We start from the raw sequence: 55,368 nt of genomic DNA on the forward strand, positions 1-55,368 counted from the left end.
CATGACTGATCCAACCGATCTGATCCGCGCCCGGGATGTGAGTGGTTTCGACCTCTGGTCGCTGCCCAGCTTCGACCCGCATGTCGAGGAGCCCGAGCCCGAACCGGTGGAAGAACCGCCGGCCGAGATCGAAGAAGTGCCGCTGGAGGAAGTCCAGCCGCTGACCCTCGAAGAACTCGAAAGCATTCGCCAGGAAGCTTACAACGAAGGCTTTGCCGTGGGGGAGCGGGAAGGTTTCCACAGCACCCAGCTCAAGGTGCGACAGGAGGCGGAAGTCGCCCTGACCGCCAAGCTCAAGGCCCTGGAAGCCCTGATGGGCAATCTGTTCGCGCCCATCGCCGAGCAGGACCGGCAGATCGAGCACAGCCTGGTGGGGCTGGTCGAGCACATGGTGCGCGAGGTCATCCAGCGTGAGCTGAAGACCGATTCCAGCCAGATCGAGCACGTCCTGCGCGAAGCCCTCAAGCTGTTGCCGCTGGGCGCCGACAATATCCGCTTGTACATCAATCCCCAGGACTTCGATCAGATCAAGGCCCTGCGTGAGCGCCACGAAGCCAGTTGGCGCATCGTCGAGGACGAGGCCTTGCAGGCCGGCGGCTGTCGGATCGAAACCGAGCACAGCCGGATCGATGCCACCATCGAAACCCGCATCAGCAAGGCCGTGGCGCAGTTGTTCGATCAGCTCCACGAGCAATCCCTGCATCCGGCGCTGCCGGATATGGCCCTGGAACTGGAAGAAGTCCTGACGAAGGTTTCCACGGCGGACCTGTCCGATGCGTCTTGAGCGCACCAGCTTCGGCAAGCGCTTGAGCGGTTACGCCGGGGCCATCGACCTGCCCGGGCAGCCGATCCTCGAAGGTCGTCTGTTGCGCATGGTCGGCCTGACCCTCGAGGCCGAGGGACTGCGGGCTGCCATGGGGACGCGCTGCCTGGTGATCAACGACGACAGCTACCATCCGGTACAGGTCGAGGCCGAAGTGATGGGCTTTTCCGGTGCCAAGGTGTTCCTGATGCCGGTGGGCAGCGTGGCCGGCATCGCACCCGGCGCCAGGGTCGTGCCCTTGGCCGACACCGGGCGCCTGCCGATGGGCATGAGCATGCTCGGGCGGGTGCTCGACGGTGCCGGGCGCGCCCTCGACGGCAAGGGCGGGATGAAGGCCGAGGACTGGGTGCCGATGGACGGCCCGACCATCAACCCGCTCAACCGTGACCCCATCAGCCAGCCGCTGGATGTGGGCATTCGTTGCATCAATGGCTTGTTGACCGTGGGCCGTGGCCAGCGCCTCGGCCTCTTCGCCGGTACCGGCGTGGGCAAGAGTGTACTGTTGGGCATGATGACCCGCTTCACCGAGGCCGACATCATCGTCGTCGGCCTGATCGGCGAGCGCGGTCGCGAGGTGAAGGAGTTCATCGAGCACATCCTCGGTGAAGAAGGCCTCAAGCGTTCGGTGGTGGTGGCTTCGCCGGCGGACGACGCGCCGCTGATGCGTTTGCGCGCAGCCATGTACTGCACGCGGATTGCCGAGTATTTCCGCGACAAGGGCAAGAATGTCCTGCTGCTCATGGATTCCCTGACCCGATTTGCCCAGGCCCAGCGGGAAATCGCTCTGGCCATCGGCGAGCCGCCGGCGACCAAGGGTTATCCGCCGTCGGTGTTCGCCAAGCTGCCCAAGCTGGTGGAACGTGCCGGCAACGCCGAGGCCGGAGGCGGTTCGATCACGGCGTTCTACACGGTACTGTCCGAAGGCGACGACCAGCAGGACCCGATTGCCGACTCGGCGCGGGGTGTGCTCGACGGACATATCGTCCTGTCCCGGCGTTTGGCCGAGGAAGGCCATTACCCGGCGATCGATATCGAAGCATCCATCAGCCGGGTCATGCCGGCGGTGGTCAGCCCGGAACACATGAGCCGCGCCCAGCACTTCAAGCAGCTCTGGTCGCGTTATCAGCAGAGTCGCGACCTGATCAGCGTCGGTGCCTATGTCGCCGGTGGCGATCGCGAGACCGATACCGCGATTGCTCTGCAGCCGGCGATGACCCAGTACCTGCGCCAGGGCCTGAACGACAATATCAGCCTGGGTGAAAGCGCCGCGCATCTGGCGTCGGTGTTCGCTCCCGTGGCGGGCGGTTGATCCGCCATGGCCCTGAGCCGCGCCGCGCGCCTGGCCCCGGTGGTCGAGATGGCCGAAAGCGCCGAACGCACCGCGGTCCAGCGTCTTGGTTATTTCCAGGGGCAGGTGCGGGTCGCGCAAAGCAAGCTGGAGGATCTCGAGCGTTTTCGTCTGGAATACCAGGAGCAATGGATCCAACGTGGTAGCCTGGGGGTTTCCGGCCAATGGTTGTTGGGTTACCAGCAGTTCCTCGGTCAGCTGGATACGGCGGTCGGCCAGCAGCGCCAGAGCCTGGCCTGGCACCAGAACAATCTCGACAAGGCGCGCGAGGCCTGGCAGCAGGCTTTTACCCGGGTCGAAGGCCTGCGCAAGTTGGTGCAGCGCTATATCGACGAGGCGCGCCAGTTGGAAGACAAGCGTGAACAGAAGTTGCTGGATGAGCTGTCCCAGCGTTTGCCGCGGCAGAGTCCGTATTGATCTGCAGGAATTTTGACGCTCCCGGTTGCCCTACCTTCGGCGGGGTGCTAAACCTTGTACACGTCGCCACTGACAAGGAAGCAGTATCATGGCTGTAGTCGCAGAAGTATCGCCCGATGGCGCAAAATTGACGATCTCCATCAAAGGGCGTTTTGATTTTGGCAGGCATCAGGAATTTCGCGAGTCCTACGAGGGGCTTGCCAAGAAACCGTCGTCCATTGTGGTCGATCTGAAGGAAGCGACCTATCTGGACAGCTCCGCGCTGGGCATGTTGCTCTTGTTGCGCGATCACGCCGGTGGTGATCATTCCGACGTACGGGTGATCAACAGCAACTCGGACGTGCGCAAGATCCTGGCCATCTCCAATTTCGACAAACTCTTCGATATCGGCTGACCTGCATGCAGTCGGGAGCGGAGTCGCTGACGGTATTGATCGCCGAGGATGGTGCGGCCGATCGTTTGCTGCTCTCGAGCATCGTCAGGCGTCAGGGGCATGGGGTGCTGACGGCCAGCAACGGTGCCGAGGCGGTCGCCGTGTTCGAGGCGCAGCGGCCGCAGCTGGTGCTGATGGACGCGATGATGCCGGTGATGGACGGTTTCGAGGCGGCGCGCCGGATCAAGGTGCTGGCCGGAGAGTCGTTGGTGCCGATCATCTTCCTGACCTCCATGACCGAAGTCGACGGGCTGGTGCGCTGCCTGGAAGCCGGGGGCGACGACTTCCTGGAAAAACCCTACAACCAGGTCATCCTGGGGGCCAAGATCAAGGCCATGGATCGTCTCAGGCGCCTGCAGGACACCGTCCTGCAACAGCGCGACCTGATTGCCCGGCACCATGACTACCTGCTCAACGAGCAGCGGGTGGCCAAGGCGGTGTTCGACAAGGTGGCCCACTCCGGTTGCCTGAACGCGCCGAATATCCGCTACCTGCAATCGCCTTATGCGCTGTTCAACGGCGACCTGTTGCTGGCGGCCTACACCCCGGCCGGCGATATGCATGTGCTGCTCGGCGACTTCACCGGCCATGGCCTGCCGGCGGCGGTCGGGGCGATGCCGCTGGCGGAAGTGTTCTATGGCATGACCGCCAAGGGCTATGGGCTGCCGGAAACCCTGCGCGAGATGAATGCCAAGCTCAAGCGCATCCTGCCGGTGGACATGTTCTGCTGTGCCATCTTTCTTTGCCTGAGCCCGCAGCGCCAGGTGGTGGAGGTGTGGAATGGCGGCATGCCGGACGGTTACCTGCATCGCGTGGCTACGGGAGAACGCCAGCCGCTGGTGGCCCGGCACCTGCCCCTGGGGGTGCTCGGGGCCGAGCTGTTCGACTATCACACCGATGTCTACCCCATGGCCCAGGGGGATCGGGTGTTCCTGCTCTCCGACGGGGTGATCGATACCTCTGACCGCGATGATCAGCTCTTCGGCGTGGAGCGCCTGCACCAGGTCTTCGAAGCCAATCTGGAGCCGGATCGCCTGTTCGAGGACATTCAGGAGGCCTTGCAGCGCTTTCACGGCGAAGCCCGGGATGATCTGAGCATGGTCCAGATCACGCTTCCGGCGCCGGCGCGCCAGTTGCCCAGCTCCATGGTCTACTCCGACAGCGGTGAATCCTGCCCGCTGGACTGGTCGGTGAGCTTCGAGTTTCGCGCGGCCACCTTGAAGCGCTTCAATCCGTTGCCGTACCTGCTTCAATTGCTGATGGAGGTGCATGGCTTGCGCACGCAGAGCGGGGCGCTCTACAGCGTCCTCGCCGAACTCTACTCCAATGCCCTGGAACATGGTGTCCTGGGCCTGGATTCGAGTCTCAAGCGCGATGTGCGGGGATTTGCGCAATACTATGAACAACGCAATCGGCGTCTGCTCGAGCTGCAAGAGGGATTCGTGCGGGTGCGCCTGCAGGTGATCCCGCAGGGGGAGGGTGGCCGGTTATACATACAGGTCGATGACAGCGGCAAAGGTTTTGACGTGGCGCAGGTGATGGAGCGTCCCGCACTGCTCGACCGGCTGTCCGGGCGCGGCGTGGGGCTGGTTCGCCAGCTCGGGCGCAATGCCTGTTGGTCGGACAATGGGCGCAGTGCCCACGTGGAGTTTTCGTGGGAGGCTCAGGCATAATTCGTGGGTGTGGAGCAGGGAGCGATCAAGTGGACAACGATATGGAGCATCTGGACCGCGGTGTACTCGGTGCATTGCAGGACATCATGGAGGATGAGTATCCGCTGCTGCTGGATACCTTTCTGGAGGACTCGAGAAAACGCCTGGGGCAGTTGCATCAGGCGAGCAATGCCGCGGATCTCGGGGCGGTGGCGCACAGCTTTAAGGGTAGCAGCAGCAACATGGGGGCGTTGCGCCTGGCCGAGCTTTGCCGTCAGCTGGAGCTGCTGGCCGGACAGTTGCCGCTCGTCGGTGTCGAAGAGCTGATCAACCAGATTGACCGTGAATACGAGTTGGTGCGCCGCGTTTACGAAACCGAACGCGAGCGTTTTCCCGTAAGGCCCTAGTGCCTGTGTCCGCGTCGCCCGGGCAAATATGGCCCGAACCTTGCTTTTGTTCCCTGCATTGTAGTTACCGCCCCTGTGCAGCGGAGATCGTGTTATGCCACTCGCCCCCAATTCGCTCCTCCAGGCCACCGCTGCCGTCAAGCCGCAGGCGGACGCTGTGATTTCAGCGCCGACGGCTGTCGCGGCGCCCAAGGACAATGCTTTCAGCTTCGCGCAGGTCTACCAGGACACCCAGAGCAATCCGGGCAAGCTTGCCTTCAATCCGGTCAAGCCGATGGCGGACACGGCCCCCGTGGCGCCGTCCAAGCCGGACGCGCCGGCCAGCAACGCCAATAATACGGATGCCGCTGCGCAGCCGCCGGTTGCCGGTAGCGGCAAATCCTTGCCTGCCGACAAATCGTCAAAGGCCGGTGACAAGACGGCGTCCGCCGATGGCAAGGGCGGTCCTGACAAGACCAAGGCCGACGGCACGACGGCCTCGACCGATGCCCCGAAGTCCGGCGACAAGACCGCTTCCAGCGATGACGCCAGCAAGGCAACGACCGATACGCCTGTCGCCGCGGCGACGCCGGACCCGACCCTCGACCCGGCCCTGCTCCAGGCTGCCGCGGCGACGCAGACCCCGGCCCCAGCCCCCGCAGCGGCGACCCCGGTCGATCCGACCGTGACCCCGGCCCCGCTGGCGGCAGCGGTGACCGCCGCGGCCAAGCCGGCAGCGGCGACCCCGCCGACCGCCGGTGATGATTTCGATCCGGCCGCCGACCCGCTGGACAACCTGCCGGTCGTACGCCTGGCCATGGAGCAGGGCGGTCACGTCTCGAGCGGCAGCCAGGCTTCGGCGAAATCCACCGACAATAATCCCGTCGATCCGAGCCTGGCGCAGAACCAGGCCAATAACGTTGTCACGTTGCTGGATCAGAAGACCGATCCCGGTAGCACCGACCAGGGCGGCGACAAATCCTTCAAGACGCTGATCGACGACGGTCTCAAGGACCTCAAGAGTGCTTCCAGCGATACCCGGGTCGACGACTTCGCCAATCGCCTGGCAGCGCTGACCCAGGCGGCTACCCCCAAGACCGCCAATGCGCTGCCGGTCAACCAGCCGTTGGCGATGCATCAGAGCGGTTGGAGTGAGGAGGTGGTCAATCGGGTCATGTACCTCTCCAGCGCCAACCTCAAGTCGGCGGAGATCCAGCTGCAACCCGCAGAACTGGGGCGCCTGGATATCAAGGTGAACATGGCGGCCGACCAGCCGACGCAGATCAGCTTCATCAGCGCTCATGCCGGTGTGCGCGACGCGCTGGAGGGCAACATGCCGCGTCTGCGCGACATGCTGCAACAGCAAGGCCTGGGGCAGGCCGATGTCACGGTCTCCGACCAGGCCCGGGGTTGGGCCGGCCAGGGCCAGGGCACGCAGCAGCAACAGCAGCAGGCGCAGAAAGGCAGCAACAGGGGGAGTGGTCTGGGTGGCGACAGCCAGGATGACCTGTCGATTGCCGCCGCCGGCGAAACCGCGGCAGTCAGCCCCAGCGTGGTGGTGGGCTCCAGCGCGGTCGACTATTACGCCTGATGTCTGCGGGAGTCGGCGAGCCGGCTCCCGCAGGTTCTCCCGCAGGCGCCGTGGTATTTCAAAGACTGTATTTCCCTTGTGTCCAATCTGGCATAACACTTGCTCAAGCCTTGCCGTGCGACTATGAAAAATCGAATAGTGACGGATTATTGGCATGGCGAAGAGCGAAGCAGCGGTAAAAGAACCCGGCAGTAAAAGCAAACTCAAGCTCATCATCGTCATTGTGCTGGGCGTGCTGCTGGCCGTCGGCCTGTCGGTGGGCGCGACCTGGTACTTCATGCACAGTGCCCAGAGCAAGCCGGCTCCGGCGCCCGTCGAGGCCGTCAGTAACGGCAAGCAGCCGGCGATCTTCGAACCCATGGCCCCGGCCTTCGTCACCAACTTCAAGGACGCCTCCGGCCGCCAGCGCTACATGCAGGTGAGCATCACCCTGCTGGCGCGCAACCAGGCCGACCTGGATGCCCTTAAAGTCCACATGCCGGTGATCCGCAACAACCTGGTGATGCTCTTCTCCGGGCAGGCCTACGAAACCCTCGCCACCCCGGTCGGCCAGGAACTGCTGCGCCAGAAAGCCACTGCCAGCGTGCAGGAAGTGGCGCAGAAGGAAGTCGGCAAGGTGGTGGTCGAACAGCTGCTCTTCACTAACTACGTATTGCAGTAGGATCACGACATGGCCGTGCAGGATCTGCTGTCCCAGGATGAGATCGACGCCCTTTTGCATGGCGTCGATGACGGTCTGGTGCAGACCGAAACCTCTGCCGATCCCGGCAGTGTCAAAAGTTACGACCTGACCAGCCAGGATCGCATCGTCCGCGGACGCATGCCGACCCTGGAAATGATCAACGAGCGTTTCGCCCGCTACACCCGTATCAGCATGTTCAACATGCTGCGCCGTTCCGCGGACGTGGCGGTCGGTGGCGTGCAGGTGATGAAGTTCGGCGAATACGTGCACTCGCTCTATGTCCCCACCAGCCTCAACCTGGTGAAGATCAAGCCCCTGCGCGGCACCGCCCTGTTCATCCTCGACGCCAAGCTGGTGTTCAAGCTGGTGGACAACTTTTTCGGCGGCGATGGCCGGCACGCCAAGATCGAAGGCCGTGAGTTCACCCCCACGGAGCTGCGGGTGGTGCGCATGGTGCTGGATCAGGCGTTCATCGACCTCAAGGAAGCCTGGCAGGCGATCATGGAAGTCAATTTCGAGTACATCAACTCGGAAGTGAACCCGGCCATGGCCAACATCGTCGGTCCCAGCGAGGCGGTGGTGGTGTCGACCTTCCATATCGAACTCGACGGCGGCGGCGGCGACCTGCACGTGACCATGCCGTACTCGATGATCGAGCCGGTGCGCGAAATGCTCGACGCCGGTTTCCAGTCGGACCTGGACGACCAGGACGAGCGCTGGGTCAAGGCCCTGCGCGAAGACGTGCTGGACGTGGACGTCCCCCTCAGTGCCACGGTTGCCCGTCGCCAGTTGCGCCTGCGGGACATCCTGCACATGCAACCGGGCGATGTGATTCCGGTGGAACTGCCGGAAGACATGGTCATGCGCGCCAACGGCGTGCCGGCGTTCAAGGTCAAGCTCGGTTCCCACAAGGGCAACCTGGCGCTGCAAGTGATTGAGCCGATCGAGCGCCGCTAGGGCGTCGATCAGAAATGTGCCGTGTTAATTGATTTTCTGCTCGCCGAGGACAACTGATGGCTAATGAACACGATATGACTTCCCCGGACGACCAGGCCCTGGCCGACGAGTGGGCGGCTGCCCTGGAAGAAACCGGCGATGCCGGCCAGGCCGATATCGATGCCTTGCTGGCGGCCGACTCCGGCACTGCGCCGAGCTCCAACCGTCTGCCCATGGAAGAGTTCGGCAGTGTGCCCAGGAGCCACGAGCCGGTGACCCTGGACGGTCCGAACCTGGACGTGATCCTGGACATTCCGGTGTCGATTTCCATGGAAGTCGGCAGCACCGACATCAACATCCGCAACCTGCTGCAATTGAACCAGGGCTCGGTGATCGAGCTGGACCGCCTGGCCGGCGAGCCGTTGGACGTGCTGGTCAATGGCACGTTGATCGCCCACGGTGAAGTGGTGGTGGTCAACGAAAAGTTCGGTATCCGTCTGACCGACGTGATCAGCCCGAGCGAACGCATCAAGAAGCTGCGCTGAATGAGCCGGATTTTCGGCCTCCTGTTGCTGTCGCCGCTCGGTGCTTGGGCGGCGGAGCCGCTGGCCACGGCAACGGCGGCCGCGCCGAGTACGCCAGGCAGTATGGCCGGACAGTTGACGCAACTGGTGCTCGGCCTGCTGCTGGTGCTGGGGATCATCTTTGTGCTCGCCTGGCTGTTGCGCCGTGTGCAACAGGTGGGGCCGGGGGCCAAGGGGCGGCAGGTCATCGAGTTGATCGGTTCGCGCGCCCTCGGGCCACGTGACCGTCTGGTGCTGGTGCAGGTCGGCAACGAGCAGATCCTGCTCGGGCTGACGCCGGGCACCATCACCCCCCTGCATGTACTCAAGGAACCGGTCCAGGTGCCGAGCGGCGAGCAGGCCACGCCTGAATTCGCTCAACGCCTGATGGAATTTTTGGGTAAGGATAAGAAGTGATGGGCGCTTTGCGGTTTTTCCTGACGCTGGCCTTGCTGCTGGCGGCACCTTTGGCGCTGGCTGCCGATCCATTGTCGATCCCGGCGATCACCCTGGGCACCGGGGCCAACGGCCAGCAGGAGTATTCGGTCAACCTGCAAATCCTGCTGATCATGACGGCGCTGAGTTTTATCCCGGCGTTCGTCATGCTGATGACCAGCTTCACCCGCATCATCATTGTCTTCTCGATCCTGCGTCAGGCGCTGGGCCTGCAGTCGACGCCCTCGAACCAGATCCTCACCGGCATGGCGTTGTTCCTGACCATGTTCATCATGGCGCCGGTCTACGACAAGGTGAACCACGATGCCCTGCAGCCCTACCTGGCCGAGAAGATGACGGCCCAGGACGCGGTGCTCAAGGCCGAAGGACCGATCAAGGACTTCATGCTGGCGCAGACCCGCAGCAGCGACCTGGAGCTGTTCATGCGCCTGTCCAAGCGCACCGACATCGCCACGCCCGACCAGGCGCCGCTGACCATTGTCGTGCCGGCCTTCGTGACCTCGGAGTTGAAGACCGCGTTCCAGATCGGCTTCATGATCTTCATTCCCTTCCTGATCATCGACCTGGTGGTGGCCAGTGTGCTGATGGCGATGGGTATGATGATGCTGTCGCCGCTGATTATTTCCCTGCCGTTCAAGATCATGCTGTTCGTGCTGGTGGATGGCTGGGCACTGATCATCGGCACCCTGGCCAGCAGTTTTGGCGGTGTCTAGAGCGAGTGATGTGCAATGACTCCTGAAGTCGCAGTCGACATTTTCCGTGATGCCCTCTGGCTGACCACCCTGATGGTCTCGGTGCTGGTGATCCCGAGCCTGCTGGTGGGCCTGCTGGTGGCGATGTTCCAGGCCGCCACCCAGATCAACGAACAGACCCTGAGCTTCCTGCCGCGCCTGCTGGTGATGTTGATCACCCTGATCGTCGCCGGGCCCTGGATGGTGCAGAAGTTCATGGAGTACATCCTGTCGCTGTACGGCAGTATTCCGCAGGTCATCGGCTGAGATGTCGCTGCTGGCGCTGACCGATACGCAGATCAGCAGTTGGGTGGCGAGTTTCATGCTGCCGATGTTCCGGATCGGCGCGGTGATCATGACCATGCCGATCTTCGGGACCACCCTGGTGCCGCGGCGGATCCGCATGTATTTCATCCTGGCGATCACCGTGGTCATCACTCCCGGCCTGCCGCCGATGCCCGACGTGCATCCGCTGGATCTGAGCGGGCTGCTGCTGATCGCCGAGCAGATCATTTTCGGGGCCCTGCTGGGGCTGTCCCTGCAGCTGTTCTTCCAGGCTTTCGTGGTGGCCGGGCAGATCGTCGCCGTGCAGATGGGCATGAGCTTCGCGTCCATGGTCGATCCGGTCAACGGTGTCTCGACGGCGGTGATCGGGCAGTTCTTCACCATGCTGGTGACACTGATGTTCCTGGCCATGAACGGCCACCTGGTGGTCATCGAGGTGCTGACCGAGAGCTTTACCACCTTTCCTGTGGGCAGCGGGCTGTCGACCACGGATTTCTGGGAAATCTCCGGCAAGCTCGGCTGGGTGCTCGGGGCGGCGTTGCTGCTGGTGCTGCCGGCGATTACCGCGTTGCTGGTGGTGAACATCGCGTTCGGCATCATGACCCGTGCCGCGCCGCAGTTGAACATCTTCTCCATCGGTTTTCCGCTGATCTTGGTGTTGGGGATGTTCATCCTCTGGATCAGCCTGGGGGACATTCTCAACCAGTATCAGCCGCTGGCCGTCGAGGCCCTGCGGTTTTTACGCGAACTGGCGCGGGCGCACTGAGCCATGGCAGAGAGCGAGAGCGGTCAGGACAAGACAGAAGACCCCACGGACAAAAAGAAAAAGGAGGCCCGGGAGCGGGGCGAGGTTGCCCGTTCCAAGGAGCTCAGTACCTTTGCCGTGATGATGGCCGGCGCCGGTGCCTTGCTGGTGTTCGGTGGCGCCCTGGCCCAGGATCTGGCCGAGTTGATGCGCTTGAACTTCAGCCTGACCCGGGAGGTGGTGATCGACCAGCGCTACATGGCGATTTTCCTCATGCACTCGGGGGAAATCGCCATCTGGGCGGTGCAGCCGATCCTGCTGAGCATCCTGCTGGCGGCCTTCGTCGGGCCGATCTCCCTCGGTGGTTGGTTGTTCTCCGCCGGCGCCATGGCGCCGAAGTTCAGTCGGATGAACCCCTTGGCGGGGATCAAGCGAATGTTCTCGCCCAAGGCGCTGATGGAACTGCTCAAGGCCATCGGCAAGTTCACCATCATCCTGTTCGTCGGGCTGTCGGTGCTGTCTTCGGATATCGACGACCTGGTGCGTATCGCCCATGAACCGCTGGAGATGGCGATCGTTCACAGCCTGCAGGTGGTGGGTTGGAGTACCTTGTGGATGTCCCTGGGGCTGTTGATCATTGCCGCGGTGGATGTGCCGGTGCAGCTCTATGAGGCCCACCAGCGGCTGTTGATGACCAAGCAGGAAGTGCGCGACGAACACAAGGACCAGGAAGGCCGGCCGGAGGTCAAGCAGCGGATTCGCCAGTTGCAGCGCGAAATGTCCCAGCGGCGGATGATGGCGGCGATTCCCGAGGCGGATGTGGTGATCACCAACCCGACCCACTATGCCGTGGCGCTCAAGTACGACGCGGAGAAGGGCGGGGCGCCGGTGCTGCTGGCCAAGGGCAGCGACTTCCTGGCCTTGAAGATCCGCGAGATCGCTGTCGAACACCAGGTCATGCTGCTCGAGTCGCCGGCCCTGGCGCGTTCGATCTACTACTCCACCGAATTGGAGCAGGAGATCCCGGCGGGCCTGTACCTGGCGGTGGCGCAGGTGCTGGCGTATGTCTACCAGATTCGCCAGTACCAGGCCGGCAAGGGCAAGCGCCCCGATCCGCTCAAGGGCGACCTGCCGATTCCGCCGGATCTGCGCCGCGATTCCTAGGTGATCATCGCGCGTTGAGGATCGTGAGGCGACTGTCGAGGGGCGGTCTGGAGCTGGCAGGTGCTCTCACCTGCCATCCCGGGGTTATTGCTCAAATGCGGCGCCACTTGCGGGTGTTGGCGGCGTAGCGGAATTTGAGGGTATCGCCTGTCTTGAGTTGAATGGAGGTGCCTGAGACGAGATTGGTGCCCATGACGGTGGCCGTCAAGGTGGCGTCGGAGGTCAGGGTGACCTCGTCGCCCGCCCAAGCCGTGAGGGGCAGGGTGATTTCCCTGACCCAGTCGGCATTCTTGAAATGCACCCGGGTTTGTTCTGTGCCGGTATCCTCCATCTGGGCCCCGGCCTGGGCCGCGCCGTAAGAGTGTATGGGCGTCTTGACGGCCTGCCAGGTGGCCTGGTTGTTGAGCATGAAGAGGTATTTGTCACCCCGTTGGAGGCGGTAGACCCGCTGGTCGGGGCGGCGATGGATATGGCTGTCATAGCTGGCTGAAGACGATATCTCGACATAACTGAATACCGGTGCCGAAGTCGGTAAGCTCACGTCCGCCACCCAGTTTCCATCCGCCATCTGGTACTTGATGAGTTTTTCATCGGTGCGCACAACAGGGACCGCGCCTCCCGAAGTGTTGGGGGAGTAAACACGGTCAGGCTGCAATATCCATTTCAGCTCGGCGGTGCTGTATTGGAAGAGGACCACATCATTTTGCTTCAAGATCAGGTCGGCTATCAGAAAGTCACTGTTGGGGACATGCAGTGTTGTTTGTAGTTGGGCTTTGCAAATGATGAGCAGGGTGGCTTTGTTGATCGTTCGGGTAGGGAGTGTCATTGATGCGGACCAATTGCCATTGGCTGTCACCAGGACGATCGCGCCGATGCCATTGGGAATAAAACCGTTGGTGAGACTGTTGGGGGTCAAACGAACAGAGGTCCTTTCTTGATTTCTGAAACTGTTCGCATGAATGCAGTTGTCGATATGCCTACAACGTAAGGACCAGTCGGTGTTGATGATGTGGAACTTCATGATCGGCGAGTTGAATTCGCCTGCGGCAAACCAGCTCATGACGTCCGGCGACATATCGTCGGGTTGATAGACCAGGGTGTATTTGTGTGCCTGGATGGAGCGCAGCTCATAGTCGGGTTTCGACTCTCTACCGACCTGTTCGACGAAGCTCTTCAGCTCGCTGCTGGAAGGCCGGTCCTTGCCTATCCAGCGCTGATTGACCCCGGGCCAGAACAGCGGGTCGCGTTGGTCATTGTTGTAGGCAATCACGACATTTTTCTGCAATTCCCATAGCTGCCTGAGCACCAGGAGCTTCCACCTGGGTTCGATCAGTCTGCTGCCCAGGCGGTTTTTTATAACCGTGGCCAACTCGCGATGTGCCGCGTCGGTAAAGTTCCTGAATTGATGAAAGTCGAGAATGACCACCTCGTTGCTGTGGGCCGTGTAGAGGTTGATGACGGCTTGCAGGCAGTCGCGTTCGACGTTTCTTCCAGAATTCGTGCTGTGGAAGATCGCGAATCTTTTCGGGTCCCCTTGCGGATAGCCAAAGTAAAACTGGACCCTCAGATCGAGCACCCTGATGCCCGTCTGGAGTTGACTATGGGGCGATACGTCCTGGCAGGTGTCATAGCTGTCGGTTTGGGGGGCCTGTTTGTCCGTGGCGGAGTTGTGGGTGCCGGGCAGTATCAGTTCGTCAACGCGCAGGTTGGCGGTGGCACCGGAGTAGTAGCCCATCCAGTTAGGCCGGACATTGTTGAACGGTGAGCAGATGCCGCCGCTGATGCTGCCGTTCGGGCACCAGCCTATCCTGGGTGTCGAAACAGGCTCATCGCCTGGAGCGGGATCGCTGCTGGGGAACTGCTCGGTGTCGGGGTATGGCGCAGGAGCGTAAGGGACGAACTCTGGCTCCACATAAGGTTTCAATACGCCGTGTTCGTCCAGGTCTTCCGGGCGAACACCCATTTGTTCGGCAAGGGAAATATTATCGCTCATGGCAAGCCTCTGCTCGGTGCGCCGGAGCGGCTACTTCCGATATTTCCCGACAACAGTCGCTCGATAACTTATTGGATACCTCCATGGCTGTTTCAACCACTGTCAGAAGTATCAGGTTGACGTTTCTGTCCTGTGTGCTATCGGCTGGAGTCAAGGCGCACGGGCGTGTTGCGCGTAGGTTTCCTCATCGCGGAGAGGGGCGACCAACGGCAGTGAGGACAAGGTCAGGGTCGAGGACATCCGGTTGAATCGCGGGATCCTGTACATGAAAGGGAGTGATCTGCAGTTTGGCAAGTTGACCGCGAGCGACATCAGAACCGCCCAGTGAAGCGCCGGGTTGGAGGCGGCTCGTTACCTTGGATTGCAAAAGTTGGAAGGCTTCTTGCAGTGGCAGGCCTGTGGCGCGCCCGGCGTCAAAAGTTTGCTTCAAGGTGACGAGGAATACCGGTGGATCGCTCTCAACTTATCAACACGGCGCGCAGCAACCTGAGCAGCCTCGGCCGGGGCAACCTGGGTGTGCCGGTGCTGTTGTTGGTCATGCTGGCGATGATGATGTTGCCAGTGCCGGCGTTCCTGCTGGACGTTTTCTTCACCTTCAACATCGCCTTGTCCCTGGTTGTCCTGCTGGTCTGCGTCTACGCCCTGCGGCCGCTGGACTTCGCCGTCTTCCCGACCATCCTGCTGGTGGCCACGCTGTTGCGCCTGGCCCTGAACGTGGCCTCGACCCGGGTGGTCATGCTCCATGGCCAGGAGGGGCATGCCGCCGCGGGCAAGGTGATCCAGGCCTTCGGCGAGGTGGTGATCGGCGGCAACTACGTGGTCGGTATTGTGGTCTTCGCGATCCTGATGATCATCAACTTCGTCGTGGTCACCAAGGGTGCCGGGCGGATTTCCGAGGTGAGCGCGCGCTTCACCCTCGATGCGATGCCCGGCAAGCAGATGGCGATCGACGCCGACCTCAACGCCGGCCTGATCGATCAGCCACAAGCCAAGCTGCGTCGTCTGGAAGTGGCCCAGGAAGCCGAGTTCTACGGTTCCATGGACGGTGCCAGTAAGTTCGTCCGCGGTGACGCCATCGCCGGCCTGCTGATTCTGTTCATCAACCTGATCGGCGGCATGGCGGTCGGGATCTTCCAGCATCACATGAGCTTCGCCGATGCGGGCAAGGTCTACGCCTTGCTGACCATCGGTGACGGTTTGGTGGCGCAATTGCCATCACTGCTGCTGTCCACCGCCGCGGCGATCATGGTGACCCGGGCTTCCGGCTCGGAAGAAATGGGCAAGCAGATCAGCCGGCAGATGTTCGCCTCGCCCAAGGCCCTGGCGGTGGCCGCCGGCCTGATGGCGGTGATGGGCCTGGTGCCGGGCATGCCGCACGTGTCCTTCCTCAGCCTGGCGCTGGTGGCCGGTGGCGCGGCCTACCTGGTCTGGAAGAAGCAGAATGTCGCCAAGGTCCAGGCCCTGGCCGAGGCCCAGCGCCAGCAGGACCTGCTGCCGTCGCCGGCGCGGGCCATGGAAACCAAGGAGCTGGGCTGGGACGACGTGAGCCCCATCGACATGATCGGCCTGGAAGTCGGCTATCGCCTGATTCCGCTGGTGGATCGCAACCAGGGCGGGCAGTTGCTGGCGCGGATCAAGGGGGTGCGCAAGAAACTCTCCCAAGACCTGGGTTTCCTGATGCCCACCGTGCATATTCGTGACAACCTCGACCTGGCGCCCAGTGCCTACCGCCTGACCCTGATGGGCGTGACCCTGGCCGAAGCCGAGATTTACCCGGATCGCGAGTTGGCGATCAACCCGGGCCAGGTCTATGGCTCGCTCAACGGGATCACCGCCAAGGACCCGGCCTTCGGCCTGGAAGCGGTGTGGATCGAGCTCAGCCAGCGTCCCCAGGCCCAGTCCCTGGGTTATACCGTGGTCGACGCCAGTACCGTGGTGGCAACGCACCTCAACCAGATCCTCTACAAGCATTCCAGCGAGCTGATCGGTCACGAGGAAGTCCAGCAACTCATGCAATTGCTGGCCAAGGGCTCGCCGAAGCTGGCCGAAGAGCTGGTGCCAGGGATCATTTCCCTGTCGCACTTGCTCAAAGTGCTGCAGGCGTTGCTGGCCGAACACGTGCCGGTCCGGGACATCCGCAGCATTGCCGAAGCCATCGCCAACAATGCCACCAAGAGTCAAGATACTGCCGCTATGGTTGCCGCGGTGCGCGTCGGATTGTCGCGCGCAATCGTCCAAAGCATTGTAGGGCTTGAGTCCGAGCTGCCTGTGATCACCTTGGAACCAAGGTTGGAACAAATATTGCTCAATAGTCTGCAGAAGGCCGGACAAGGCTCGGAAGAAGGCGTTCTTCTGGAGCCGAGCATGGCTGAAAAACTCCAGCGTTCGCTGATCGACGCCGCCCAGCGCCAGGAAATGCAAGGGCAGCCGGTGATCCTGCTGGTAGCTGGACCGGTTCGCGCGATGCTTTCGCGGTTCGGACGACTGGCGGTGCCAAGCCTGCATGTATTGGCCTACCAGGAAATTCCGGATAACAAGCAAGTGACCATCGTTGCGACAGTAGGGCCCAACGGCTGAGGTAGTGGGTTATGCAAGTTAAGCGTTTTTTCGCCGCCGATATGCGTCAGGCCATGAAGCTGGTTCGTGATGAGCTGGGTTCGGACGCGGCCATTATCGGCAACCGCCGGATTGCGGGCGGTGTCGAGCTGACGGCTGCCCTGGACTACAAGCTCTCGGCACTGTCGCCACGGGTGCCGAACATCGAGCTCGAAGACGAGCTGCGCAAGACCCAGTCGCGTATCGTCACCGCCCAGGCCGAACTGAGCCTGCGCAGCGATGGCGAAGGCGATGCGACGACCAATCGGCAACTGTTCGCCGGCCTGCCGCTGACCGCCGCCGAGCCGCTGATCGAACCGACCTTCGACGAACCCCGGCGTCCAGCCCCGGCGCCTGTTGCCCCGGCCCCGGCGGTGGACCAGCGGGTGTTCGACTCGATGCGTTCGGAACTCAACGGCCTGCGCGAGCTGCTGGAAGTCCAGCTCGGCTCCCTGGCCTGGAACCAGTTGCAAGGCCGTCAGCCGCAACAGGCCAACCTCTGGCGCCGTCTGCAGCGCATCGGCCTGTCCGGGCCGCTGTCGCGGGACTTGCTGGACCTGATCAGCGAAATCGACGAGCCACGCCAGGCCTGGCGCATGCTGTTGGCGCACCTGGCACGAATGATCGTCACCCCCGAGATCGAGCCGCTGGAAGAGGGTGGCGTGATCGCCATGGTCGGCCCGGCCGGCATGGGCAAGACCACCACGCTGGCCAAGTTGGCGGCGCGCTATGTGCTCAAGTACGGCGCGCAGAACATCGCGCTGGTGAGCATGGACAGCTTCCGCATCGGTGCCCAGGAGCAGCTCAAGACCCTGGGACGGATCCTCAATGTGTCCGTGACCCATGTCGATCCGGGCCAGTCCCTGGCCCAGGCCCTCGATCCGCTGCTGCGCAAGCGTGTGGTGCTGATCGATACCGCCGGCCTGCAGGCCAGCGATCCGGCCTTGCGCATGCAGCTGGAAAGCCTGGCCGGACGCGGGATCAAGGCCAAGAATTACCTGGTGCTGGCCACCACCAGCCAGAAGCAGGTGCTGACCGCCGCCTACCACAGTTACAAGCGCTGCGGGCTGGCCGGTTGCATCCTGACTAAGCTTGATGAAACGGCGAGCCTCGGCGAAGTGCTGAGCCTGGCCATCAGTCACGAGTTGCCGGTGGCCTATCTGACCGACGGGCCGCGCATTCCGGATGACCTGCACCTGCCGCGCCGGCATCAGCTGGTGTCCAGGGCGGTCAGTGTACAAATGCAGGAAGAGCCCAGCGAGGAGGCCATGGCCGATATGTTCGCTGACATCTACCACAGCCCGTCCAAACGGGTGGGCTGAGATGAGTATGAAGACGTTGCAAACGACCTACATCGAGGGTCTGCCACGCGTTGTTCCGGCAAGTGACCGCGCAGCCACTTATGTGGCCTTCCGTCTAAGCAAGACAAGGTAAGAAGAGAACATGGGCAGCATGCATCCCGTACAGGTGATCGCGGTGACCGGCGGCAAAGGTGGCGTCGGGAAGACCAACGTGTCAGTGAATTTATCCCTGGCGCTGGCTGAGCTCGGCCGGCGCGTCATGCTGCTGGATGCCGATCTGGGACTGGCGAATGTCGATGTGCTGCTGGGCCTGACCCCCAAACGCACCCTGGCCGACGTGGTCGAGGGGCGCTGCGAACTGCGCGATGTGCTGCTGCAAGGTCCGGGCGGGATTCGTATCGTGCCGGCGGCCTCGGGCACCCAGAGCATGGTGCACCTGAGCCCGGCGCAGCATGCCGGCCTGATCCAGGCCTTCAGCGACATCGGCGACAACCTCGACGTGCTGGTGATCGACACCGCCGCGGGCATTGGCGAGTCGGTGGTCAGCTTTGTCCGTGCGGCCCAGGAAGTGCTGCTGGTGGTCTGCGACGAGCCGACCTCGATCACCGACGCCTACGCCTTGATCAAGCTGCTCAACCGCGACTACGGCATGAACCGCTTCCGGGTGCTGGCCAACATGGCCCAGAGTCCGCAGGAAGGCCGCAACCTGTTCGCCAAGTTGACCAAGGTCACGGACCGCTTCCTCGATGTGGCCCTACAATACGTCGGCGCCGTTCCTTACGACGAGTGTGTGCGCAAGGCCGTGCAAAAGCAGCGTGCGGTCTATGAGGCATTCCCTCGTTCGAAATGCGCCTTGGCGTTCAAGGCTATTGCCCAGAAGGTCGACACCTGGCCGTTGCCCGCCAACCCGCGGGGGCACCTGGAGTTTTTCGTCGAGCGTCTGGTGCATCAAACGAGTGCGGGACCGGTGCTATGACTGCCAGTGGCTATCGCATGTATTCCAAGTCGTCGCGTGACAGCCAGTATGAATTGATTGAACGTTATGCGCCGTTGGTCAAACGTATCGCCTATCACCTGCTGGCACGCCTGCCGGCCAGCGTCCAGGTCGAGGATCTGATCCAGGCCGGGATGATCGGCCTGCTGGAAGTCTCGACCAAGTACGACTCGAGCAAGGGTGCCAGTTTCGAGACCTATGCCGGCATTCGTATCCGTGGCGCGATGCTCGATGAAGTGCGCAAGGGCGACTGGGCGCCGCGTTCGGTTCACCGCAACACCCGCATGGTCAGTGACGCAATTCGTGCAATTGAAGCAAAAACCGGTCGTGACGCTAAAGATCACGAGGTTGCAGCCGAACTCCAATTGAGTCTCGACGATTATTACGGGATTTTGAACGATACCTTGGGCAGCCGCCTGTTCAGTTTCGACGACCTGTTGCAGGACGGCGAGCATGAAGGGCTGCATGAGGACGGTGCGAGTGCTCATCTCGAGCCGTCGCGCGACCTGGAAGATGAACGCTTCCAGGCGGCGCTGGCGGATGCGATTGCCAATTTGCCGGAGCGTGAGCGACTGGTGTTGGCGCTGTACTACGACGAGGAGCTGAACCTCAAGGAGATTGGTGAGGTGCTGGGGGTCAGCGAGTCGCGAGTCAGCCAGTTACACAGCCAGTGCGCGGCCCGCTTGCGGGGGCGTTTGGGGGAGTGGCGAGCGCGCTGAGGCGGTTTGGGAACACTGCGAACGAGATCGGCATGGCGTTTGACGCCCTGGCGGTGACTCGGCCGGATGGGGTTTCCATGCAGTCGTTGAGTGCTGTGCCGGATTGATTGAACAGCGCGTTCAGGTGCTGAACGCGTTTAAGACTGCTTGGAGGTCGAATTGGACAAGAACATGAAAATCCTCATCGTTGACGATTTTTCAACGATGCGGCGGATCATCAAGAACCTGTTGCGTGACCTCGGGTTCACCAACACGGTCGAGGCGGACGACGGTACCACCGCGATTCCCGTCCTCAACAGCGGTAGCATCGACTTTCTGGTGACTGACTGGAACATGCCCGGCATGACCGGCATCGACCTGCTGCGTCACGTACGCGCCGATGAAAAGCTCAAGCACCTGCCGGTGTTGATGGTCACCGCCGAAGCCAAGCGCGAGCAGATCATCGAAGCTGCCCAGGCCGGTGTAAACGGCTATGTGGTCAAACCATTCACGGCCCAGGCGTTGAAAGAGAAGATCGAGAAAATCTTCGAACGCATCGGCTGATGATGTCCACCACGGGGGCGCTATGGAGCACAACGAATCTTCACTGGGTGATTTTGAATTAACCCTGAAAAAACATGCCCGCGAACTGGTCGACAGCCTTGAAAAAGGTCGGTTCGGTGACGCGGTGCAAATGATCCATGAGCTGAATCAGACCCGTGACCGTGGCCTGTACCTGGAAGTCGGCAAGCTCACCCGCGAATTGCACAGTGCCATTGTCAACTTCCAGATCGACCCGCATATGCCGCAGGCCGAGGAAGTGTCGCAGATCACTGACGCCACCGAGCGCCTGTCCTATGTGGTCAGGCTGACCGAGGCCGCGGCCAACCGCACCATGGACCTGGTGGAGAGCGCGACCCCGCGGGTCAGTGGCCTGCACGAGGAAGCCAAGGCATTGAGCACCGACTGGAGCCGTTTCATGCGGCGCGAAGTCGATGCCCAGGAGTTTCGCGAGCTGGCGCGGCGGGTCGACGGTTTCCTGTCCCGCAGCGAGCAGGAGACCCGCGCCGTGTCGAGCGACCTGAACGACATTCTGCTGGCCCAGGACTACCAGGACCTTACCGGCCAGGTGATCAAGCGCGTGACCCAGATGGTCACCGAAGTGGAAAGCAATCTGCTCAAACTGGTGCTGATGGCCAGTCAGGTCGACCGCTTTGCCGGTATCGAACATGATCGCGAAGCCATCCTTGCCGAAAAAGATCAGCAAAAAGAGCTGGCCAAGGGTGTAGGTCCGCAGATTCATGCCGATAAACGTGAAGACGTTGTATCCGGTCAGGACGATGTCGACGATTTGCTTTCCAGTCTTGGATTCTAGGAGCACCCAAACACATGAGCTTCGGCGCCGATGAAGAGATCCTTCAGGATTTCCTGGTTGAGGCCGGCGAGATTCTGGAGCAACTGTCCGAACAACTGGTCGAGCTGGAAAGCCGGCCGGATGATGCGGATCTGCTCAATGCAATCTTTCGCGGTTTTCACACTGTAAAAGGGGGCGCCGGCTTCCTCCAGCTCAACGAGCTGGTGGAGTGCTGTCACATCGCCGAGAACGTGTTCGACATCCTGCGCAAGGGTGAGCGGCGCGTCGATGCGGAACTGATGGACGTGGTCCTGGAAGCGCTGGATGCGGTGAACAGCATGTTCAGCGAGGTGCGTGAGCGCGGCCCGATCACCCCGGCGACCCCTGAGTTGCTGGCGGCCTTGGCGCGCCTGGCGGAACCGGCGGGTGCCGAAGAGGCGCCCGCGCCAGTGGCCGAGGTCGTGGAGCCTGAGCCGGTCGCTGAAAGCGAGTCCGGCGACATCACCGACAACGAATTCGAATTGCTGCTCGACTCCCTGAACAGCGTCAAGGCCGAAGCCGAGGCACCGCAAGCCGTTGCCGCGGTGGAAGGCGAGCCCGGCAGCGATGAGATCACCGACGCCGAGTTCGAATCCTTGCTCGACCAGTTGCACGGCAAGGGCCAGTTCGCCCCCGATGCGGTGGCGACGCCGGCTCAACCGGCGGCATCCGGCGCGACGCCCGATGCAACCGAAAGCAGCGATATTACCGACGATGAATTCGAAGCCTTGCTGGACCAGTTGCATGGCAAGGGCTCGTTCAAGGTCGACGCCCTCGATACGGCTGCGGCCTCGGCCCAGGCGTCTGAAGTCACGGGGGCCAAGGGCGATGACCTGATCACCGACCAGGAGTTCGAGTCCCTGCTCGACGAGCTGCACGGCAAGGGCAAGTTCACCGAAGTGGCCGCGACCACCGCGACCGCCGCAGTGGCCACGCCGGTCGCTAGCAAACCGGCTGCCGCGCCTGCCGCCAAGGCACCCGCTCCGGCAGCGGCGCCCGCGCCAGCACCCGCCAAGGCGACAGCAGCACCTGCTGCCGCACCAGCGCCTGCCCGGGCTCCGGCACCTGCCGCCGCGGCCTCTGGCGAAAAGCCGGTTGCCAGCGAAGCGGAAACCACCGTGCGGGTCGATACCGCGCGCCTGGACGAGATCATGAACATGGTCGGCGAACTGGTGCTGGTGCGTAACCGCCTGGTGCGCCTGGGCTTGAACAGCGGCGATGAAGCCATGTCCAAGGCCGTGTCCAACCTCGACGTGGTGACCGCAGACCTGCAGACCGCGGTGATGAAAACCCGCATGCAGCCGATCAAGAAAGTCTTCGGCCGCTTCCCGCGCCTGGTTCGCGACCTGGCCCGGCAGTTGAAGAAAGAGATCAACCTGGAACTGGTGGGCGAAGAGACCGACCTGGACAAGAACCTGGTCGAGGCCCTGGCCGACCCGCTGGTCCACTTGGTGCGCAACTCGGTCGACCACGGTATCGAAGAACCGGCCGACCGCGAAGCCATGGGCAAGTCCCGCAGCGGTCGCGTGGTGCTCTCCGCCGAACAGGAAGGCGACCACATCCTGCTGTCCATCTCCGATGACGGCAAGGGCATGGACGCCGACGTGCTGCGCAGCATCGCGGTGAAGAAGGGCCTGATGGACAAGGATGCGGCCGATCGCCTGAGCGAGACCGACTGCTTCAACCTGATCTTCGCCCCGGGCTTCTCGACCAAGACCGAGATTTCCGACGTGTCCGGCCGTGGCGTGGGCATGGACGTGGTGAAAACCAAGATCGCCCAGCTCAACGGCACCATCAACATCTACTCGACCAAGGGCAAGGGCTCGAAGATCGTCATCAAGGTCCCGTTGACCCTGGCGATCATGCCGACCCTGATGGTCATGCTCGGCAACCAGGCCTTCGCGTTCCCGCTGGTCAACGTCAACGAGATCTTCCACCTCGACCTGTCGCGCACCAACGTGGTCGACGGCCAGGAAGTGGTGATCGTGCGGGACAAGGCACTGCCGCTGTTCTACCTCAAGCGCTGGCTGGTCAGCTCGGCCGCTCACGAAGAGCAGCGCGAGGGCCATGTGGTGATCCTTTCGGTGGGCACCCAGCGGATCGGCTTCGTCGTCGACCAACTGGTGGGCCAGGAAGAAGTGGTCATCAAGCCGCTGGGCAAGATGCTGCAAGGGACTCCGGGCATGTCGGGCGCCACCATTACCGGTGACGGTCGCATCGCGCTGATTCTCGATGTGCCGAGCATGCTCAAGCGTTACGCCGCACGGCGTATTTGATTCTGGTTCGGCGGCGGCGCATAGGGCCGCCGCCGTGCCTAACGGAGTGTTTATGGTAGTCAAGGTCCTGGTGGTGGATGATTCGGGTTTTTTCCGCCGCCGCGTCTCGGAAATCCTTTCGGCGGATACGAGCATCCAGGTCGTCGGTACGGCGACCAACGGTAAAGAAGCCATCGATCAGGCCCTGGCCCTCAAGCCGGACGTGATCACCATGGACTACGAGATGCCGATGATGGACGGCATCACGGCGGTGCGGCATATCATGCAGCGCTGCCCGACTCCGGTGTTGATGTTCTCGTCCCTGACCCACGAAGGCGCCCGTGTCACCCTCGATGCGCTGGACGCCGGGGCCGTGGACTTCCTGCCGAAGAATTTCGAAGACATCTCGCGCAACCCCGAGAAGGTCAAGCAACTGTTGTGCGAGAAGGTGCACAGCATCTCGCGCAGCAACCGTCGCTTCAGCAGCTACAGCGCGCCCGCGCCGCAGCCGGTGCCCACGCCGACCGCGACAGCCCCTTCGAGCAGCTATTCCAGCCACGCCCCGGCGGCCCCGGCTCCCGTGCGGACCACGCCGGTGGCCAGTCGTGCGCCGGCACCCGCGGCGGTCTCGACCTCCGGCGCGCCGAAGCGCAAGGCCTACAAGCTGGTGGCCATCGGCACCTCCACCGGTGGCCCGGTGGCCCTGCAGCGGGTCCTGACCCAGTTGCCGGCGAGCTTCCCGGCGCCCATCGTGTTGATCCAGCACATGCCGGCGGCTTTCACCAAGGCGTTTGCCGAACGCCTGGACAAGCTGTGCCAGATCAGCGTCAAGGAAGCCGAGGATGGCGACATCCTGCGTCCCGGCCTGGCCTTGCTCGCCCCGGGCGGCAAGCAGATGATGGTCGACGGCCGTGGCGCGGTGAAAATCCTGCCGGGCGACGAACGCCTGAACTACAAGCCGTGCGTGGATATCACCTTCGGTTCGGCGGCCAAGTCCTACGGCGACAAAGTTCTGGCGGTGGTCCTCACCGGCATGGGCGCCGACGGTCGTGAAGGCGCGCGCCTGCTCAAGCAGGGCGGCAGTGCCATCTGGGCCCAGGACGAAGCCAGTTGCGTGATCTATGGCATGCCCATGGCCATCGTCAAGGCTGAACTGGCCGACGCGGTCTACAGCCTGGACGAAATCGGCAAGCATCTGGTCGAGGCGTGCCTCTGATGGATGTGCTGAGCCTTATCGGGATCATCCTGGCCTTTGTCGCCATTATCGGCGGCAATTTCCTCGAGGGCGGGCACCTGGGGGCGCTGGCCAACGGTCCGGCGGCGTTGATCGTATTGGGCGGCACCATCGGCGCGGCCTTGCTGCAATCGCCGATCAGCGCGTTCAAGCGGGCCATGCAGATTCTCGGCTGGATCCTGTTTCCGCCGCGTATCGATCTGCCCGCCGGCGTCGAGCGCGTGGTCAACTGGAGCCTGACCGCGCGCAAGGAGGGGCTGCTGGGCCTGGAAGGCGTCGCCGATACGGAGCCGGACGCCTACTCGCGCAAAGGGCTGCAATTGCTGGTCGATGGCGCCGAGCCGGAAGCCATCCGCAGCATCCTGGAGGTGGATTTCTACACCCAGGAAAGCCGCGATATCGAGGCCGCCAAGGTGTTCGAAAGCATGGGCGGCTATGCGCCGACCATCGGTATCATCGGTGCGGTCATGGGCCTGATCCACGTGATGGGCAACCTGGGCGACCCTTCGCAACTGGGTAACGGCATCGCCGTGGCCTTCGTCGCCACCATCTACGGCGTGTCCAGTGCCAACCTGGTGCTGTTGCCGGTGGCCAGCAAGCTCAAGTCCATAGCTCTGCGCCAGTCCCGCTACCGGGAAATGCTGCTCGAAGGCATCCTGTCGATTGCCGAGGGCGAGAACCCGCGCTCCATTGAGTTGAAGCTGCAAGGCTTCATGGAGTGATGGAGTAGCCATGGCCAGACGTCGCCAACACGAAGAGCATGTGAATCACGAGCGCTGGTTGGTGTCCTACGCCGACTTCATCACGCTGCTGTTCGCCTTTTTCGTGGTCATGTACTCGATTTCCTCGATCAACGAGGGCAAGTACAAGGTGATTTCCCAGGCGCTGATCGGGGTATTCAACGAAGCCGATCACAGCCTCAAGCCGATTCCCATCGGCGAGGAGCGCCCAGTGACGGTCAAACCGGCGGACCCGCTGATCAAGGACAGCGAACAGACCGACGCCGCTCTCGGGCAGGGCGCCAAGGATCCGCTCAAGAGCATCGCCGACGATATCAGCGCGGCGTTCGGCGACCTGATCAGATCCAACCAGATGACCGTGCGCGGCAACGAACTGTGGGTCGAGATCGAGCTCAACTCCAGCCTGCTGTTCGGCAGCGGCGATGCGATGCCCAGCGACATGGCGTTCAACATCATCGACAAGGTGGCGAAGATCCTCAAGCCCTTCGACAACCCGATCCACGTCGAAGGTTTTACCGACGACCAGCCGATCAGCACCGCGCAGTATCCCACCAACTGGGAGTTGTCCTCCGCCCGTTCGGCGAGCATCGTGCGGATGATGGCCATGGACGGGGTCAACCCCGGCCGCCTGGCCTCGGTGGGCTATGGCGAGTTCCAGCCGGTGGCCAACAACGCCACGGCCGAAGGCCGGGCGCGCAACCGCCGGGTGGTGCTGGTGGTGTCGCGTAACCTGGATGTGCGCCGCAGCCTGACCGGTACCGGCACGGCCAATGCAAAACCGGACGCGGCGTTGAGGCGGGCTGGCACACAAACTGCACCGCCAGCGATAAAGCAAGCGGTACGCGAGAACGCCGTCAAATCTCCGGCACCTGCTCTATAACTTGGCGCTATTTCTCGGCAGGCTTGATGCTTGTCGGGAGGAATACACTGAATGAGAGTCTGGGCAGTAGCCAATCAAAAGGGTGGCGTCGGTAAGACCACTTCCTCCATCGCTTTAGCCGGATTGCTGGCCGAGGCGGGCAAGCGCGTGGTCGTCGTCGACCTCGACCCCCACGGCTCGATGACCAGCTACTTCGGCTACGACCCCGATACCCTGGAGCACAGCACCTTCGACCTGTTCCAGCACCGGGGCACGGTGCCCGAGGGCTTGCCCGGGCAATTGCTGCTGTCCACCAGCGACGAGCGGATTTCCCTGCTGCCGTCGAGCACCGCACTGGCGACCCTGGAGCGCCTGTCGCCGGGCCAGAGCGGCCTGGGCCTGGTGATCGCCAAGAGCCTGGCGCAACTGTGGCAGGATTTCGACTACGCGGTGATCGACAGCCCGCCGTTGCTGGGCGTGCTGATGGTCAACGCCCTGGCGGCGAGCCAGCAACTGGTGGTCCCGGTGCAGACCGAGCACCTGGCTGTCAAGGGCCTGGAGCGGATGGTCAACACCCTGGCGATGATCAACCGTTCGCGCAAGCAGGCCTTGCCCTACACCATCGTGCCGACCCTGTTCGACCGTCGCACCCAGGCGTCCATGGGCACCTTGCGGGTCCTGCGCGACAAGTTCCCGGAGACCATCTGGCAGGGCTACATTCCGGTCGACACCCGCCTGCGCGATGCCAGCCGGGCCGGTGTCACACCGTCGCAGTTCGACGGCAAGAGTCGTGGCGTGCTGGCCTACCGGGCACTGCTCAAGCACCTGCTGACCCAGCAACTCATCCCGCAGGTGGCCTGACGTGACCCACTCCTCAAGTCACCGGCTTGTCCAGCCGATACCTTCTACAGGTTACTGCCGCGGGACATCTCCATGGGCACTCACATGATCCGTCCTGTCGACATCACCACACGGCCGCAAGTGGCGCTGCAATCCTACCTGGACGCGCTGCTGCAAGAGGCGACCGAAGAGTTGCCGGTGGACATCGCCGTTGCCGTCGAGGCGCCGGTATCGATACCGCTGCCGGTAGAACCGAGCCTGGCCAGTGGGCTGGACGAGTTCCAGGCCGCCGTGCTCGAAGAGCAGGCCCGCGATGCGTTGACCGCAGCCCTGGCTGCCGCACCTGTCGTGACGGCACCGGTGGCACTGGAAGTACCGGTGGCGATACCACAGGTTTTGCCGGTCGCCCCCGTGGTGGTGGAGCCGGTGGTCGAGGTGCACCTGCCGCCCGCCGTGAATATTCCACCGCCGCCGGTGCAGGGCGACGAGCGCCCGCATTGGGCGGCCGAGCCTTTCGAATGCCTGCTGTTCGACGTCGCCGGACTGACCCTGGCGGTGCCGCTGGTGTGCCTGGGTTCGATCTATTCGCTGGCGGGGCACGAGTTGACGCCCTTGTTCGGTCAGCCGGAATGGTTCCTCGGGATCCTGCCGAGCCAGGCCGGCAACCTGAAAGTCCTGGACACCGCCCGTTGGGTGATGCCGGACCGTTATCGCGACGATTTCCGCCAGGGGCTGCAGTATGTGATCTCGGTCCAGGGCTACGAATGGGGGCTGGCGGTGCATCAGGTCAGTCGCTCCCTGCGCCTGGACCCCGACGAAATCAAATGGCGCACCCATCGTGGGCAGCGACCGTGGCTGGCGGGCACGGTCATCGAACACATGTGTGCGTTGCTCGACGTCTCCGAACTGGCCGAACTGATCGCCAGCGGAGCGGTGAAACAACTGCAAGCGAACAAGCCAACCGGCAAGCCAACGAACAAATAACGGTGGCCTCGCGGTCCCCCCGCGAGGTTTGCCAGAGCACACACCGTATCAACGGTCATTGAGGGTCAGGGGTATGAATAAGTCGTCGTCCGCACAGAGTTCCGAAGATCCGATCCTGCAATGGGTAACCTTCAAGCTGGATAACGAGTCCTACGGGATCAACGTGATGCGCGTCCAGGAAGTCCTGCGCTACACCGAGATCGCCCCGGTACCGGGTGCGCCGAGCTATGTGCTGGGCATCATCAACCTGCGCGGCAATGTCGTCACCGTGATCGACACCCGCCAGCGTTTCGGCCTGATGCCGACCGAAGTGAACGACAACACCCGCATCGTGATCATCGAGGCGGACAAGCAAGTGGTCGGGATCATGGTCGACAGCGTGGCGGAAGTGGTCTACCTGCGCCAGTCGGAAGTCGAAACCGCGCCGAACGTGGGTAACGACGAGTCGGCCAAGTTCATCCAGGGCGTGTGCAACAAGAACAATGAACTGCTGATTCTGGTTGAGCTGGACAAGATGATGAGCGAAGAAGAATGGTCCGAGCTGGAGAGCATCTGATTGATTCTTGAGGTCGCCGTGATTCTCCTGGCCCTGTTGTGGGTCGGGACCGTGGGCATGTTCGTGGTCCATGTCCGCAACCAGCGGTTGATTGCCGCGCAACAGGCCGAGGGTGATGCGCTGCGTGACCAGCGCATCAAGGAACTGGCGCGGCGGGTGGACAACTTCCAGAACGGCACCGTGCGCATGGGCGAGGACCTGCACGAGCTGCGGGCCGTCGTGGCGCCGTTGCCGGAAAAGCTGGCGCAGCTGGAGCAGCGTGATCCGTCGAGCCTGTCCTTCGCCCAGGCCGCCAGGCTGGTGGGGATGGGGGCCAGCGTCGACGAGCTGACGCAGGCCTGCGGCCTGACCCAGGCCGAAGCGGAACTGATGAGTAAGTTGCACCGCAGTTGATGCGTTCGCGGCTTGCCTGAGCCCGGCGGCGTCCTTGGACGGGCGCCACGGGGGTCAGTGACGGGTCGCGATCCAGATCAGCAGGCCGGCCTGGAACATCGCAAAGGCCACCAGGCAGGTGATGGTGAAGCGCAAGCCGGTGTCTTCACGCTTGAATTTGCTCACGCGTTCTTCCTGCTGGCGCAGCTTCACCTCCTGTTCCTGCAGGTTCTGCTCGGCGGTCTGGAGCATCTGCGCGGCTTCCAGTATTTCGACGAATTGCAGCTTTTCGCTGTTCCATTGGCTGCGCAGTTCGCCGACCTGGACATCCTTGTAGCTGCCCTTGAGGTGCAGGGGATCGGCATACGCCACTTCGAAACCCTGGACCTTGAGGAAGTGATCGCGACGCAGGCGGGTGTCTTCGTTCAAGGCGTCCTTGTTTTGCAGGGCGGCGCCATCGACGCGGTAGTGCGAGCCTTTCTTCTGTGCCCAGATCGCCGCCTGGGCGGCCAGGAAGCGCCCGATACCGCGGTTCGCGGGTTCGATCTGCAAGCCGCTTTCCGGCTCGAAACGCACGCGCTTGGTGCTGTGGTCGACCCACACGTCCAGGTGGTTTTGCTCCTTGCGTACCCGTTGTCCCGGCAGTTGGATCTCCAGGCGCAGCAGGCTGCGCTCCTTGCTATGGCGCTCGGCGTAGCCGAACTGGACAAAGCGCAGGGGGCGGGCACCGGTAGCGCGGTCGGTGGTCAGCGGCGCCAGACGCAGCAGCTTGAAGTGCTCGGGCTGCACGTCCGCCCACGGCAGTTCCACCGGGGTCGGCGCGGCTTCGGCGTCTTCGGCGGGGCTTTCGGGTGAGGCTTGGGTATCAGTCATTCGGCAAGATCCTGTCCGTGTCCAGCTTGCCGGTCACACTATCGGTACCGGCAATGAATTATCGGCCGCTTTCGCCAGGACTGGAGAACAAAATGCCGTCGTGCCCGGCGTCAGTGGCGGGGCAGCCCGTCAATGAAGGCGAGGATCCGGCTGCCCAGTTCCGCGGCCAGGGGCAGTTGCGGGTCCCGGTAGGACGCCAGTTGGCTCTGGGTGTCGGCGGGCACGATGCGCAGCACATGGTTCATGCCGTCGATCAGCACCAGCTGCGCATCCGGCCTGGCGGCCTTCAGCGCCTGGGCATCGCCGACGCCGACCTGGAGGTCGTTGCGGCCCTGGACGATCAGCGCGGGGATCTTCAGCCGGGCGAAGGCCGCGGCCGGGTCCTGGCGAAACAGGCTGATCAGGTAGGGCTGGACGCTCGGGCGGAAAATCGGTCGCAGCGGCGCGGGGATGTCGTTGTCCAGTTGCCCGGCCTTGAGGCTGTCGAGCAGTTCGTTGGCCCGCAGCATCAGGCCCGGTGGCAGGTTATTGGCCATTTGCTGGCGCACCACGAGGTCCACGGGACGGCCGCTGCCGGCGATGCTGATGAGCGCCGCGGCATCCAGCTGGGGTGCCGCCAGGGTGGCGATCAATGCGCCCTCGCTGTGGCCGAGCAGGATCAGCGGCCCGAAACGCGGGTCGGCCTTGAGTTTCCGGCCCCAGGCCACGACATCCGCCACATAGCCCTCGACACTCAGGCCGCGCTCATCGGGTCCGGCGGCGAGGCTGGCGGCCACGCCGCGCTTGTCATAGCGCACGCTGGCGATGTTGTGACCGGCCAGCACCCAGGCCAGGCGCTTGAGGCTGTCGGTGCGGCCGCCATCGGGGTTGTTGCCGTCGCGATCGGTGGGACCGGAACCGGAGACGATCAGCACCACCGGCACCGGTGCGTCCGACCTGGGCAGCAGCAACGAGCCGAACAGCTCGCCGCTGCCGGTGTCCAGGGTGATCGGTTGTTGCAACACGGAGGCCTGGGCCAGGCCGGAAATCAGGGTCAGGACCAGCAGAATCAATCGCAGCATCATCACGCCATCATTTACACAGTGTCGGTTCGACTCGCCGCCGGCGATAAGGTTCGAGGATGAACTACTGGGATAGCCCGCGTATACTGGCACGCTTGGTTATTCAGACTCGATTCGCGGAGCGCCCTGCATGTCCGGCAATACCTACGGCAAGCTGTTCACTGTCACCACCGCAGGCGAAAGCCATGGCCCGGCGTTGGTCGCCATTGTCGACGGCTGCCCTCCGGGTCTTGAGCTGTCCCTGGACGACCTGCAGCGCGACCTCGACCGCCGCAAGCCGGGCACCAGTCGCCATACCACCCAGCGCCAGGAAGCCGACGAAGTGGAAATCCTCTCGGGGGTTTTCGAAGGCCGCACCACCGGTTGCGCCATTGGCCTGCTGATCCGCAACACCGACCAGAAGTCCAAGGACTACTCGGCGATCAAGGACCTGTTCCGCCCGGCCCACGCCGACTACACCTACCACCACAAGTATGGCGAGCGCGACTATCGCGGCGGTGGCCGCAGTTCCGCCCGGGAAACCGCCATGCGCGTGGCGGCCGGCGCGATTGCGAAGAAGTTCCTGGCCAGCCAGGGCATCGTCATCCGCGGCTACATGAGCCAGCTGGGCCCCATCGAAATCCCGTTCAAGACCTGGGACTCGGTGGAGCGCAACGCGTTCTTCTGCCCCGATCCGGACAAGGTGCCCGAACTGGAAGCCTATATGGACCAGCTGCGGCGCGACCAGGACTCGGTCGGCGCGAAGATCACCGTGGTGGCCGAGGGCGTGATGCCGGGCCTGGGCGAACCGATCTTCGACCGTCTGGATGCCGAGCTGGCCCATGCGCTGATGAGCATCAACGCGGTCAAGGGCGTCGAAATCGGCGCCGGCTTTGCCTGCGTGGCCCAGCGCGGCACCGAGCACCGCGACGAACTGACCCCCGAAGGTTTCCTCAGCAACAACGCCGGCGGCATCCTCGGCGGGATTTCCTCCGGCCAGCCGATTGTCGCGCACCTGGCCCTCAAGCCCACCTCGAGCATCACCACGCCGGGACGCTCCATCGATATCCACGGCAACCCCGTGGAGGTGATCACCAAGGGCCGCCACGACCCTTGCGTGGGCATCCGCGCCACCCCGATCGCCGAAGCGATGATGGCGATCGTGCTGATGGACCACCTGCTGCGTCACCGCGGACAGAACGCCGACGTGCGGGTCGCCACACCGGTACTGGGCCAGCTGTAATGCCGGGGGCGCCGCTCCCTTACTGGCGGTTGTCCAGTTTCTACCTGTTCTACTTCGCGTTGCTGGGAGCGACGGCGCCGTTCCTGGCGCTGTACTTCCACCACCTGGGGTTTGCCCCGGCGCGGATCGGCGAGCTGGTGGCGATTCCCATGCTGATGCGCTGCGTGGCGCCGAATATCTGGGGCTGGCTGGGTGACTACAGCGGTCGGCGCCTGGCGATCGTGCGCTTCGGCGCGGTCTGCACCCTGCTGGCGTTTTCGCTGATCTTCGTCGACAAAAGCTATGGCTGGCTGGCGCTGGTCATGGCCCTGCATGCGTTTTTCTGGCATGCGGTGCTGCCGCAGTTCGAAGTCATCACCCTGGCGCATCTGAAGGCCCAGGGACAGGCGGCGCGCTACAGCCAGATCCGCTTGTGGGGCTCCATCGGTTTCATCTTCACCGTGGTGGGGCTCGGGCGCCTGTTCGAGTGGCTGAGCCTGGATATCTACCCGGTGGCCATCGTGGTGATCATGACGGGGATCGTCCTGAGCAGCGTCTGGGTGCCCAGTGCCCAGCCGCCGAACCAGGGCCAGCGAGCGTCCGGCGAAGGCTTTCTGCGACAGTTGCGCAGCCCCGGGGTGCTGGCGTTCTATGCCTGTGTCGCGCTGATGCAGATGAGCCATGGTCCGTACTACACCTTCATCACCCTGCACCTGGAACACCTCGGCTACACGCGCGGGTTGATCGGTATGCTTTGGGCACTGGGGGTGGTGGCGGAAGTGCTGATGTTCCTGGCCATGAGCCGGATCCTCGCGCGCTTTTCGGTGCGTCGGGTGCTGCTCGCCAGTTTCCTGGCGGCCGCCGTGCGCTGGCTGTTGCTGGGGGCCCTGGCCGATCACCTGGCGGTGCTGCTGTTCGCGCAAGTGCTGCACGCGGCGACCTTCGCCAGCTTTCACGCTTCGGCCATCCATTTCGTGCAACGTAGCTTCGGGGCGCGCCAGCAGGGCCAGGGGCAGGCGTTGTACGCCGCGCTGTCCGGCACCGGCGGGGCCCTGGGCGCGTTGTACGCCGGCTACAGCTGGAACAGCCTGGGGCCGGCCTGGACCTTCAGTATCGCCAGCCTCGCGGCCTTGGCCGCGGCCATCATCATCGCCACGCGCATGCAGGAGGAGCGGCCATGAGTCTGACCCGTGAACAACTGAGCCAGGAAATCATCGAGGCCGGGCGCTTCCTGTATGGTCGCGGCTGGTCGCCGGCCACCAGCAGCAACTATTCGACCCGCCTGTCGGCCAGCCAGGCGCTGCTGACGGTTTCCGGCAAGCACAAGGGGCAGTTGGGCCCGGACGATGTACTCGCCACCGACCTGGCGGGCAACAGCCTGGAACCGGGCAAGAAACCCTCGGCGGAAACCTTGCTGCACACCCAGCTCTATGGCTGGCGAGCGGAGATCGGCGCGGTGCTGCACACCCATTCGGTGAATGCCACGGTGTTGTCGCGGATGACCCCAGGCGAGTTCATCGATTTCGAGGACTATGAACTGCAGAAGGCCTTCTGCGGGGTGTCGACCCACGAGTCGAGGGTGCGGGTGCCGATCTTCGACAACGACCAGGATATTGCGCGCCTGGCGGCCCGGGTGCAGCCTTGGCTCGACGCGCATCCCGATTGCGTCGGCTACCTGATCCGCGGGCACGGCCTCTACACCTGGGGCGCCCGCATGAGCGACGCCCTGCGCCAGATCGAAGCGTTCGAGTTTCTCTTCGAATGCGAGTTGAAAACCCGTTCGCTGCGTTGTTCCTGAACAGCGGTTTTTGCACGGACCCGTTGATTGTCTGATTATTCGCTGCGTCGGATCGGCCCCAGAGCAGGCCGACGCTGAGCCAAGTCGAGGAATAGAGCCCCATGAGCAGCCTGTCCGTTTACCACGTTTCAAGCCCGGACCTCCCGAACAAGGTCCTGACCCATTTCGACGACATTGCCTCGACCCTGGCCGAGCAAGGGGTGCGCTTCGACCGTTGGCAAGCGGCGGCGCCGATCCAGCCCGGTGCCAGCCAGGAAGAAGTGATTGCCGCTTATCAGGTGCAGATCGACCGCTTGATGACCGAGTGCGGCTACATCACCGTCGACGTCGTCAGCCTGAACAGCGATCACCCGCAGAAGGCCGAGTTGCGCGCCAAGTTCCTCGACGAGCACCGGCATGGCGAAGACGAAGTGCGTTTCTTCGTCGCCGGCCGTGGCTTGTTCTCCTTGCACATCGGCGAATATGTCTATGCCGTGCTGTGTGAGAAGAACGACCTGATTTCGGTGCCGGCCGGCACGCCGCACTGGTTCGACATGGGTGAGCATCCGCATTTCGTCGCCATCCGCCTGTTCAACAATCCCGAAGGCTGGGTTGCCCAGTTCACCGGCGAGGACATCGCCGAGCGTTTCCCGCGTCTCGAAGACTGAACCTGGCACCCCCCAGAAGGACCCGATATGCCGATCAAAGCCATCCTCACGGATATCGAAGGCACCACCAGCGCAGTGAGCTTCGTCTTCGATGTGCTGTTCCCCTACGCCGCCCGGCACCTGCCGGATTTTGTCCGGCAACACGCCGAGCGGCCGGACGTGGCGGTGCAACTGGGCGCGGTGCGGCTGGACAGCGCTGAGCCGGCGGCGGATGTCGAGCGGGTCATCGAGATTCTCCTCGGCTGGCTCGCCGAGGACCGCAAGGCCACGCCGCTCAAGGCCTTGCAAGGCATGGTCTGGCAACAGGGCTATGCCGCCGGCCAGCTCAAGGGGCATGTGTATCCGGATGCGGTCCAGGCGCTGCAACACTGGCACGCGCAAGGGTATGCGCTGTATGTGTATTCCTCGGGGTCGATCCAGGCGCAGAAGCTGATCTTCGGTTGTTCCGAGGCCGGCGACCTGTCGCCCTTGTTCAGCGGCTATTTCGATACCACCGCAGGTCCCAAGCGTGAGGCCCGGTCCTATCGGCACATCAGCGCGGCCATCGGTTGCCCGGCCAGCCAGATCCTGTTCCTCTCGGATGTCGTCGAAGAACTCGACGCCGCGCGACAGGCCGGCATGCTGACCTGTGGCCTGGTGCGTGGTGGTGGAGAACTGTCCGGTCACCCGAACGTGGGCAACTTTGCCGAGATTGATCCGGCGATACTTTAGTCGGGGGGTTAAACAACCGATGAGCGGCTGGCTTGATTAAAACTTGAGTCAGTCTTATGTACTTTAAGTTGTAGGAAATTGCCTGTTGAAATGTCGGGCATCCCTGTTTGTGTTTGTAGTTGCTTATTAAATCTCCTTTCTGTGTAACTCTCTATTTTTTGATGGGCGTTTGTCTGCGGCCAATAAGACTTGGCAACGGTTGGGCGCTCTATTGGAACCAGAGGGAGAAACCATGATGAATGTTCCCGAGGGGCTGGGTGCCGAGGCCGTGCACAGGGTGTCGTGCAAGGTGGTGGATATTGCCGATTCGCGCGTGCGGCATAAACAGGAGTTTATTCAACCCGCCAAGGAGTCGTCCCACGTCGTCGTCCTGCCGACGCTGGGCAAGCCGCGAAGGTGCAGGCTGTCAAAGAGCAAGATCCTGAGCGAGAAAGAGCTGGAAGTGTTGCGCTGGGCGCGGGCGGGCAAGACCGTCTGGGAAATCAGCGTTATTCGCAATGTTTCCGAAGCGACGGTCAAGTTTCATCTGCGCAATATCTATCACAAACTGGGTGTGAGCAATCGGGCCCATGCCGTGGGCGAAGCGGTAAATCGTGGGTTGGTCTGAGCGGTTATTGATTGTGTCTATGGAAACGCTTGAAAAATAAGGCATGACAGCGAGCGGGGCGCTCGGGAAACTGGAGGCCTTTGAAGCCCTGTCCGAGCAACGCCAAGGAGATCCACATGTCCGACCAGCCCCTACAGATGACCGAAGAGCAGGCCGCCGAGTTCGCCGAGCAGGTGTTCGATGTGGCGCGCAAGGGCGATGCGACGATGCTGGCGGCCCTGTTGGGCAAAGGCCTGCCGCCGAACCTGCGCAACCACAAGGGCGATACCTTGCTGATGTTGGCCAGCTACCACGGTCATGCCGATGCGGTGCGTGTGTTGCTGGAGCACAAGGCCGATCCGCAGATGCGCAACGACAACGGCCAGAGCCCGATTGCCGGAGCGGCGTTCAAGGGCGACCTGGAGATGGTCAGGTTGCTGATCGAAGGCGGGGCCCAGGTCGAGGGGGCGTCGGCGGACGGCCGCACGGCGCTGATGATGGCGGCGATGTTCAATCGCACGGCGATTGTCGATTATCTGCTCAGCCAGGGCGCCGATCCCCGGGCCCGGGACGCCAACGGCGTTACGGCACTGGCGGCGGCGCAGACCATGGGCGCGATGGATACCGCGGCGCAGTTGCAGAAGATCCTGGGCTGAAACAGTGCAGGGTCTGCGGGAGCGGCCTCGGTCACTTCTTTGATGGCTTGCTGCTGCCGGGTATGTGCAGGTAGGACATCACGCTTTCGGTCAGTTCGGTTGCCAGTTTCACGGCCTTCTTGTTGCGCGCCATCACACCGGCCACCAGGCCTTCGATCAACGCCAGGACCGCGATGTTGGAACTGGTCAACACGGCGTGGTCGGCTGGGGCGAAGAGCACGTGCTGGGCGATGCCGGTCAGCGGCGAGGCCGGGGAATCGGTGATGGCCAGCACGGTGGCACCGCGTTCGTGGGCAAACCGCGAGAGCTGCAGGGTGTCGAGGGAATAGCGTGGCAGCGAGATCGCCAGGAGGATGTCCTGGTCGGTGATGGCTGCCAGTCGATAAGCGGCGTTTTCGTTACCGCCTTCCATGCTGATGGCCGTGGCGTCGGCGCAGAAGGGCATCAGGGTCGAGGCCGCGAGACCGGCCATGTAGACGCTGTTGCCAAACCCGAGGATGTAGATCTTGCGGGCCCGGGTCAGGCAGGTGACGAAGGCTTCAAAGGTCTCGGGGTGGTTGTTGGTGCCCGCGGTGCCGAGGTTGCCGATGGCGCTGTCGATCTGCTCATGCAGGCCGAAGCTGCCGCCTGGGCGGTGTGCCAGCTCGTTGCGCAGTTTGTCCACCGGCGACACCATCTGCTGCAAGGTCGCGACCAGCTCGGCCTTCATGCCGGTGTAGCCCCCCAGGTTCAGCGCCTTGGCCAGGCGGTTGACCGCGGCGGGCGAGGTGGCGGTTTCGTGGGCCATCTCCTCGATGGTCAGGGTGGCGGCTTTCAACGGGTGACGCAGGATGAAGTCGGCCACCTTGCGCAGTGATGGTTGCAGATCGGCAACGATTTCCGCCAGTTTGCGCATCACCGGTGCGGCATAGACCGTGGTGTTCTTCGAGGGGCTCGGCATATCCGGCTCAACGGCTCCTGGGAGGTGGAAGGCAGGGGGATCAGGTGGCTGCCAGTGTATCCCAAGCCAACCGTCGACGTGCAGGGCACGGCAACGGTCGGGGCGCGAGGTGGCGGTTATTTCAAGCTGCCGGCGAGGAACTGGCGCAGGCGTTCGGACTGGGGCCTGAGCAGCACTTCGCGTGGGTTGCCGCGTTCTTCGACCTGGCCCTTGTGGAGGAAGACCAACTGGTTGGAGACCTCCCTGGCAAAACCCATTTCATGGGTCACCACGACCATGGTGCGCCCTTCCAGGGCCAGGTCCTGCATGACTTTAAGCACTTCACCGACCAGCTCCGGGTCGAGCGCGGACGTCGGCTCGTCGAAGAGCATCACTTCCGGCTCCATGGCCAGGGCCCGGGCAATCGCCACGCGCTGCTGCTCGCCGCCGGACATATGGGCCGGATAGGCGTCCAGGCGATGCCCCACGCCGACCTTGTTCAAGTAATGTTCGGCCTTTTCCCGGGCTTCCTTCCTGGGCAGCCCCAGGACATGCACGGGAGCCTCCATGACGTTTTCCACGGCGCTCATGTGCGACCAGAGATTGAAGTGCTGGAACACCATCGCCAGTCGTGAACGCATGCGCTGCAACTGCTTCGGCTCGGCGGCCTTGAGCCCGCCCGAGGCGCTGGCCATCAGTTTGAGCGGTTCGCCATTGAGCCGGATGCTCCCGGCATTGGGTTGTTCCAGCAGGTTGATGCAGCGCAGGAAAGTACTTTTCCCGGAGCCGCTGGAGCCGATGAGGCTGATCACATCGCCGGCTTTCGCCTCCAGGGACACGCCCCTGAGCACTTCGTGAGCACCGTAGCTTTTGTGCAGGTCCTGAATTTCAAGTTTGTTCATGCTGTTCACTCTGCTGAAGTCAGTCGCTGAGCAAGCGACCCTGGCGAATAGGGGTATGGCCGGCGACCTTGGCCAGCCACAAGCCGGGTTGGGCGAAACGCAGGCGCTCGCGGGCATAGAGGATGCCGTCGGTGCTGGCGGTCACCACGCTGTGCTGGTCGGTCAAAGGGTCGATGACTTCGAACAGCGGATCGCCGACCTTGACCTGCGCGCCCAACGGTTGCAGGAAGCTGATGACGCCGGGGTGCGGGGCATAGGCATATTGCGCACCGGCGAACGGTGTGGCCTCGCAGCAGTGGGCGGGCGCGGCCGGCCATTTGCCGTTGATCAGGCCCTGTTCGGCGAGGTAGCCAAGGATCTGCTCGGCACTGGCGATGCACGGTTCGCGATCGGTATCGGCCATGCCACGCAATTCAATGGTGGTGGCCACGCAGGCGAGGGGAATATTGGCCCGTGGGAAGCGCTTGGCCAACTGTAACCAGGGGCCGGCACAGGCCTCGTCGAAGGCATTGCCGCCCGCCTCCTCGGCCAGCAGGGCGGCGCCGGCCCCGAGGCGCGCGGCCAGGGAGCGCAGGCGTGCCCAGTTTTGCGGCAGGGCGTAGAGCAGCATGATCGACTCGAAGTCGCAGTGCAGGTCCAGCACCACATCGGCATCGCAGGCATGGCGCAGCAACAGGCGGCGTAAACCGTCGAGTTCCGAGGTGGCCGGGGGCATGTGCTCGATGACCTCGAGCATGGCGCGTCGAATCAGGGCGACGTTGACTCCGGCGTCCGCGCCCAGCTGACCTTCCAGCTGTCGGGCCACGGCGTCGGTCAGTTCCGGGAAGTCGCGATTGAAGTTCTTCCCGCTGGAGAACTCGAAACGGCCCTGATGGGTGGCCTGGAACATCTGGCCGATGCCGATGGGGTTGGCCATGGGCACCAGTTCGATCACCCCGGTCAGGCGACCCTGGTCTTCCAGTTCGCGCAGGCGGCGCTTGAGTTCGACGGCGACGCGCATGCCCGGCAGTTCGTCGGCGTGCAACGAGGCCTGGATATAAGCCTTGCGCGAGCCGCTGCCGAAGCGAAACAGCGACAGCTGGCGTTCGGTGCCCGTGGCGCTCCAGGGCAGGACGTAGTGTATGGGCTGCATGGGAGTTCCTTAATGTTTGCGTGGCGCCAGATACGCCAGCCAATGGCGCTCGGCCAGCTTGAACAGACGCACGAGGACGAAGGTCATGGCCAGGTAGATCAGGCCGGCGGTGATGAAGGCTTCGAACGGCAGATAGAAGCGCGCACTGACGGTGCGGGCCGCGCCGGTGATATCGACGAGGGTGACGATCGACGCCAGGCTGGTGGTTTGCAACATCATCAGCACTTCGTTGCTGTACTGCGGCAGCGCGCGGCGCAGGGCCGAAGGCAGGAGAATGCGCCGGTACAGGGTCAGGCGCGACATGCCCATGGCCCGGGCGGCCTCGATCTCGCCGCCCGGCGTCGACTTCAGGCTGCCGGCGAGCAACTCGGCGCTGTAGGCGCTGGTGTTGATGGCAAAGGCCAGGCAGGCGCAAAAGGTCGCGCTGGACAGGTAGGGCCAGAGCAGGCTCTGGCGAACCGCTTCAAACTGCGCCAGGCCGTAGTAGATGAGGAACAATTGCACCAGCATCGGCGTGCCGCGGATCACGTAGGTGTACAGCCAGGCCGGGGCGTTCAGCAGCGGTGAGCGCGATACCCGCAGCAGCGCCAGGGGGATGGCCAGCAGCAGCCCCAGGGCCAGGGAAATCAGCAGCACCTTGAGGGTCAGCAGCGCACCACCGAGGTAAAGTGGCAGGTTTTGCCAGATCAGGTTGTAATCGAGAATCATGGGTGGGCTCTCCACTCACAGTTCGGCGGCTTTGATGCCGACCGAATAGCGTTTTTCCAGATGACGCAGCACCAGCAGCGACAGGCTGGTCAGCATCAGGTAAAGCGCCGCCACGGCCAGGAAGAACGTGAAGGGCTCATGGGTCGCATCCGCGGCGTTCTTGGCCTTGAACATCATGTCCTGCAGGCCGATGACCGAGATCAGCGCGGTGGACTTGGTCAGCACCAGCCAGTTGTTGGTGACGCCCGGAATGGCGAAGCGAATCATCTGTGGCACCAGGATCCGGCGGAACACCTGCAGGCGGCTCATGCCGTAGGCCAGTGCAGCTTCGCCTTGACCGTTGTGAATGGCCATGAAGGCACCGCGAAAGGTTTCCGAGAGATAGGCGCCGAAAATGAAGCCCATGGTGCAGACACCGGCAATGAATGGGTTGATGTCGATGTAGCGGGTGGAGCCGAGTGCCAGGGCCAGGCGATTCACCAGATCCTGGCCGCCATAGAAAATCAGCAGAATCAGTACCAGGTCGGGGATGCCGCGGATGAGGGTGGTGTAACCCTCGCCCAGCATCGCCAGCCATTTGAGCGGTGACAAACGAAAGGCTGCACCGATCAGGCCCAGGACAATGGCCATGGCCATGGCGCTCAGGGCCAGATTGATGGTCAGCCAGGCACCATCGAGAATGCTCGATCCGTAGCCGTGGAGCATGATGAAGTTCCTCGCCCGCGACGCCGACAGGCGTGCGGGAAAAGCGGAAGAAGGGCGCCCGCGTCAGGCCGGCGCCAGGTTACGGGCAGGCTTACTCGCCGTAGATATCGAAGGCGAAGTACTTGGCCTGTATCTGTTGGTACTTGCCATTGGCGCGCAGGGCGTCGATGGCCGCGTTCAGGCGCGTGGCGTTTGCGCTGTCGCCCTTGCGCAGGGCGATGCCGGCGCCCCGGCCGAAGTATTTCGGGTCGTTGATGTCCGGCCCGACCAGCGCGAAGCCTTTGCCTGCCGGCGTTTTGATAAAGCTCTCATCGGTGTTGACGATGTCGGCCAGGGTGGCATCCAGGCGACCCGCGGCCAGGTCGAGGAAAGCTTCGTTCTGCGAGGCGTAGCGCACGACCTCGACGCCGGCGCTCTCCAACTGCTCGGTGGCGAAGCGGTCGTAGGTGGAGGCGCGCTGCACCCCGACTTTCCTGCCCTTGAGATCCACCAGTGGGTCGTTGATCACGCCGCCGGCCTTCATCGCGAACTTGCCCGGCGTGTGGTAGTACTTTTTGCTGAAATCGACCGATTTCAGGCGGTCGTCGGTGATCGACATCGACGACAGCACCGCATCGATCTTGTGCACCTTGAGTGAGGGGATCATCCCGTCGAACGCCTGGATCACCCATTGGCACTTGACCTTCATCTCGGCGCACAGGGCATTGCCGATGTCATAGTCGAAACCGCCGAGGTCACCCTCCGGGGTCTTGTAGGAGAAGGGCGGGTAGGCGGCTTCGATACCGATACGCAGGCTGTCCTCGTCGGCATGGGCCAGGATGCTGAAGGCGCAGAGGGCCAGGGCACCTAGAAGTCCGGTCTTGTTCATATTGTTGACTCCGGTTGTCGGGGGGCTGAAACGTGGGCGAGGTGCCGTCCGGGCTGGCGTGGCGGTGGTGTCCGCCTGATCTAGTCGTGGCTATAAATGACATGTTTTATTTCAAAAATCAATTTTATGAAAATAAAAATGCCAAACGGTGCTGTGACGACAACGTTTGTTGGGTCGGTAGCGGGGAGGCGGACGCAGGCGGCCCGGCGGCTGGGTGAATTGGTGTATCCTTCGCGGCTGTCATTTTCCCCGCGCCAGGACCTGCCCATGAAAACCGCCCTCGTCGAACTCATCAGCAAAATCAGCTCCGGCTGCATGGGCGAGGCCGAAATCCTGCAGATCGCCGATGAAGCGGCCCAGGCCTACGCCGACGACGCCGGCTTCCTGGCGGCCAATCCGGACATCAACTACGACGACAGCTTTCCGATTCCCTTGGGCGAATGGGTGGTGGTCGGCAGCCTGCCCGAGACGGTGCTGTTCCAGGCCGATACCTACATGGATCTGTTCGCCCGGATCGTCGACTCCTTTGGCAAGGACGTCCCTTTCAACATCAAGCCCAAGCAACTGGCCAAGGTCGAACCCTTGACCGCCTTGAACCGTATCCAGATCCAACTGAGCAGCATGAACCCGGAAATGGGCGGCTACGTGCTGGTGAATTTCAGCCAGTTGCTCGACGACGAACTCCAGGCGGTGCTGGTCTACGGCAATGACCTGCCGCGGGTGCTGGCCCTGTGCGAAGAAGTCGGGATTGCCGCCGCGCCCTCGCTGGAAGCCCTGCGGGTCGCGTTGCACGTCTGACCCCGCCAGTTCCCGATAAAGTGATCCCTGGCGGCAGCCGGCTATCCTATGGGGGCAGATCCATATCAAGGAGCAAGACCATGGGTTCGACTTTCAATGGCTTGATCAGCCTGATCATCCTGGCGCTGGACATCTGGGCCATCCTCAATGTGCTGAAAAGCGGCGCCGAAACCGGGATGAAGATCCTCTGGGTGCTGCTGATCATCCTGCTGCCGGTGCTAGGCCTGATCATCTGGGCCATCGCCGGGCCGCGGGGCAATCTGCGCTAGTGGCCGTGAATGCACGCTTGACCGAGGTGTTCAGCCGGGAGATGACGGAACGTCATTCGGGTCGTATTTCGGAAATTGCCTACGGTTCTGATTGTGGTGGGCTGACAGTGTTTATGCGGGCGAACGACTAGGGTTTGAACAGGGTAAAAAGCTTGGAAGCTTTGCCCCCCGGACCTCTCTTGATTCAAGGGATGAGCTGTCTCGAAACCCTACGCTAAAGGATTAGCCCATGCAGGAAATGAGTATGGAACAGGCCCAGCTTGAGAAAACCCATGTCGAGATCGCCAAGCTCCTCGCCGAGCAGAACAAACTCAATGCCGAGCAACACAAGCTCATTGCCGAGGCGGCAAAGATAACGCTTGAAACATTCTGGTACCCGCTCGCGATTGCCGTTGGCGTTCTCGGTACTGTATCGACGGTCACTGCGCTGTTGATCAAATACTTCGTTCTTTGAGCGGCCGGCAGCCTTTGTCCGGGAAGCTTCGATCTGTCATCGTTCGCAACGTAGAATGCGGGCCTTTCTCGGATCATCGCGGCAATGGCCATTCGCGCCCGTTGTTTGTTCGATGACCCGCCATGGGCGGGTAACCGTCCGTTGCCACCCGCATTCGCCGGAGCGCTTCCCATGAGCAGCACGCCTGAAACCCATTATCAGGAAACCCTCTACGACGGCTACGGCCAGCGTTTTCGCATGGACAAGCTGCTGCACGAGGTGCGCACCGGGCACCAGCACCTGGTGATCTTCGAAAACGCCCGCATGGGCCGGGTCATGGCCCTGGACGGTGTGATCCAGACCACCGAAGCCGATGAGTTCATTTACCACGAAATGCTCACCCATGTGCCGATCCTGGCCCATGGCAGTGCCAAGCGCGTGCTGATCATTGGCGGTGGCGACGGTGGCATGCTGCGTGAAGTGGCCAAGCACCGTGGCGTCGAGCACATCACCATGGTCGAGATCGACGCCACCGTGGTCGACCTGTGCAAGCGGTTCCTGCCCGAGCACTCCAAGGGCGCGTTCGACGATGCGCGGCTGAACCTGGTGATTGACGACGGCATGCGTTTCGTCGCCACCACCGAGGAAAAATTCGATGTCATCATCTCCGATTCCACCGACCCGATCGGTCCCGGGGAAGTGCTGTTTTCCGAGAACTTCTACCAGGCCTGTCGTCGCTGCCTGAACGACGGCGGCATCCTGGTGACCCAGAACGGCACGCCATTCATGCAGTTGGCCGAGGTGCAGACCACGGCGGGGCGCCTGCGCAGCCTGTTCCCGGACTGGCACTTCTACCAGGCCGCGGTACCGACCTACATCGGTGGTGCCATGACCTTTGCCTGGGGCGCGACCCACACCACCTCCCGCAAACTGTCGCTGGACACCCTGCGCCAGCGCTTTGCCGGCAGCGGTATCGTCACCCGCTACTACAACCCCGAGATCCACATCGGCGCATTTGCCTTGCCGCAATACGTGTTGCAGGCGGTGAACAAACCGAGCAACGACTGATGCGCTGAGAGCAAGCTTTGCCTGGGGCATTCAGCAATCTGATGGTGCATGGGCCGGCGGTGGTCCTTCGCTACACTGCCGATCATCGTCCCCAGAACCCACAAGGCATCTGCTATGCACAATCGCATCATGATCACTGGCGCCGGCTCCGGCCTTGGCCGCGAAATCGCACTGCGCTGGGCCCGCGAAGGCTGGCGCCTGGCGCTGTCCGATGTCAGCGAGCCCGGCTTGCAGGAAACCCTGAGACTGGTGCGTGAAGCCGGAGGCGACGGCTTCACCCAGCGTTGTGACGTGCGTGACTACAGCCAGTTGACCGCCTTGGCCCAGGCGTGCGAGGTCAAGTTTGGCGGTATCGATGTGATCGTCAACAACGCTGGCGTTGCCTCTGGCGGGTTCTTCAGCGAGCTGTCCCTGGAAGACTGGGACTGGCAGATCGCGATCAACCTGATGGGGGTGGTCAAGGGGTGCAAGGCGTTCCTGCCGCTGCTGGAACAGAGCAAGGGCAAGATCATCAATATCGCCTCCATGGCGGCCCTGATGCAGGGGCCGGCCATGAGCAACTACAACGTGGCCAAGGCCGGTGTCGTGGCGTTGTCCGAAAGCCTGTTGATCGAACTCGCGCAACAGGAAGTCGGCGTGCACGTGGTCTGTCCTTCGTTTTTCCAGACCAATCTGCTGGACTCTTTCCGCGGGCCTACGCCAGCGATGAAGGCCCAGGTCGGCAAGCTGTTGGAAAGCTCGCCGATCAGTGCGAGCGACATCGCCGACTACATCTACACCCGGGTGGGCCAGGGCGAGTTCATGATCCTGCCCCATGAACAGGGCCGCCAGGCCTGGGCCCTCAAACAGAAGAATCCGCAGCTGCTCTATGACGAAATGACCGTGATGGCCGACAAGATGCGGGCCAAGGCCAGACAAGTTCCTCATTGAGCTTGCTCGCGACTCGACGGCTGGTTAGGGTTGCCGGCAACGTGCAATCCTGACGAGTATCCGGTGTGATCAATTATCTATGGTTCTTTCTCGCGGCCCTGTTTGAAATCGCCGGTTGCTATGCCTTCTGGATGTGGCTGCGATTGGGCAAGAGCGCCTGGTGGATCGCCCCCGCGCTTTTGAGCCTGACGCTGTTTGCGCTGCTGTTGACCAAGGTCGAGGCAAGTTACGCCGGTCGGGCCTACGCGGCGTACGGCGGTATCTACATCATTGCTTCCATCGCCTGGCTGGGCGTGATCGAGCGTATTCGTCCCCTGGGTTCCGACTGGTTGGGGGCCGCGCTCTGTGTTCTGGGGGCCAGCATCATCCTGTTGGGGCCACGTTTTTCAGCGTCCTGAGTCGGGCCCTGTTCAGTAAAATCTCCGACTTGGCCAAGTAAGCAATCTGATTCTGTAGGGCGAATCGACCCTGTCGGTCAGGGTGGGCTGATTTGCCGTTCCTGCATTGAAGGCGGTCATCGGGGCGGGCAGTCTTGGGCGCTTATTAAACCCTTGAGGATGAGTGCCATGCTTGTACTGAGCCGCGTCGTGGGCGAGATGATTTCCATCGGCGATAACATCACCGTACGGATTCTCGCTGTTAACGGTAATCACGTTCGTTTCGGTGTCGAGGCGCCGAAGCACGTCAATGTGCACCGGGCGGAAATCTACCGGCGGATCCTGACCAAGCTGGGGGAGCCGGAACCTGCCCGCGACTCCGTTCTCTAGATCAGTCGAAGAACTCTTTCGGCACCGCGTGCCTGGGCAGCAACTGGCATTGCTCGCTTTCGATATCGAAGAAGATCACCGCCTGGCCCTTGCTCAACGCGTGGCGCACGCGCAGCACGCGGGTTTCCTGGGGCGTGTCGTCACCGTTGTCGGTACCGTCGCGGCTGACGAAGTCTTCGATCAGGCGGGTGAGGGTATCGGGCTCGAGTTGGTCGTAGGGAATCAGCATGGAATCGTCTCTGGCGGCTATGAGGCCTGATGCTACTGCGCCAAGGCTTGTCGGGCTACATCGGCGAGATTCAATGACATGCCTCGCGCGTATTTCACCGGAGTCTGACAGACGCGGGCAACACAGAAGGTGTTTCCTTTCGGCTGGGCTGCCAAGGGCAGATCTCGCCGATGAGGAACGACCGAATGAATCATGTTGTAGTCCATCACATTACGCCGGGCTTGCGCCCGGCACTGGCCGATACGCGTGGCTGCGTTGGCCTGCGGGCGCTCTGCTGCGGACTGTTGCTGGGGTTGGGGGGCTGTACCTCATTGCACAGTCCGGTGTCCGTCCCGGAGCCGGCGGTCGAAGAGACGGTTGCTCCAGGGCGGATCACCCTGGTCCGGGACGGTTTCAGCCTGACCTATGACTGTAAAAATCGCACGGCGGTCAGGTACGCGTATCAACTGAGCGCGGATACAGGCAGTGCAAAACGGCCCAAGGGTTTCGAACTCGACCCCGATCTGCCCGCCGGGTGCCCGACGCAATTTTCCGCCAAGGGATACAGCGCGGTGCCCGGCTGGGATCGGGGGCACCTGGTGCCCTCCAATCAGATGGACCACAGCGCGCTGGCGATTCGCCAAGCCCATTACATGAGCAATATCGTGCCCCAGGCCGCGCGCTTCAACCAGGGGATCTGGGTGCAAACGGAGGAACTCTCCGAGTGCTATCGCGACCTGGCTCCGGTGCAGGTCTACGGCGGGGTGGTCCATGGGAATACGGAGAACGACTTCTTTCTGGAGTCCCATGGTATCCGGACACCGGACGCGTTCTGGAAAACCGTCCTGACCACCGATGCGCACGGACAAACCCGGGCCATCAGCTGGTACATCCCCAACCAGCCGACGTTGCAACCGCTGGACCGCTACATTCACAGCATCGCGGAACTGGAGGTTTTGCTGGGGGCGGACACTATCGGCATCGAGGTGAGCGACGCGATCAAGGCGCAGAAGCCCACGCGCACCTGGCCGAGGCCGCGCGATTGCGACCTGGGCTGAGCCAGCCAGAGCCGGGTCCTTGAGCGCCCCGCCGGGAGGGGCCGGGCTCTGCGCCGCGTGGCTCGACCGGGTGCTATCCGGCTATCGAAATGATTCGAGTTTTTGTTTTAACTTGCTGATAAATAACAAGTTTTTTGTGATTTTAAAGCATGGGAAGGCTGATACCCTCGAAGGACATGGACGATAAGGGTATTTCCACATGTTGAAAGGATCGAGTGCCGGCGAACCAGATTCGGTGCCGGACGAACATAGCGCCAATGAAGAGGTGATCAAGGCCAATGCCCCGCCCTGGTTGCTGGAGGCCCGTAGCGAAGACATCGCTCGACTAGGCGAGCACTTGCGCAGGAGTCAGTTTTTCAAGGAGGAAGTGTCCTCATGGGTCAAGGATCTGCAAACCGTCCGGTATTTTTGCGAGCCGTTGCTGGAGACGGCACTGCGGGATCGATTCGGAGCGGGGCTGGATATGCATCGCGATCGACTGAGAATTGCCGATCGATGGCCGGTGGTGTCGCTGTCGCCTCCGGTAGGGCCGAGCCGTGTCTTTCCGATGACCTATTCCAGCCACAGTTTGCTGGAGGCCGCTTTACAGAACTTCGCTGCAGACGAGCGTCTTCCGCCCGATTCCCATCTGAGTCTGATCCGCGACGCAACGCCGCCGTCGACGCCGACGATCAGCGTGGCGTCATTCGTCGAACTGGTGCGCGAGCTGGATCTGGGCGGTCGCTATCAGCAGCATCTGTGTAGGGTTTTCCACCTTCAGGAAGAGGCAGGGCACGAGCCGGACAGTGACGGATTGCGTATCGGGTTCAGCCTCCAGCAACAAAAAAAAACCGACATGTTGGTGGATGCTTATATCGCCTACATGAAAAAAGACATCGATGACATTGCACTTCAACAGATCCGCCAATTGATCGAGTCGAATGTCATCGTTGGGCTGGATGGCTCAAGGCTGATCGCCAACGAGTTGCGGATGCTGGGTGTGACGTTGTCGGGCATTTGCCTGTTCACCTTGCAGAATGTGCCGCAGACCGCGCCGGCCAGCATGAAGAGCCGAGTGTTGGTGCATATTCCCAATGATCCGCTCACGTGTTTCAAGCTCTACAACTCGCTTGAAGCCTTCCACGAGGAACTGCGAATCCGCCTTTGGCACCCCGCGTACCAGCGGTTCTTCTGCGGTTTTGCCAGCCAGCGCGAGCTGCCGGGTTTTCTGTCGCAGCTGAGGACGCGCCTGACCCTTGAGAGCCGGGATGCCGCTGGCAAGGTCATCCCGTCGCTGAATCACGCAGCCGATTTGCAGTTGAGGCCAGAGCCGCTGAGTCGCCAGTTGTTTTTCCATCTTTATGACCAACAGATCGTGCGGCTCCAGGAGGATGCACGGGCCGTTGCCGTGCCGACCGAAGATGTCGATCAGGATGCCCGTCAGGCCAGGTATCTGTCCCGGTTGGGCCTGGGCATGACGCTGCTGAACCTGGCCGCCTTTGCCAACCCCTGGTTGGGCTTGCTGATGATGGGGGTGGCGGTCGGGCAACTGCTGGCGGAAACCTATGAAGGGTATGAGGACTGGCAGCGCGGTGAACGCGACGAGGCTATTTCGCACATGATGTCGGTGGCCGAGGATATCGTGACGATGGTCGCCATGGGGGCCGCCCTGCATGCGGGAGGCAAGGTGGTCAAAGGCGTAATGCGTCATTATTCGAGCTTTGTCGAGGATCTGCAGCCGGTCCTGTCCAGCGATGGGCGCTACCGGTTGTGGCAGGCGAACCTGCAGCCCTACCAGCATGATGTACCCCGGTTGGCAGACAAGGCACCGGACCGGGAGGGGTTTTACCCAAGTGACGACAGCGCCGACAGCGACCGTTACCTGGATATCGCCGGCCAGTCTTATCGCGGCTATCACGACGAACTGGCCGGGGGCTGGCGGCTGCGCCATCCGACTCGCGAGTCGGCCTACCGGCCCTTGCTTGAGCACAATGGCGCCGGTGCCTGGAGGCTGGTCCACGAATGGCCCTTGCAATGGCACGATCCGGTTTACCTGTTTCGTCGCCTGGGGCCCGAGGTCCGTTCCCTGAGCGATGCAACGATCGAGCGGATCCTGTCGATTCACGGACTCGACGAATCGCTGCTGCGTCGGATGCACATGAATCAGGCAACGATCCCGGCACCGGTGCTCGACTCGATACGGCGTTTCAGACTGGATCGCGAGTTGAGCTGGCTGCTCGCACCCGCCGATGCGCCAGCATCGGCCACGGCCCGCTTGCTCGACCTGAAGTTGCAGATCCTGCCAAGTCTCCAGGGCTGGCCCCGTGACCACACGTTGACGCTGCTGGACAGGACGCGCAAACCGCTGCGCGAATACGGGGCGGACCTGACCCAGCAGCCGCGGCGCTTGATCGTACACGCCGAGGACATCGAGGCGGACGGATTGACGGTGGTTCTGGACAAACTGATGCTTCAGGATCGCAGGGCTCTGCTCGGTCTGGAGGGGGACGCTGATGAGGCGCCTGAGCTTCTGGAGGGCGTGCTGCGCAAGCATGTGCGTGATCAGGGTGCTACGGTGTTCCAGCGTCTCTACAGGCTCTACTGCCTGACCGATGACGGGTTGCCGTTGAGCATGAGGCGACGCTTTCCTGACCTGCCGAGTGGGGCCTTGCGGGAAATACTGGGGCAGGCGAACGATGTGCTGAAAGGACGCATGGAGCTGCGCGAACGCCTGCCCTTGCAGTTGATTGAAGAGGCCAATCAGAGCCTGCGTGAAATACGGGTCAATCATGCCCTGGACGGTGGCTTTCTCGAGAGCCCGGGCAGTCTGGATACGGCCAGGTTGCAGTTGCCCCTGCTGAAGACGCTGGAGGGGTGGCCCAAGGATGTGCACCTGGAGATTCGCCAGGACCGATTCGATGGCCCCTTGTTGACCGAGCTGGGCGATGACGATTTGCCCCGGCACCGGGTTCTGGTCAGGACCGCGCAAGGCTATCAGGCCTTTGATCGTACGGGCCTGGCGTTGGGGCGGCGGGTCAAGGGCCGCGAGGCACTGAGCGCTGCCTTGCTGAGCGGCCTGCGGTTGAGCGAGCGTGAGGCGCTGGGGTTCAAGCTGGACGAAGCCGACGTGTTGCACCAGCGGCTGATGTCTGACCTGCTGGCGCGTCCACGTGTCGAACTCGAAGAGACCCTCGGTCTCCCGGCGCGCAAGTCCGGACAGCGCCCGCCGGCCTGGCGTGAACGCGAGACCTCGGGCTGTCTGCGCGTCAGACGCGGCGGTGTTCATGGATCGCGACGCGGGTTGCGCCGGGTGACCCGACTGTATCCCGATCTCTGTGAGCCGGAGGCGCGCAACTTCTATTTTTCCCTCGGCGACGATCCGCTCCAGGTCAGAAGCCGGCTTGAGGCGCTCGAGGAGGAACTGCGGCAGTTGAATCTGACGCTGTTCGATTGGCGAGGGGAGGAGGTGCGTATCCACCGGTCGCACGCCTGGCTGGGCGGCGTGGCCGAGAGCCGTGAACAGGCCGCCGAGATCATCGAGCGTTGCTGGCGGCGACAAACGCCCAAGACCTATGACGAGAATGGCGTGGTCATTGGTCGCAGTCTGAGTCTGGCGGGTTTGCGCGTCGACAGTTTGCCGAGCTTGCCCTTCGGGATCAGTTTCGATCACGTCACCGAGCTTTCGTTGAAGAGTATGGGCCTGGCGCGTATTCCCGAAGATTTTCTCGAGCATTTTTCCAATCTGCGCAAACTGGAGTTGAACAACAATCAGCTCGAGTTCCTGCCGAGCGCGATTGCCGATATGCGCCAGCTCAGGGAACTGTACGTGCAGGACAACCGGATCGCGCTGACCCCGGGTGCGGTCAATGTGCTGTCGAGCCTGGGTAATCTTGAAGTCCTGAATCTGAGCCGCAACTTCGATATCCGCTTGCTGGATGTCGGCCAGATGCCGCACCTGCGCCGCCTGCTCCTGCGCGGGACGGGCATCGACAGCTTGCCGCCAGGCCTGTTGACGCGGATTCGCCTGTACGAAGCGGACCTGCGTGACAACCGGATCCGCAGCGTGCCGAACGATCTGTACACGGCGCCTTCACCGATCAATCGGCGGATCATCCTGCGTAACAACCCCTTTACGGTGGACGATCAGAATCTGTTGGCCGCCTATCGGACACGTACCGGCCTCACCTTCGGCATTCCGGAGACGGAACTGGCGTTGGATGAGTACAGTGCGCGCCAGCGCTGGCTGGCCGATATAGAAGATGTGGAGCGCCGTGACACCTTGCGGGACCTGTGGCATGACTTGCGGCATGAAGAGGGTTCCGAGGAGTTTTTCATGTTGTTGGGGCGCTTGAGCGGTAGCGCGGAGTATCAGAAGATTCGCGCGGACCTGACGCGACGTGTCTGGGAGGTGCTGGGGGAGGCGGCCGAAGACACAACGTTACGCGGTGAGCTGTTCGACCTGGCGGCCGACCCGCTGACGTGCGTCGACAGTGCCGCGCGAAATTTCAGCCATCTGGAAGTCCGGATGTTGCTGGCCAGGGCCCGGACCCTGGCGGCCAGAAGCGATGAACCGACGGAGTTGCTGAAGTTGGCGCGCGGTCTGTTTCGTCTGGAGCGTATTGACGAGATTGCCAGGGATCATGTCAAGTCGCTGCGCGACAGCCCCAAGGTGCCTTCAGCGAGCGCGGTCGATGAGCTCGAAGTGCACCTGGCCTATCGGGTGGGGTTGGGGCGTTCCCTGTATCTGCCCGGGCAGCCGAAGGAAATGTTCTTCAGGTCGATTGCTGATGTCACCGAGGAGCAGATCCTGGAGTCCCGCAGTCGTATCCGGGAGGCTGAGTGCACATCGGCATTGACGAGCTTCATTGCTTCGCGCGATTTCTGGATCGACTTCCTGAAAAAGAAATATCCGCGTGATTTCTTCCGGTTCAACAAGCCGTTTCATGATCAGGAAGAAAAACTGCTGGAAAACTCCCCGGATATGCTCAGCGAGTCCTATGCCCGACGTTTGTCCGTGCTGATGGAGAACCGCATCGCCGAAGAGCAGGCCTTTCTCGAAACGCTGACCCAGACCGAACTGGATGAGCATCCCGAGCCGTTCTGAGTCGGCGTCGGGTGGATAAATTCAGGCACCTGCCCGAGGCTTGCCCTGGCCTCGAATCAGCGCCCGCAAGGCGAAGCGATTCGGATGGCAGGCCTCGGCGACGCTGCGGGGCAGCGGCAGCGGCTCGTTCTCCAGCCAGGCGGCCAGCAACTCGCCGGAGAGCGGTGCACTGATCAGGCCTCGGGAGCCGTGGCCGCTGTTGATATACAGCCCTTCAAGCCATGGGCAGGTGACCTGCGGTATCTGCCGGGCATCCCGGGCCAGGATGCCGTAGGCTTCGGCGAAGTGCTCCGGGTCCGCCAGCGGTCCGACCACCGGGAGATAGTCCGCACTGGTGCAGCGAAAGGCGGCACGGCCTTGCAACTGCTCCGGGGGCAGTTCAGCGGCGTTCAGGCGCACCGCCAGATCGCGTGAGATGTCCTGCAACAACGCCAGGTTGCCGAGGTGCTCCGCCGTGGTGGGGGCCAGATCCTCGCTCTTGAAGTCGAAACTGGCGCCCAGGGTATGTTCACCGAGGCGTGCCGGCGCGACATAACCTTCGGCGCAGACCACGGTTTTCAGGGCGGCGCTGTCGGCGGTCTGTGCCAGGCGGGTGATCTGCCCGCGGATGCGCTTGAGCGGCAACCCCGCGCTGGCCGCAAAGCGTTTCACTTCGGCGGCTCCGGCGAGGACCACCACCGGGGCGCTGCCCAGCAGGGTGTCGGCGTCCCACGCCTGCCATTGGTCATCGACCTTGCGCAGTTCGATGGCGTCGCTGTGCAGGCGTACTTCAATGTTCGGGTGCTTGGCCTGCTTCTGGCACAAGGCGGGTGGATGGACCCAGCCGCCTTCCGGGAAGAACAGCCCGCCGTGCTCCAGGGCCACGCCGGCCAGGGCTTCCGACTGGGCTTGATCCAGCACCTGCAACAACTCGGGGCTGAAGGCGGCGGCCAACTGCGCGTGGCGCTCGGCCTCCTTCTCGTCGAAGGCCAGTTGCAGGACCCCGCAACCGTCCCAATCAAGGCCTTTGTGCAACTGTTCGAGCAAGCGCCGGGTATGGCCGAAACCGCTCAGGATCAGTTGTGACAGCGCCGTGCCGTGGGCCGACAGCTTGAGGTAGAGCACGCCTTGCGGGTTGCCCGAGGCTTCCTGGGCCAGGGCCTCGTGGCGTTCCAGCAGGCTGACCTGCCAGCCACGGGCGGCGAGGCTCGCGGCACTGGCACAACCGGCCAGGCCGCCGCCGATCACCAGCGCGCGGCGTTCGCCGATGGGCGGGTGTGGGCGGGCGAACCACGGACTGGCCGGCAACGGTGCGGGGATGTCCGCGGGCCAGCCGATGAAGTCGCCCCGCAGGATCTCCCATTTGTGGCCGATACCGGGGGTGCGACGCATCTTGAAGCCGGCTGCATTCAGTGAGCGGCGAACCCAGCCGGTGCTGGTGAACGTGCTCAGGGTCGCGCCGGGGGCCGCCAGCCGCGCCAGTTCGGCGAACAGTTCGGGGGTCCACATCGCGGGATTTTTCGCCGGGGCGAAGCCATCGAGGAACCAGGCGTCGATCCGGGCGTCCAGTTGCGGCAGCTGTTCCAGGGCATCGCCGATCAACAGCGTCAGGGTCACCCGGCCATCCTCCAGCACCAATCGCTGGAAGCCTTGATGAATGGCGACATACTGGGCGAGCAATTGCGCGCCGAGCATCGCCAGTTCGGGCCAAAGGGCAAGGGCGCGGTGCAGGTCGGCCCGGCTCAGCGGGTACTTTTCCACGCTGACGAAATGCAGGCGGGCGCCCGGCACCGCGCAGCGGTTGAACAACTGCCAGGCGCAGAGGAAATTCAGTCCGGTACCGAAGCCGGTTTCGCCGATCACCAGACGCTCGTTCGGCCCCAGGGCGGCAAAGCGCTCCTCCAGGCGATTCTGCTCGAGGAACACGTAGCGGGTTTCCTCCAGGCCCGAGTGGTCGGAAAAGTACACGTCGTCGAAGACCCGCGAGTGCGGGCGACCTTGGTCATCCCAGTCGATCTGGGCGTGGGCGGGAGGGGGAGGCAATACGCGGGTCATGGGGCAACTCGACGGCAACAAGGCGGCTATTCTAGCCCATTGCCGGACGCCGGATTGATCCACGGCAAGGCCTGGGGATTTCCCGCCACAAAACAGGGCCCGATCCGTTAGTCTTGCGCCATCTTGGAAGGGAGTCGCCCATGTTTGAATCCGCCGAAATCGGTCACGCCATCGACAAAGACACCTACGACGCCGAAGTCCCGGCCCTGCGCGAAGCCTTGCTGGAGGCGCAGTACGAACTCCATCAGCAAAAGCGCTTTCCGGTCATTGTGCTGATCAATGGGATCGAAGGGGCGGGCAAGGGCGAGACGGTCAAGCTGCTCAACGAGTGGATGGACCCACGCCTGATCGAGGTCCGTACCTTCGACCAGCAAACCGATGAGGAACTGGCCCGGCCGCCGGCCTGGCGCTACTGGCGGCAGTTGCCGGCCAAAGGCCGCATGGGCGTGTTCTTCGGCAACTGGTACAGCCAGATGCTGCAGGGGCGGGTGCATGGGCACTTCAAGGACGCCGTGCTGGACCAGGCGATCAATGGCGCCGAGCGCCTGGAGAAAATGCTCTGCGACGAAGGCGCGCTGATCTTCAAGTTCTGGTTCCACCTGTCCAAGAAGCAGATGAAGGCCCGCCTCAAATCCCTGCAGGATGACCCGTTGCACAGCTGGCGCATCAGCCCGTTGGATTGGCAGCAGTCGGAGACTTACGACCAGTTCGTGCATTTCGGCGAGCGGGTGCTGCGCCGCACCAGCCGCGACTATGCCCCCTGGCATGTGGTCGAGGGGGGCGACCCGCATTACCGCAGCCTGACCGTGGGCAAGATCCTCCTCGAAGGGTTGCAGACGGCACTCAAGACCAAGGACGCCAAGCCGCGCCCGACCAATGCCGCGCCCCTGCCTTCGGGGGTGGACGAACTGAGCCTGCTGGGCAGCC

56 protein-coding genes and 1 pseudogene (1 of these 57 only partly in view) are annotated in these 55,368 nt (G+C 62.7%); 46 read left to right on the plus strand and 11 right to left on the minus strand.

Going from position 1 to position 55,368, the window contains the following annotated elements; genetic code table 11:
* The first annotated feature begins 1 nt into the window (after position 1).
* From fliH to flhB, 15 genes are all read left to right on the plus strand, one after another.
* Positions 2-784, plus strand: a complete 783-nt coding sequence (fliH, locus tag UCMB321_RS19050; RefSeq protein WP_040069833.1) for a flagellar assembly protein FliH — start codon at positions 2-4, stop codon at positions 782-784.
* A complete protein-coding gene (fliI, locus tag UCMB321_RS19055) occupies positions 774-2,132 on the plus strand; it encodes a flagellar protein export ATPase FliI (protein ID WP_040069835.1) in 1,359 nt (452 codons plus the stop codon). The genes fliH and fliI overlap by 11 nt, the downstream gene beginning before the upstream one ends.
* A 6-nt stretch (positions 2,133-2,138) precedes the next feature.
* Positions 2,139-2,588, plus strand: coding sequence for a flagellar export protein FliJ (gene fliJ / locus UCMB321_RS19060; RefSeq protein WP_040069838.1), 450 nt, complete (start codon positions 2,139-2,141; stop codon positions 2,586-2,588).
* Positions 2,589-2,676: 88 nt separating this feature from the next.
* Positions 2,677-2,982, plus strand: a complete 306-nt coding sequence (locus UCMB321_RS19065) for an STAS domain-containing protein (RefSeq protein ID WP_040069840.1) — start codon at positions 2,677-2,679, stop codon at positions 2,980-2,982.
* Between the two features lie 5 nt (positions 2,983-2,987).
* Positions 2,988-4,694, plus strand: a complete 1,707-nt coding sequence (locus tag UCMB321_RS19070) for an ATP-binding SpoIIE family protein phosphatase (protein ID WP_040069843.1) — start codon at positions 2,988-2,990, stop codon at positions 4,692-4,694.
* Positions 4,695-4,735: 41 nt separating this feature from the next.
* Positions 4,736-5,080: an Hpt domain-containing protein gene (locus UCMB321_RS19075; protein ID WP_040070035.1), complete on the plus strand. Its 345-nt coding sequence runs from the start codon at positions 4,736-4,738 to the stop codon at positions 5,078-5,080.
* 94 nt (positions 5,081-5,174) lie between these two features.
* Positions 5,175-6,650 (plus strand): flagellar hook-length control protein FliK, encoded by a 1,476-nt coding sequence (locus tag UCMB321_RS19080; RefSeq protein ID WP_040069846.1) that lies wholly within the window; start codon positions 5,175-5,177, stop codon positions 6,648-6,650.
* Positions 6,651-6,804: 154 nt separating this feature from the next.
* On the plus strand, positions 6,805-7,311 hold the full coding sequence (fliL, locus tag UCMB321_RS19085; RefSeq protein WP_040069849.1) for a flagellar basal body-associated protein FliL: 507 nt from the start codon (positions 6,805-6,807) through the stop codon (positions 7,309-7,311).
* A gap of 9 nt (positions 7,312-7,320) precedes the next feature.
* Entirely contained in the window at positions 7,321-8,289 is a 969-nt protein-coding gene (gene fliM / locus UCMB321_RS19090) for a flagellar motor switch protein FliM (RefSeq protein WP_040069850.1), read from the plus strand.
* A gap of 56 nt (positions 8,290-8,345) precedes the next feature.
* Positions 8,346-8,813, plus strand: a complete 468-nt coding sequence (gene fliN, locus UCMB321_RS19095; protein ID WP_040069852.1) for a flagellar motor switch protein FliN — start codon at positions 8,346-8,348, stop codon at positions 8,811-8,813.
* Positions 8,814-9,248, plus strand: a complete 435-nt coding sequence (gene fliO, locus UCMB321_RS19100; RefSeq protein WP_040069854.1) for a flagellar biosynthetic protein FliO — start codon at positions 8,814-8,816, stop codon at positions 9,246-9,248.
* On the plus strand, positions 9,248-10,000 hold the full coding sequence (gene fliP / locus UCMB321_RS19105) for a flagellar type III secretion system pore protein FliP (RefSeq protein WP_040069855.1): 753 nt from the start codon (positions 9,248-9,250) through the stop codon (positions 9,998-10,000). The genes fliO and fliP overlap by 1 nt, the downstream gene beginning before the upstream one ends.
* Before the next feature lie 15 nt (positions 10,001-10,015).
* On the plus strand, positions 10,016-10,285 hold the full coding sequence (fliQ, locus tag UCMB321_RS19110; protein WP_040069857.1) for a flagellar biosynthesis protein FliQ: 270 nt from the start codon (positions 10,016-10,018) through the stop codon (positions 10,283-10,285).
* Between the two features lies 1 nt (position 10,286).
* On the plus strand, positions 10,287-11,069 hold the full coding sequence (gene fliR / locus UCMB321_RS19115) for a flagellar biosynthetic protein FliR (protein ID WP_040069859.1): 783 nt from the start codon (positions 10,287-10,289) through the stop codon (positions 11,067-11,069).
* 3 nt (positions 11,070-11,072) lie between these two features.
* Complete coding sequence (flhB, locus tag UCMB321_RS19120; protein ID WP_040069862.1) at positions 11,073-12,212, plus strand: flagellar biosynthesis protein FlhB; 1,140 nt, start codon at positions 11,073-11,075, stop codon at positions 12,210-12,212.
* A 91-nt stretch (positions 12,213-12,303) separates the two neighbouring features.
* On the opposite strand, the gene UCMB321_RS29560 is transcribed toward flhB, so the two are convergent.
* Positions 12,304-14,205: a hypothetical protein gene (locus tag UCMB321_RS29560; RefSeq protein ID WP_157016011.1), complete on the minus strand. Its 1,902-nt coding sequence runs from the start codon at positions 14,203-14,205 to the stop codon at positions 12,304-12,306.
* 447 nt (positions 14,206-14,652) lie between these two features.
* Here UCMB321_RS29560 and flhA point away from each other — a divergent pair, with 447 nt between their 5' ends.
* The 14 genes from flhA to UCMB321_RS19195 all read left to right on the plus strand — a co-directional run bounded on the left by flhA (position 14,653) and on the right by UCMB321_RS19195 (position 29,047).
* Positions 14,653-16,782: a flagellar biosynthesis protein FlhA gene (gene flhA / locus UCMB321_RS19130; protein WP_040069864.1), complete on the plus strand. Its 2,130-nt coding sequence runs from the start codon at positions 14,653-14,655 to the stop codon at positions 16,780-16,782.
* 11 nt (positions 16,783-16,793) lie between these two features.
* Positions 16,794-18,122: a flagellar biosynthesis GTPase FlhF gene (gene flhF, locus UCMB321_RS19135; protein WP_040069865.1), complete on the plus strand. Its 1,329-nt coding sequence runs from the start codon at positions 16,794-16,796 to the stop codon at positions 18,120-18,122.
* A gap of 121 nt (positions 18,123-18,243) precedes the next feature.
* Entirely contained in the window at positions 18,244-19,077 is an 834-nt protein-coding gene (gene fleN, locus UCMB321_RS19140) for a flagellar synthesis regulator FleN (protein WP_040069867.1), read from the plus strand.
* Complete coding sequence (gene fliA, locus UCMB321_RS19145; RefSeq protein ID WP_017124408.1) at positions 19,074-19,814, plus strand: RNA polymerase sigma factor FliA; 741 nt, start codon at positions 19,074-19,076, stop codon at positions 19,812-19,814. The genes fleN and fliA overlap by 4 nt, the downstream gene beginning before the upstream one ends.
* Positions 19,815-19,985: 171 nt before the next feature.
* Complete coding sequence (locus tag UCMB321_RS19150) at positions 19,986-20,357, plus strand: chemotaxis response regulator CheY (RefSeq protein WP_003183998.1); 372 nt, start codon at positions 19,986-19,988, stop codon at positions 20,355-20,357.
* A gap of 22 nt (positions 20,358-20,379) precedes the next feature.
* Positions 20,380-21,168, plus strand: a complete 789-nt coding sequence (locus UCMB321_RS19155; protein ID WP_040069872.1) for a protein phosphatase CheZ — start codon at positions 20,380-20,382, stop codon at positions 21,166-21,168.
* A 14-nt stretch (positions 21,169-21,182) separates the two neighbouring features.
* Complete coding sequence (locus UCMB321_RS19160) at positions 21,183-23,462, plus strand: chemotaxis protein CheA (protein ID WP_040069875.1); 2,280 nt, start codon at positions 21,183-21,185, stop codon at positions 23,460-23,462.
* A gap of 52 nt (positions 23,463-23,514) precedes the next feature.
* Positions 23,515-24,657 (plus strand): protein-glutamate methylesterase/protein-glutamine glutaminase, encoded by a 1,143-nt coding sequence (locus UCMB321_RS19165; protein WP_040069877.1) that lies wholly within the window; start codon positions 23,515-23,517, stop codon positions 24,655-24,657.
* Positions 24,657-25,397 carry a flagellar motor protein gene (locus tag UCMB321_RS19170; protein ID WP_040069879.1) on the plus strand — a complete coding sequence of 247 codons (741 nt, stop codon included), beginning with the start codon at positions 24,657-24,659 and terminating at the stop codon, positions 25,395-25,397. Before UCMB321_RS19165 ends, UCMB321_RS19170 begins: the two co-directional genes overlap by 1 nt.
* Before the next feature lie 10 nt (positions 25,398-25,407).
* Positions 25,408-26,295, plus strand: coding sequence for a flagellar motor protein MotD (gene motD / locus UCMB321_RS19175; protein WP_040069880.1), 888 nt, complete (start codon positions 25,408-25,410; stop codon positions 26,293-26,295).
* A gap of 51 nt (positions 26,296-26,346) precedes the next feature.
* Positions 26,347-27,135, plus strand: a complete 789-nt coding sequence (locus UCMB321_RS19180) for a ParA family protein (protein ID WP_040069882.1) — start codon at positions 26,347-26,349, stop codon at positions 27,133-27,135.
* 84 nt (positions 27,136-27,219) lie between these two features.
* Positions 27,220-28,098, plus strand: coding sequence for a CheW domain-containing protein (locus UCMB321_RS19185; RefSeq protein ID WP_209437192.1), 879 nt, complete (start codon positions 27,220-27,222; stop codon positions 28,096-28,098).
* A gap of 73 nt (positions 28,099-28,171) precedes the next feature.
* Complete coding sequence (locus tag UCMB321_RS19190) at positions 28,172-28,654, plus strand: chemotaxis protein CheW (protein WP_040069887.1); 483 nt, start codon at positions 28,172-28,174, stop codon at positions 28,652-28,654.
* Positions 28,655-29,047, plus strand: a complete 393-nt coding sequence (locus tag UCMB321_RS19195; RefSeq protein ID WP_040069889.1) for a DUF2802 domain-containing protein — start codon at positions 28,655-28,657, stop codon at positions 29,045-29,047.
* Between the two features lie 54 nt (positions 29,048-29,101).
* On the opposite strand, the gene UCMB321_RS19200 is transcribed toward UCMB321_RS19195, so the two are convergent.
* Both UCMB321_RS19200 and UCMB321_RS19205 read right to left on the minus strand, forming a co-directional pair.
* Positions 29,102-29,899, minus strand: a complete 798-nt coding sequence (locus UCMB321_RS19200) for a hypothetical protein (protein WP_040069891.1) — start codon at positions 29,897-29,899, stop codon at positions 29,102-29,104.
* Positions 29,900-30,009: 110 nt separating this feature from the next.
* Positions 30,010-30,963 carry an alpha/beta hydrolase gene (locus UCMB321_RS19205; protein WP_052451313.1) on the minus strand — a complete coding sequence of 318 codons (954 nt, stop codon included), beginning with the start codon at positions 30,961-30,963 and terminating at the stop codon, positions 30,010-30,012.
* Between the two features lie 127 nt (positions 30,964-31,090).
* Here UCMB321_RS19205 and aroC point away from each other — a divergent pair, with 127 nt between their 5' ends.
* From aroC to UCMB321_RS19240, 7 genes and pseudogenes are all read left to right on the plus strand, one after another.
* On the plus strand, positions 31,091-32,182 hold the full coding sequence (aroC, locus tag UCMB321_RS19210) for a chorismate synthase (protein WP_040069892.1): 1,092 nt from the start codon (positions 31,091-31,093) through the stop codon (positions 32,180-32,182).
* Positions 32,182-33,342, plus strand: a complete 1,161-nt coding sequence (locus UCMB321_RS19215) for an MFS transporter (RefSeq protein WP_040069894.1) — start codon at positions 32,182-32,184, stop codon at positions 33,340-33,342. Before aroC ends, UCMB321_RS19215 begins: the two co-directional genes overlap by 1 nt.
* Positions 33,339-33,959, plus strand: coding sequence for a methylthioribulose 1-phosphate dehydratase (locus tag UCMB321_RS19220; protein ID WP_040069896.1), 621 nt, complete (start codon positions 33,339-33,341; stop codon positions 33,957-33,959). The genes UCMB321_RS19215 and UCMB321_RS19220 overlap by 4 nt, the downstream gene beginning before the upstream one ends.
* 101 nt (positions 33,960-34,060) lie before the next feature.
* Positions 34,061-34,606, plus strand: a complete 546-nt coding sequence (locus UCMB321_RS19225) for a 1,2-dihydroxy-3-keto-5-methylthiopentene dioxygenase (RefSeq protein ID WP_040069897.1) — start codon at positions 34,061-34,063, stop codon at positions 34,604-34,606.
* 27 nt (positions 34,607-34,633) lie between these two features.
* A complete protein-coding gene (gene mtnC, locus UCMB321_RS19230; protein ID WP_040069898.1) occupies positions 34,634-35,317 on the plus strand; it encodes an acireductone synthase in 684 nt (227 codons plus the stop codon).
* A 427-nt stretch (positions 35,318-35,744) separates the two neighbouring features.
* Positions 35,745-35,924, plus strand: a pseudogene (locus UCMB321_RS31660) (response regulator transcription factor); the annotation flags it as partial.
* A 116-nt stretch (positions 35,925-36,040) separates the two neighbouring features.
* Complete coding sequence (locus UCMB321_RS19240) at positions 36,041-36,559, plus strand: ankyrin repeat domain-containing protein (protein WP_040069900.1); 519 nt, start codon at positions 36,041-36,043, stop codon at positions 36,557-36,559.
* Positions 36,560-36,590: 31 nt separating this feature from the next.
* Here UCMB321_RS19240 and UCMB321_RS19245 read toward each other — a convergent pair whose 3' ends face one another.
* From UCMB321_RS19245 to UCMB321_RS19270, 6 genes are all read right to left on the minus strand, one after another.
* Complete coding sequence (locus UCMB321_RS19245) at positions 36,591-37,499, minus strand: MurR/RpiR family transcriptional regulator (RefSeq protein ID WP_040069901.1); 909 nt, start codon at positions 37,497-37,499, stop codon at positions 36,591-36,593.
* 116 nt (positions 37,500-37,615) lie between these two features.
* Entirely contained in the window at positions 37,616-38,380 is a 765-nt protein-coding gene (locus UCMB321_RS19250) for an ABC transporter ATP-binding protein (RefSeq protein WP_040069904.1), read from the minus strand.
* Between the two features lie 19 nt (positions 38,381-38,399).
* Positions 38,400-39,512 (minus strand): succinylglutamate desuccinylase/aspartoacylase family protein, encoded by a 1,113-nt coding sequence (locus UCMB321_RS19255; RefSeq protein WP_040069906.1) that lies wholly within the window; start codon positions 39,510-39,512, stop codon positions 38,400-38,402.
* Positions 39,513-39,521: 9 nt separating this feature from the next.
* Positions 39,522-40,220 carry an ABC transporter permease gene (locus UCMB321_RS19260; RefSeq protein ID WP_040069908.1) on the minus strand — a complete coding sequence of 233 codons (699 nt, stop codon included), beginning with the start codon at positions 40,218-40,220 and terminating at the stop codon, positions 39,522-39,524.
* Positions 40,221-40,235: 15 nt separating this feature from the next.
* On the minus strand, positions 40,236-40,925 hold the full coding sequence (locus UCMB321_RS19265; protein ID WP_040069911.1) for an ABC transporter permease: 690 nt from the start codon (positions 40,923-40,925) through the stop codon (positions 40,236-40,238).
* A gap of 91 nt (positions 40,926-41,016) precedes the next feature.
* Positions 41,017-41,793: an ABC transporter substrate-binding protein gene (locus tag UCMB321_RS19270; RefSeq protein WP_040069913.1), complete on the minus strand. Its 777-nt coding sequence runs from the start codon at positions 41,791-41,793 to the stop codon at positions 41,017-41,019.
* A gap of 267 nt (positions 41,794-42,060) precedes the next feature.
* Here UCMB321_RS19270 and UCMB321_RS19275 point away from each other — a divergent pair, with 267 nt between their 5' ends.
* The 7 genes from UCMB321_RS19275 (at position 42,061) to csrA (ending at position 46,058) form a co-directional block, all read left to right on the plus strand.
* Positions 42,061-42,591: a hypothetical protein gene (locus UCMB321_RS19275; RefSeq protein WP_040069915.1), complete on the plus strand. Its 531-nt coding sequence runs from the start codon at positions 42,061-42,063 to the stop codon at positions 42,589-42,591.
* 80 nt (positions 42,592-42,671) lie between these two features.
* Positions 42,672-42,860: a PLDc N-terminal domain-containing protein gene (locus UCMB321_RS19280; RefSeq protein WP_040069917.1), complete on the plus strand. Its 189-nt coding sequence runs from the start codon at positions 42,672-42,674 to the stop codon at positions 42,858-42,860.
* 244 nt (positions 42,861-43,104) lie between these two features.
* On the plus strand, positions 43,105-43,314 hold the full coding sequence (locus UCMB321_RS19285) for a hypothetical protein (RefSeq protein ID WP_052451315.1): 210 nt from the start codon (positions 43,105-43,107) through the stop codon (positions 43,312-43,314).
* Between the two features lie 171 nt (positions 43,315-43,485).
* Positions 43,486-44,361 (plus strand): polyamine aminopropyltransferase, encoded by an 876-nt coding sequence (gene speE / locus UCMB321_RS19290; protein ID WP_040069920.1) that lies wholly within the window; start codon positions 43,486-43,488, stop codon positions 44,359-44,361.
* A gap of 114 nt (positions 44,362-44,475) precedes the next feature.
* Positions 44,476-45,291 (plus strand): SDR family oxidoreductase, encoded by an 816-nt coding sequence (locus tag UCMB321_RS19295; protein WP_040069922.1) that lies wholly within the window; start codon positions 44,476-44,478, stop codon positions 45,289-45,291.
* A gap of 65 nt (positions 45,292-45,356) precedes the next feature.
* A complete protein-coding gene (locus UCMB321_RS19300; RefSeq protein WP_040069924.1) occupies positions 45,357-45,689 on the plus strand; it encodes a YnfA family protein in 333 nt (110 codons plus the stop codon).
* Positions 45,690-45,857: 168 nt separating this feature from the next.
* Entirely contained in the window at positions 45,858-46,058 is a 201-nt protein-coding gene (gene csrA / locus UCMB321_RS19305) for a carbon storage regulator CsrA (protein WP_040069926.1), read from the plus strand.
* A 1-nt stretch (position 46,059) separates the two neighbouring features.
* Here csrA and UCMB321_RS19310 read toward each other — a convergent pair whose 3' ends face one another.
* Positions 46,060-46,287: a YheU family protein gene (locus UCMB321_RS19310; RefSeq protein ID WP_040069929.1), complete on the minus strand. Its 228-nt coding sequence runs from the start codon at positions 46,285-46,287 to the stop codon at positions 46,060-46,062.
* Positions 46,288-46,472: 185 nt separating this feature from the next.
* Here UCMB321_RS19310 and UCMB321_RS19315 point away from each other — a divergent pair, with 185 nt between their 5' ends.
* A complete protein-coding gene (locus UCMB321_RS19315; RefSeq protein WP_084615106.1) occupies positions 46,473-47,324 on the plus strand; it encodes a DNA/RNA non-specific endonuclease in 852 nt (283 codons plus the stop codon).
* A gap of 199 nt (positions 47,325-47,523) precedes the next feature.
* Entirely contained in the window at positions 47,524-52,407 is a 4,884-nt protein-coding gene (locus UCMB321_RS19320) for an NEL-type E3 ubiquitin ligase domain-containing protein (protein ID WP_084615107.1), read from the plus strand.
* Positions 52,408-52,428: 21 nt separating this feature from the next.
* On the opposite strand, the gene mnmC is transcribed toward UCMB321_RS19320, so the two are convergent.
* The gene (mnmC, locus tag UCMB321_RS19325) at positions 52,429-54,441 is read right to left on the minus strand and encodes a bifunctional tRNA (5-methylaminomethyl-2-thiouridine)(34)-methyltransferase MnmC2/FAD-dependent 5-carboxymethylaminomethyl-2-thiouridine(34) oxidoreductase MnmC1 (protein ID WP_040069931.1); all 2,013 of its coding nucleotides are present in this window, start codon (positions 54,439-54,441) and stop codon (positions 52,429-52,431) included.
* A 140-nt stretch (positions 54,442-54,581) separates the two neighbouring features.
* Here mnmC and pap point away from each other — a divergent pair, with 140 nt between their 5' ends.
* Positions 54,582-55,368, plus strand: the 5' portion of a protein-coding gene (pap, locus tag UCMB321_RS19330) for a polyphosphate:AMP phosphotransferase (protein ID WP_040069934.1). 731 nt of this gene lie beyond the right edge of the window; 787 of the gene's 1,518 nt are visible here — the first part of the coding sequence; the start codon lies at positions 54,582-54,584; the stop codon falls past the right edge of the window.

The organism is Pseudomonas batumici (assembly GCF_000820515.1).
GTDB classification, from domain to species: domain Bacteria; phylum Pseudomonadota; class Gammaproteobacteria; order Pseudomonadales; family Pseudomonadaceae; genus Aquipseudomonas; species Aquipseudomonas batumici.

What these genes read in the sequence shown, in the direction of transcription:
- fliH (WP_040069833.1), top strand. Translation starts at nt 2, where the DNA reads ATGACTGATCCAACCGATCTGATCCGCGCCCGGGATGTGAGTGGTTTC.
- fliI (WP_040069835.1), top strand. Translation starts at nt 774, where the DNA reads ATGCGTCTTGAGCGCACCAGCTTCGGCAAGCGCTTGAGCGGTTACGCC.
- fliJ (WP_040069838.1), top strand. Translation starts at nt 2,139, where the DNA reads ATGGCCCTGAGCCGCGCCGCGCGCCTGGCCCCGGTGGTCGAGATGGCC.
- UCMB321_RS19065 (WP_040069840.1), top strand. Translation starts at nt 2,677, where the DNA reads ATGGCTGTAGTCGCAGAAGTATCGCCCGATGGCGCAAAATTGACGATC.
- UCMB321_RS19070 (WP_040069843.1), top strand. Translation starts at nt 2,988, where the DNA reads ATGCAGTCGGGAGCGGAGTCGCTGACGGTATTGATCGCCGAGGATGGT.
- UCMB321_RS19075 (WP_040070035.1), top strand. Translation starts at nt 4,736, where the DNA reads ATGGAGCATCTGGACCGCGGTGTACTCGGTGCATTGCAGGACATCATG.
- UCMB321_RS19080 (WP_040069846.1), top strand. Translation starts at nt 5,175, where the DNA reads ATGCCACTCGCCCCCAATTCGCTCCTCCAGGCCACCGCTGCCGTCAAG.
- fliL (WP_040069849.1), top strand. Translation starts at nt 6,805, where the DNA reads ATGGCGAAGAGCGAAGCAGCGGTAAAAGAACCCGGCAGTAAAAGCAAA.
- fliM (WP_040069850.1), top strand. Translation starts at nt 7,321, where the DNA reads ATGGCCGTGCAGGATCTGCTGTCCCAGGATGAGATCGACGCCCTTTTG.
- fliN (WP_040069852.1), top strand. Translation starts at nt 8,346, where the DNA reads ATGGCTAATGAACACGATATGACTTCCCCGGACGACCAGGCCCTGGCC.
- fliO (WP_040069854.1), top strand. Translation starts at nt 8,814, where the DNA reads ATGAGCCGGATTTTCGGCCTCCTGTTGCTGTCGCCGCTCGGTGCTTGG.
- fliP (WP_040069855.1), top strand. Translation starts at nt 9,248, where the DNA reads ATGGGCGCTTTGCGGTTTTTCCTGACGCTGGCCTTGCTGCTGGCGGCA.
- fliQ (WP_040069857.1), top strand. Translation starts at nt 10,016, where the DNA reads ATGACTCCTGAAGTCGCAGTCGACATTTTCCGTGATGCCCTCTGGCTG.
- fliR (WP_040069859.1), top strand. Translation starts at nt 10,287, where the DNA reads ATGTCGCTGCTGGCGCTGACCGATACGCAGATCAGCAGTTGGGTGGCG.
- flhB (WP_040069862.1), top strand. Translation starts at nt 11,073, where the DNA reads ATGGCAGAGAGCGAGAGCGGTCAGGACAAGACAGAAGACCCCACGGAC.
- UCMB321_RS29560 (WP_157016011.1), bottom strand. Translation starts at nt 14,205, where the DNA reads ATGAGCGATAATATTTCCCTTGCCGAACAAATGGGTGTTCGCCCGGAA.
- flhF (WP_040069865.1), top strand. Translation starts at nt 16,794, where the DNA reads ATGCAAGTTAAGCGTTTTTTCGCCGCCGATATGCGTCAGGCCATGAAG.
- fleN (WP_040069867.1), top strand. Translation starts at nt 18,244, where the DNA reads ATGGGCAGCATGCATCCCGTACAGGTGATCGCGGTGACCGGCGGCAAA.
- fliA (WP_017124408.1), top strand. Translation starts at nt 19,074, where the DNA reads ATGACTGCCAGTGGCTATCGCATGTATTCCAAGTCGTCGCGTGACAGC.
- UCMB321_RS19150 (WP_003183998.1), top strand. Translation starts at nt 19,986, where the DNA reads ATGAAAATCCTCATCGTTGACGATTTTTCAACGATGCGGCGGATCATC.
- UCMB321_RS19155 (WP_040069872.1), top strand. Translation starts at nt 20,380, where the DNA reads ATGGAGCACAACGAATCTTCACTGGGTGATTTTGAATTAACCCTGAAA.
- UCMB321_RS19160 (WP_040069875.1), top strand. Translation starts at nt 21,183, where the DNA reads ATGAGCTTCGGCGCCGATGAAGAGATCCTTCAGGATTTCCTGGTTGAG.
- UCMB321_RS19165 (WP_040069877.1), top strand. Translation starts at nt 23,515, where the DNA reads ATGGTAGTCAAGGTCCTGGTGGTGGATGATTCGGGTTTTTTCCGCCGC.
- UCMB321_RS19170 (WP_040069879.1), top strand. Translation starts at nt 24,657, where the DNA reads ATGGATGTGCTGAGCCTTATCGGGATCATCCTGGCCTTTGTCGCCATT.
- motD (WP_040069880.1), top strand. Translation starts at nt 25,408, where the DNA reads ATGGCCAGACGTCGCCAACACGAAGAGCATGTGAATCACGAGCGCTGG.
- UCMB321_RS19180 (WP_040069882.1), top strand. Translation starts at nt 26,347, where the DNA reads ATGAGAGTCTGGGCAGTAGCCAATCAAAAGGGTGGCGTCGGTAAGACC.
- UCMB321_RS19185 (WP_209437192.1), top strand. Translation starts at nt 27,220, where the DNA reads ATGATCCGTCCTGTCGACATCACCACACGGCCGCAAGTGGCGCTGCAA.
- UCMB321_RS19190 (WP_040069887.1), top strand. Translation starts at nt 28,172, where the DNA reads ATGAATAAGTCGTCGTCCGCACAGAGTTCCGAAGATCCGATCCTGCAA.
- UCMB321_RS19200 (WP_040069891.1), bottom strand. Translation starts at nt 29,899, where the DNA reads ATGACTGATACCCAAGCCTCACCCGAAAGCCCCGCCGAAGACGCCGAA.
- UCMB321_RS19205 (WP_052451313.1), bottom strand. Translation starts at nt 30,963, where the DNA reads ATGATGCTGCGATTGATTCTGCTGGTCCTGACCCTGATTTCCGGCCTG.
- aroC (WP_040069892.1), top strand. Translation starts at nt 31,091, where the DNA reads ATGTCCGGCAATACCTACGGCAAGCTGTTCACTGTCACCACCGCAGGC.
- UCMB321_RS19215 (WP_040069894.1), top strand. Translation starts at nt 32,182, where the DNA reads ATGCCGGGGGCGCCGCTCCCTTACTGGCGGTTGTCCAGTTTCTACCTG.
- UCMB321_RS19220 (WP_040069896.1), top strand. Translation starts at nt 33,339, where the DNA reads ATGAGTCTGACCCGTGAACAACTGAGCCAGGAAATCATCGAGGCCGGG.
- UCMB321_RS19225 (WP_040069897.1), top strand. Translation starts at nt 34,061, where the DNA reads ATGAGCAGCCTGTCCGTTTACCACGTTTCAAGCCCGGACCTCCCGAAC.
- mtnC (WP_040069898.1), top strand. Translation starts at nt 34,634, where the DNA reads ATGCCGATCAAAGCCATCCTCACGGATATCGAAGGCACCACCAGCGCA.
- UCMB321_RS19240 (WP_040069900.1), top strand. Translation starts at nt 36,041, where the DNA reads ATGTCCGACCAGCCCCTACAGATGACCGAAGAGCAGGCCGCCGAGTTC.
- UCMB321_RS19245 (WP_040069901.1), bottom strand. Translation starts at nt 37,499, where the DNA reads ATGCCGAGCCCCTCGAAGAACACCACGGTCTATGCCGCACCGGTGATG.
- UCMB321_RS19250 (WP_040069904.1), bottom strand. Translation starts at nt 38,380, where the DNA reads ATGAACAAACTTGAAATTCAGGACCTGCACAAAAGCTACGGTGCTCAC.
- UCMB321_RS19255 (WP_040069906.1), bottom strand. Translation starts at nt 39,512, where the DNA reads ATGCAGCCCATACACTACGTCCTGCCCTGGAGCGCCACGGGCACCGAA.
- UCMB321_RS19260 (WP_040069908.1), bottom strand. Translation starts at nt 40,220, where the DNA reads ATGATTCTCGATTACAACCTGATCTGGCAAAACCTGCCACTTTACCTC.
- UCMB321_RS19265 (WP_040069911.1), bottom strand. Translation starts at nt 40,925, where the DNA reads ATGCTCCACGGCTACGGATCGAGCATTCTCGATGGTGCCTGGCTGACC.
- UCMB321_RS19270 (WP_040069913.1), bottom strand. Translation starts at nt 41,793, where the DNA reads ATGAACAAGACCGGACTTCTAGGTGCCCTGGCCCTCTGCGCCTTCAGC.
- UCMB321_RS19275 (WP_040069915.1), top strand. Translation starts at nt 42,061, where the DNA reads ATGAAAACCGCCCTCGTCGAACTCATCAGCAAAATCAGCTCCGGCTGC.
- UCMB321_RS19280 (WP_040069917.1), top strand. Translation starts at nt 42,672, where the DNA reads ATGGGTTCGACTTTCAATGGCTTGATCAGCCTGATCATCCTGGCGCTG.
- UCMB321_RS19285 (WP_052451315.1), top strand. Translation starts at nt 43,105, where the DNA reads ATGGAACAGGCCCAGCTTGAGAAAACCCATGTCGAGATCGCCAAGCTC.
- speE (WP_040069920.1), top strand. Translation starts at nt 43,486, where the DNA reads ATGAGCAGCACGCCTGAAACCCATTATCAGGAAACCCTCTACGACGGC.
- UCMB321_RS19295 (WP_040069922.1), top strand. Translation starts at nt 44,476, where the DNA reads ATGCACAATCGCATCATGATCACTGGCGCCGGCTCCGGCCTTGGCCGC.
- csrA (WP_040069926.1), top strand. Translation starts at nt 45,858, where the DNA reads ATGCTTGTACTGAGCCGCGTCGTGGGCGAGATGATTTCCATCGGCGAT.
- UCMB321_RS19310 (WP_040069929.1), bottom strand. Translation starts at nt 46,287, where the DNA reads ATGCTGATTCCCTACGACCAACTCGAGCCCGATACCCTCACCCGCCTG.
- UCMB321_RS19315 (WP_084615106.1), top strand. Translation starts at nt 46,473, where the DNA reads ATGAATCATGTTGTAGTCCATCACATTACGCCGGGCTTGCGCCCGGCA.
- UCMB321_RS19320 (WP_084615107.1), top strand. Translation starts at nt 47,524, where the DNA reads ATGTTGAAAGGATCGAGTGCCGGCGAACCAGATTCGGTGCCGGACGAA.
- mnmC (WP_040069931.1), bottom strand. Translation starts at nt 54,441, where the DNA reads ATGACCCGCGTATTGCCTCCCCCTCCCGCCCACGCCCAGATCGACTGG.